General features: G+C 54.5%; 38 protein-coding genes, 1 tRNA gene and 1 pseudogene. 18 read left to right on the top strand and 22 right to left on the bottom strand.

Annotated features, from left to right (window positions below):
• Positions 1-32: 32 nt before the first annotated feature.
• Entirely contained in the window at positions 33-620 is a 588-nt protein-coding gene (locus APR53_09430) for a hypothetical protein (GenBank protein ID KQC04795.1), read from the bottom strand.
• Between the two features lie 454 nt (positions 621-1074).
• A complete protein-coding gene (locus APR53_09435; GenBank protein KQC04796.1) occupies positions 1075-1272 on the bottom strand; it encodes a hypothetical protein in 198 nt (65 codons plus the stop codon).
• Between the two features lie 854 nt (positions 1273-2126).
• Between APR53_09435 and APR53_09440 the strand changes: the two genes are divergently transcribed.
• The 9 genes from APR53_09440 (at position 2127) to APR53_09480 (ending at position 14410) form a co-directional block, all read left to right on the top strand.
• Positions 2127-3668, top strand: coding sequence for a hypothetical protein (locus APR53_09440; protein ID KQC04797.1), 1542 nt, complete (start codon positions 2127-2129; stop codon positions 3666-3668).
• 1 nt (position 3669) lies between these two features.
• Positions 3670-4185 carry a hypothetical protein gene (locus APR53_09445; GenBank protein ID KQC04798.1) on the top strand — a complete coding sequence of 172 codons (516 nt, stop codon included), beginning with the start codon at positions 3670-3672 and terminating at the stop codon, positions 4183-4185.
• 155 nt (positions 4186-4340) lie between these two features.
• Positions 4341-4934 (top strand): hypothetical protein, encoded by a 594-nt coding sequence (locus tag APR53_09450; GenBank protein KQC04799.1) that lies wholly within the window; start codon positions 4341-4343, stop codon positions 4932-4934.
• An 806-nt stretch (positions 4935-5740) separates the two neighbouring features.
• Positions 5741-6250: a hypothetical protein gene (locus APR53_09455; GenBank protein ID KQC04800.1), complete on the top strand. Its 510-nt coding sequence runs from the start codon at positions 5741-5743 to the stop codon at positions 6248-6250.
• Positions 6251-6688: 438 nt separating this feature from the next.
• Positions 6689-7114: a hypothetical protein gene (locus APR53_09460; GenBank protein KQC04801.1), complete on the top strand. Its 426-nt coding sequence runs from the start codon at positions 6689-6691 to the stop codon at positions 7112-7114.
• 437 nt (positions 7115-7551) lie between these two features.
• Positions 7552-8280 (top strand): hypothetical protein, encoded by a 729-nt coding sequence (locus tag APR53_09465; GenBank protein ID KQC04802.1) that lies wholly within the window; start codon positions 7552-7554, stop codon positions 8278-8280.
• Positions 8281-9711, top strand: a complete 1431-nt coding sequence (locus tag APR53_09470; protein ID KQC04803.1) for a hypothetical protein — start codon at positions 8281-8283, stop codon at positions 9709-9711.
• A 181-nt stretch (positions 9712-9892) separates the two neighbouring features.
• Positions 9893-12100, top strand: a complete 2208-nt coding sequence (locus tag APR53_09475) for a hypothetical protein (GenBank protein KQC04804.1) — start codon at positions 9893-9895, stop codon at positions 12098-12100.
• A gap of 681 nt (positions 12101-12781) precedes the next feature.
• On the top strand, positions 12782-14410 hold the full coding sequence (locus APR53_09480) for a hypothetical protein (GenBank protein ID KQC04805.1): 1629 nt from the start codon (positions 12782-12784) through the stop codon (positions 14408-14410).
• Between the two features lie 269 nt (positions 14411-14679).
• On the opposite strand, the gene rpl12p is transcribed toward APR53_09480, so the two are convergent.
• The 8 genes from rpl12p to APR53_09520 form a co-directional block, all read right to left on the bottom strand.
• Positions 14680-14988 carry a 50S ribosomal protein P1 gene (gene rpl12p, locus APR53_09485; GenBank protein KQC04806.1) on the bottom strand — a complete coding sequence of 103 codons (309 nt, stop codon included), beginning with the start codon at positions 14986-14988 and terminating at the stop codon, positions 14680-14682.
• A gap of 33 nt (positions 14989-15021) precedes the next feature.
• A complete protein-coding gene (rplP0, locus tag APR53_09490; protein ID KQC04807.1) occupies positions 15022-15876 on the bottom strand; it encodes an acidic ribosomal protein P0 in 855 nt (284 codons plus the stop codon).
• Complete coding sequence (locus APR53_09495) at positions 15877-16521, bottom strand: 50S ribosomal protein L1 (protein ID KQC04808.1); 645 nt, start codon at positions 16519-16521, stop codon at positions 15877-15879. It abuts the gene before it with no gap.
• 55 nt (positions 16522-16576) lie between these two features.
• A complete protein-coding gene (locus APR53_09500; protein ID KQC04809.1) occupies positions 16577-17053 on the bottom strand; it encodes a 50S ribosomal protein L11 in 477 nt (158 codons plus the stop codon).
• Between the two features lie 103 nt (positions 17054-17156).
• Positions 17157-17639, bottom strand: coding sequence for an antitermination protein NusG (locus APR53_09505; GenBank protein KQC04830.1), 483 nt, complete (start codon positions 17637-17639; stop codon positions 17157-17159).
• Between the two features lie 5 nt (positions 17640-17644).
• On the bottom strand, positions 17645-17827 hold the full coding sequence (locus tag APR53_09510) for a preprotein translocase (protein ID KQC04810.1): 183 nt from the start codon (positions 17825-17827) through the stop codon (positions 17645-17647).
• A 6-nt stretch (positions 17828-17833) separates the two neighbouring features.
• Complete coding sequence (locus tag APR53_09515; protein KQC04811.1) at positions 17834-18925, bottom strand: cell division protein FtsZ; 1092 nt, start codon at positions 18923-18925, stop codon at positions 17834-17836.
• Positions 18922-20238, bottom strand: a complete 1317-nt coding sequence (locus APR53_09520; protein KQC04812.1) for a D-tyrosyl-tRNA(Tyr) deacylase — start codon at positions 20236-20238, stop codon at positions 18922-18924. The genes APR53_09515 and APR53_09520 overlap by 4 nt, the downstream gene beginning before the upstream one ends.
• Between APR53_09520 and APR53_09525 the strand changes: the two genes are divergently transcribed.
• From APR53_09525 to APR53_09540, 4 genes are read left to right on the top strand one after another with little or no spacing between them, the layout of a single operon-like run.
• Positions 20237-20419: a hypothetical protein gene (locus tag APR53_09525; protein KQC04813.1), complete on the top strand. Its 183-nt coding sequence runs from the start codon at positions 20237-20239 to the stop codon at positions 20417-20419. The two genes, APR53_09520 and APR53_09525, sit on opposite strands and share 2 nt — an antisense overlap.
• A gap of 9 nt (positions 20420-20428) precedes the next feature.
• Positions 20429-20611 (top strand): hypothetical protein, encoded by a 183-nt coding sequence (locus APR53_09530; GenBank protein KQC04814.1) that lies wholly within the window; start codon positions 20429-20431, stop codon positions 20609-20611.
• Positions 20608-21810 carry a molybdenum cofactor biosynthesis protein MoeA gene (locus tag APR53_09535; GenBank protein KQC04815.1) on the top strand — a complete coding sequence of 401 codons (1203 nt, stop codon included), beginning with the start codon at positions 20608-20610 and terminating at the stop codon, positions 21808-21810. Before APR53_09530 ends, APR53_09535 begins: the two co-directional genes overlap by 4 nt.
• Entirely contained in the window at positions 21804-23663 is a 1860-nt protein-coding gene (locus tag APR53_09540) for a LysR family transcriptional regulator (protein ID KQC04816.1), read from the top strand. Before APR53_09535 ends, APR53_09540 begins: the two co-directional genes overlap by 7 nt.
• On the opposite strand, the gene APR53_09545 is transcribed toward APR53_09540, so the two are convergent.
• Positions 23629-24075 carry a hypothetical protein gene (locus APR53_09545; GenBank protein KQC04831.1) on the bottom strand — a complete coding sequence of 149 codons (447 nt, stop codon included), beginning with the start codon at positions 24073-24075 and terminating at the stop codon, positions 23629-23631. The genes APR53_09540 and APR53_09545 overlap by 35 nt on opposite strands.
• 117 nt (positions 24076-24192) lie before the next feature.
• Here APR53_09545 and APR53_09550 point away from each other — a divergent pair, with 117 nt between their 5' ends.
• On the top strand, positions 24193-27369 hold the full coding sequence (locus APR53_09550) for an isoleucine--tRNA ligase (GenBank protein ID KQC04817.1): 3177 nt from the start codon (positions 24193-24195) through the stop codon (positions 27367-27369).
• On the opposite strand, the gene APR53_09555 is transcribed toward APR53_09550, so the two are convergent.
• Positions 27358-28080 (bottom strand): tRNA 5'-guanylyltransferase, encoded by a 723-nt coding sequence (locus tag APR53_09555; protein KQC04818.1) that lies wholly within the window; start codon positions 28078-28080, stop codon positions 27358-27360. The two genes, APR53_09550 and APR53_09555, sit on opposite strands and share 12 nt — an antisense overlap.
• 59 nt (positions 28081-28139) lie before the next feature.
• Positions 28140-28400 carry a photosystem reaction center subunit H gene (locus APR53_09560; GenBank protein KQC04819.1) on the bottom strand — a complete coding sequence of 87 codons (261 nt, stop codon included), beginning with the start codon at positions 28398-28400 and terminating at the stop codon, positions 28140-28142.
• Positions 28401-28451: 51 nt separating this feature from the next.
• Between APR53_09560 and APR53_09565 the strand changes: the two genes are divergently transcribed.
• Positions 28452-29594 (top strand): peptidase M50, encoded by a 1143-nt coding sequence (locus tag APR53_09565; GenBank protein ID KQC04820.1) that lies wholly within the window; start codon positions 28452-28454, stop codon positions 29592-29594.
• Here the strand turns inward: APR53_09565 and APR53_09570 are convergent.
• Genes APR53_09570 through APR53_09580 form a run of 3 tightly spaced genes read right to left on the bottom strand, consistent with a single transcriptional unit; the run spans position 29581 to position 33296 of the window.
• On the bottom strand, positions 29581-31233 hold the full coding sequence (locus APR53_09570) for a radical SAM protein (protein ID KQC04821.1): 1653 nt from the start codon (positions 31231-31233) through the stop codon (positions 29581-29583). The genes APR53_09565 and APR53_09570 overlap by 14 nt on opposite strands.
• Complete coding sequence (locus APR53_09575; GenBank protein KQC04822.1) at positions 31223-31843, bottom strand: hypothetical protein; 621 nt, start codon at positions 31841-31843, stop codon at positions 31223-31225. The genes APR53_09570 and APR53_09575 overlap by 11 nt, the downstream gene beginning before the upstream one ends.
• Positions 31833-33296 carry a potassium transporter TrkA gene (locus tag APR53_09580; protein KQC04823.1) on the bottom strand — a complete coding sequence of 488 codons (1464 nt, stop codon included), beginning with the start codon at positions 33294-33296 and terminating at the stop codon, positions 31833-31835. The genes APR53_09575 and APR53_09580 overlap by 11 nt, the downstream gene beginning before the upstream one ends.
• 104 nt (positions 33297-33400) lie before the next feature.
• Between APR53_09580 and APR53_09585 the strand changes: the two genes are divergently transcribed.
• Positions 33401-33474 (top strand) — tRNA-Lys (locus tag APR53_09585).
• A 21-nt stretch (positions 33475-33495) separates the two neighbouring features.
• Here the strand turns inward: APR53_09585 and APR53_09590 are convergent.
• Complete coding sequence (locus APR53_09590) at positions 33496-34386, bottom strand: multidrug ABC transporter ATP-binding protein (GenBank protein KQC04832.1); 891 nt, start codon at positions 34384-34386, stop codon at positions 33496-33498.
• Positions 34387-34539: 153 nt separating this feature from the next.
• Here APR53_09590 and APR53_09595 point away from each other — a divergent pair, with 153 nt between their 5' ends.
• Together APR53_09595 and APR53_09600 are read left to right on the top strand one after the other, a co-directional pair.
• Positions 34540-36348, top strand: coding sequence for an ABC transporter (locus tag APR53_09595; protein KQC04824.1), 1809 nt, complete (start codon positions 34540-34542; stop codon positions 36346-36348).
• Complete coding sequence (locus APR53_09600) at positions 36348-37430, top strand: sodium ABC transporter permease (GenBank protein KQC04825.1); 1083 nt, start codon at positions 36348-36350, stop codon at positions 37428-37430. The genes APR53_09595 and APR53_09600 overlap by 1 nt, the downstream gene beginning before the upstream one ends.
• Before the next feature lie 9 nt (positions 37431-37439).
• Here APR53_09600 and APR53_09605 read toward each other — a convergent pair whose 3' ends face one another.
• From APR53_09605 to APR53_09625, 5 genes and pseudogenes are all read right to left on the bottom strand, one after another.
• On the bottom strand, positions 37440-38048 hold the full coding sequence (locus APR53_09605; protein ID KQC04826.1) for a hypothetical protein: 609 nt from the start codon (positions 38046-38048) through the stop codon (positions 37440-37442).
• A gap of 132 nt (positions 38049-38180) precedes the next feature.
• A complete protein-coding gene (locus APR53_09610) occupies positions 38181-39377 on the bottom strand; it encodes a hypothetical protein (protein ID KQC04827.1) in 1197 nt (398 codons plus the stop codon).
• Between the two features lie 13 nt (positions 39378-39390).
• Positions 39391-41229, bottom strand: a complete 1839-nt coding sequence (locus tag APR53_09615) for a hypothetical protein (protein KQC04828.1) — start codon at positions 41227-41229, stop codon at positions 39391-39393.
• Between the two features lie 107 nt (positions 41230-41336).
• Positions 41337-41879, bottom strand: coding sequence for a hypothetical protein (locus APR53_09620; GenBank protein ID KQC04829.1), 543 nt, complete (start codon positions 41877-41879; stop codon positions 41337-41339).
• A 32-nt stretch (positions 41880-41911) separates the two neighbouring features.
• Positions 41912-42232, bottom strand: a pseudogene (locus APR53_09625).

Consider the following 42232-nt stretch of genomic DNA (forward strand, 5'->3'; position numbering starts at 1 on the left):
AATCCGAAAAAAGATCGGGTATAAATTAAATGTCACGTATTAAGCATGTGGAGAATCAGTATGCTGGTGGCTTTCGAATATCCCGGTTTTGTGGCCGTAATACTTATTTGATATCCTCTCGTCGCGGGGTCCGGAGCCTGCCAATATGTTGTGAATACGCCGTTTTCATCGGTTGTTCCTGTAACGGCCATCATTCCGGATGAAGAAAATATCCCTCCCCCGGATTCCAAACGGACCGTGGCGGATTGAACGGGAACGGCATTGGCATTGGTCACCAGTACCCGCATTTCCGTGGTGCCACCAGGAGATACGGTCCAGGGATGTACCGAGCTGTCAACGACAAGACTGGTATCCGCCCCCGGTAGTACCTTGAAATCCTGAGAAGTAATTCCCGTCGGATATCCTGCACAGTCCGGAGGGGCGGCGGAGAGCATGGAGAGTCTCTCCGGCAGGATACTGCCCGCAGAGGGAGCTAATGTCGGGATGACAAACCCCTCGGCCGGGGAAGGAGGAGGATCAACCACCGCCAGTGTCAGCCAGAACACCACACACCCGACAATAATGACGATACCGATAATTCCCACCCACATTTTTATCGTCTCTGTCATTTTCCGCACCATTTTAAAAATATAAATTTCGCTATATAATAATAAAGTTATTGTCTATCTATCCCGAAATTTTATACCCGATCATTACAGGTGACCCGGACAGGCAATCCTGTGGAGCAGACGCAGAGATACATCCCCGACACACCCGGATCCCCGTACGACGACGAAATAAGATCCGGGAGGATTCCGGCGGGGATGAACACGTGAAAGAGGGCGATCTGCAGACGGGCGAGCGGGAGCGCGACGATAACAGAGAAACAGTGTCGTCCGGTCCCGCCGGAAAGCTCACGGATACTCTGCCTGAGCAGTATGCCGGGTGACGGGGTGTCAGGCCGGTATGGCGGGCGGGATAAAAGAAATGAGGATTTATTTAAAAGAATTCAGGTCATATCAAGCACGTCATGGTGCCATCAATGGAGGTGCCGCTGGATACCGATAAGGTCCGCCTGACGAAGGAGCACGAGACCTACCTCTCCACGCTGTACGGCAAGCCCTGGATGCCCGTGCCGGGGACCCGATCCTGGGCGATACATTCGCCGACGACGTCGTCCGCCGCATCGACTTCGACTTCGAAAAGCTGAATCTCCCGAAAGGAGGCTCGATCACGCTCCCGATCAGGGCGAAGCACCTGTATTTGTGGACGAGGGAGTTCCTCGACACCCATCCGGAGTCAACGGGCACCCGATGCTTTTTCATAACAGATTATAACTCATATAGCGTAGATTTGGTAAACGACGATAGTCAACAGGTCACTCGCCGAACCCCACATTACCCCGGGAAAATCCACCATTTAAAGAACACATTACTATCCTGGTATCCCCGGCATCGCCCTGCTCGGCGCAGTCGTCCTCATATGCGGCTGCACTGAGAATAGTAACGCACTAGCCGATCAACCCGTCCACGTCGCCGCCACCTGCGATGTCCGGGTCATCGACAGGGACGGCAACCCGATTTCAGGAGTCCCGGTCTCATTCACCTCGATAAAGTGTACCGGAACAACGCCATAGGACGGCAGTGAATTCAATTTCCAGCGTTCCAACGAATCGAATGAGGGGGCGACCTGCACCGTCGGCTCTAACCTCCGCGAGCGTTACATCGGCTTCACCGTCGAGGACGCCATCTCGCTGTCCTCATCCATTCCCGGCGACATCAGGGTCAGTGCCGTAATCGGCTACGAGGAGGCGAAGAATCGGGCGGGAGGAACGGGTGCCGCAGTGATCACCCAAGCGATCACCCTCAAGATCCCCTATGGGGTCTAATAACTCAGCCGCCGATGATGCTCCCCCTGAACTGAGAGCTCCTCTCTGTAAAATAAAAGATCCCTCACAATAGTCCCGAATATCCCTTCTTTCTCCTTTGCACTCTTTATTCTGCGGCCAAATTTGAGTAAATATATATACTTTACAGGTTTGGATAAAGTAAGCCAAAAAAAGAGGGCTGACCTTGAAATCCCAGACAACGCCAACGATACGCGGTTCCTGTGCCCGCGTCAGGTATGATCATCATGTTCGTGCTGTTGTGGCGATCGTGCTCATCCTGTGTCTTATCATTCCCGGTGTGAGTGCACTTGCGACCTGCCGGCCACCGTGCGAATGCATGCGTGAGGAGGAAGCGATAGAACGGTTCGGCCGCGATGAATACGTGCAATGCGACGAACAAGCCTGCAGCTATCTCACGATTGACCGGACCACGAGGATTCCTATGTACTGCTTCCAGCCACTGCAGTTTCCCTTCACGCGGGCCACCCCCATTGTGACGCGGACACCTACCCCGACCCCGACAAAGGAGATCCCGATCACCACGGTCACGCCGACACCCACACCTCAGATTCTGGTGAAACCCACACCGCTCACGGATGTGCTGACAACCGTCACCCCCACCCCGGTGAGCGTGGCCTTAAAGGATTCCGACAAGGACGGCATCTTTGATATCCAAGACAACTGCCCGTACGTCGCGAATGCCGATCAGCTCGACGCGGAGGTCGAAGTGCAGTGCGGACCTGCGCCCAGCATCAACACGCCGCCGGTCTGTATCCCGGTCCATGTCGGCGACGGGGTCGGGGATGCATGCGACAACTGCCCGGATGTCATCAATCCCGACCAGAAGGACACCGACAAGGACGGGCGGGGAGATGCGTGTGACAACTGCCCGACGGTCGCCAATCCCGACCAGAAGGACACCGACAACGAAGGGGTGGGCGATGCGTGCGACAACTGCCCGAATGTCTACAATCCCGACCAGAAGGACACCAACAAGGATGGCAATGGAGATGCATGTGACTGCAATGACGGCGTAAAAGGCGGCAATGAACAGGACATCGACTGTGGCGGGTCCTGCCCGCTGCCCTGCGATGTCTGCGGCGCCGCCGTACTCCCCGCACAATTTGACTACCGCGAGTGGAAGGGGAATAACTGGCTCACGATGGTAAAGGATCAGGCAGTCTGCGGGTCCTGCTATGCCCATTCGGCAATCGGTGCGATGGAGGCAAAATACAACCTCGAACAGAATTACCTCTGGTACCTCAACCTCGCCGAGCAGCAGTACGTCTCTCCCTGCTTTTCGAATGTGGGGTCCTGCATGGGGGGAGACACGAGTGCGGTCCTCGCCCACCTGAAGAAAGACGGTGTGGTCACCGAGGCATGCTTCCCGTATACGTCCACGAACTGCGTCCACCACGAACCGGACCCGATACCCGAAGACCCAGGCCACCAGAAGATGGTCTGCAACTTCGCCGGGCACTGCTCCCAGCCGCAGACCTGCTCACCCTGCGCCAACCCCTTTGAGACGTGGACGATCACGGATTACAATTATTTCACGGGGACCGTTGAGCAGGTGAAACGCAATCTCGTCTGCAACGGCCCTCTTGACGTCTGTTCCGGCGAATGGTGGCACTGCGTCGTGCTCGTCGGATGGGATGATACCCAGAATTCCTGGATCATCAAGAACAGTTGGGGGAACGGCTGGCAGGACAACGGCTACGGCCTCATCGCCTTTGACAGTAAAATCGGGAAGGATTTTTTGAACAATACCTATTCGGTCAGTGGCGTGGGGGTGATCTGAGATGAAGCACGCACGATGCATCGTACTCCTTCTGATCACAGCATCCCTGCTCGCTCCGGGGGCCACAGCGCTCCTGAACCCGGCGGCGGTCTACTGTGACCAACTGAACTATACCTACACCGTCGAGAGCGGCGAGAACGGTGACCGGGGCTACTGCGTCGTCGACAGCGGCGCACGCATCGATGCCTGGGAGTTCCTCAGGGGCGAAGAGGGCACCGAGTACGGCTATTGTGAACGGAAGGGCTACGCCACTAAAACCATCACCGATCCGGCGGTATGTGGCGGCATCTACTCCGACGCATGTGCGGTCTGCAAACTCCCCGACGGAACCACCATGGAAGTGACCGAACTGATGGAGCTTTCCTTCAAAGAGCCGGACCTCGTGATCCATGAGGGGGGGGCGCCGTATTCGGACGCAGCACCCATTCCCACTGCGACAGAGACACCAATCTCCCTGGTTACACCACTCTTCGGAGCGGCGGTCGCTATGATGGCGTTCGGTCGAAAAAAGGAGTAATAATGAGGAGAGGATTTCTATAAACTCCCTCCAACCAAAAGTACTTTATTTCCCATATCGATCACTAATTCATGAGCACGTTTACAAATTTCGCAATTAAGAGCGAATAGAAACATATTGCTGAATGGGGAGATCGATTGGGTGACGTAGAGAAGATGATTGACTGGGAACAATTCCGTCCTATCATCAAAGACCTCTCTACAAACAATACAGAAAAGGGTGGCCGTCCGAATCTCGACGTGATCGAGCTCAGGAGATGCCTGTATCCGGACCGCCACGACTACGAGATGATCGGCTCTTCGGTGACCGAGCTGCAGTGGCTCGACGGCATCGCGGGAGACAGGCCCGTGCTCGTGGTCGCCGAGGGACTGGTGGAGTACCTGCACGAGAAGGATGCGGTGGCGCTTTTTACCCGGATCACCGGACAGTTCCCGGGCGGCCAGATCATCTTCGACACCTACAGCCGGCTCACGGTGCGGGTGATCAACCTTGCGGTGAAGCTGGCCTCACTGCGGTCGAAACCCACGGCAACCGGCACCCCCGTGCATCTGCCGTGGGGCATCGACGATCCGCGGGAGCTCGAAAGGCTGGTTCCGGGCCTCCGGCTCGTGTCGGCCGTCCCCTTCCTGACCATGCCCGAGCTGGTCAGGCGGCTCGCGTATTCGCGGGTGCAGGCCCTGGCGTACCGCGTGCTGGAACAGTGCGGGTGGTACAGGCGCTCGATGCAGCACTTTCGGTATGAGTTCTGACTGGATTATTCTATGTGTCGCTATGGGTGAGGGACTGGGGCCTGCCGCTGGATTCTCGTACTACGGCCGGATGAGATCCGAGGGGATTCCGGCATGGATGATCACCGGAAAGAGTGGGGGGTTGGGTGTATCCGTCTTCCCGGCTGGGCGTTCTCTGCATTCCATTTGCCGAGTGGGGTAAAAAATGTTCGCGGTGCGGGAGCAAGTGCAATTCAGAGATCTATTGCATAAAAATTATATTCCGAAATAAACATACAAATTTTTTGGTAGACAGAACAATGTTAGTATAAAGAGACTAAAAGAATAAAAGATAAATTTAGTTTCTATTACGAAAAATGTGAAAAAATATTACAGCATTATATGGTTAGGATGTGCATATAGAAAATGAATGATTAAAAACGGGGGATCAAATGGAGCCAAATCAAGCAAGGGGATATATCTTAGAATTTGAAGTAAAAAGGTTATTAGAGGAATCTGGTTATGTGGATGTTAAATCTGAGCGGATAAGAGGTCGAGGAGCAAACCATCAAATTGACTCTTATGGGATTTTATCGATTCCGACAGCATTTATCTACCCTATTCGGCTAATATCCGAAGCAAAATTTCATTCGGACTCTATAGGATTACCTACAATTCGCAATTTTGTTGGCGTAATCAAAGATATTTCTGAAAATTATTTTGTGAAGTCGCATGAAAGAAGTTCATTACGATTTACAGATGTAGGATGTATATTTAGTGCAAGCTCTTTCACCATTGATGCTCAAGAATATGCATGGGCCCATAATATTTTTTTAGTGTCATTTTCCATGATTGAGTTAATGCAACAATTATTAACCACTATCAATGAAAGCGTTGATTCTGATCAAATGGTCAAAATATTGAAGGATCCAAATAAAAAAAGAAGAAAAAAAGAAAGAATAATAGAATCGTATAAAAAATTTTTAAAAAATAAAGAAATTGTATATCCTACATTAGTAGTAGGAATATTGGATAATGTTTATCCTGTAGTTCTTGTTGGAAATAACGGATGGATTAAGCGAGTTGTTCCACCGCGAGATACTGATAAACTTGATTCTAGAAAAGACGATAGAATTGACAATGTTATCAGCGGAACATCTCAGGAACATATTTTTGAGATTATTATTAACGAAGAACTTGTTTTTTTTAATTTACCCCACTTTGCGGCCACAAAAATTCTTAAGCGGATTGAAAAAAATAAAGATAAAATTGCTGAAATTCAGATACCTTTTAAATATAGCAATGGTACTAGTTCTGTCCGTAGAATTATTTCTTTAAATGTTAAAATGCAGATTTAAATAGTATTTTTTAATCTATAAGAATATTGTCAAATTTTGGTTACTAACTCACTCGCATTTATCGACTCATTAAGCACCGTAAGTAGAAGGTTAAAAAATTAGAAATATCTTTTAACAGGGAAAACAATTTCAATTTCTATGAACCGAGAGTACAGATTTAAACTCGGAGGATTATTCTTTTTTATTTTAATTTTCGGAGTTTTTTTATCTACCACAGAGGGATGTAACCTCATTTTCAATTCATCAAATTATCAAATGGGGTCAATACTCATAGCAATATTTGGATTGTTAGCAATTTATGCGTCATCTGAAGGATTTGGATATCTATTCAATTCCATTTTTTTTGTTCTGTGGAGCAGAATTAAACCAAGATATATTCAAGGAACAAAAGCAAGAGGATATTCAGCAGATCAAGAAAAATATTTTCATTCTGAACATATGAGAAATAGAATAGTCAAGTCGGGACAAGAGAAAATGATGAATATTCCAAAGGAAATTCAAGAATATTCTTATGAGACTTATTATTATTATTTTTTTCATAAATATGCTCCAAACAATTTAAAGGAACATATAGAACGAAGATGGACGCATTTCGCGGTAGGGATGACAGAGATTGTTGCAATTATTTTTGCATTGTTATTTTCTTTATATATAATAATTTTTGAAAAACATTGGGAACTGACCCGTATCACTTACGTAATTATTATTTTTTCAGCATTCTTTAGTATAATTTGTTTATATAATGCATTACTCTCGAGGAGAGATGCTTTAGAGATGTTAGATTTATGGATGTATGCGAATTTTGATGGTGAAGGTAAATGTATCTTCAGTAAATTCGAAAAAGAAATGAGCGATAAAAAATGATTCATGCCCTCACATTAAAAAACAGAATTCATATGTATTAGGATCCATTACTATATGATCCCTTTATCTAGGATCCCAACAACATATTTAGTTGAAGCATGGCAGAACATATTCTTCTTGTTGAACCTGATTATTATACACAATATCCACCGATTGGTTTACTAAAATTATCAACTTATGAGAAAAACCTGGGAAATACTACAGAACTGATTCGGGGCTGTGGAACTCCTATTAAAAGACCAGATAAAATTTTTATCACTAGTTTGTTTACCTGGAGCTGGAAACCTGTTTGGAGAGCAATCGGCTATTATAAAAAAAGATACCCTTCTGCACCGATTCATCTTGGCGGAATATACGCATCTTTAATGCCAAAGCACGCCAGATTATCTGGTGCTGATCACATTTGTGAAGGCATTGTCCCTGAAGCTGAGTCATTGATGCCGGATTATAGTTTAAGGCCGGAATGGGATGGGAGTATAATTTTCTCCTCAAGAGGGTGCAACAGAAAATGTGGATTTTGTGCGGTCCCTCGAATAGAAGGTACAATAAATGCATTAAAAACTTCGATAAAAGATTTTGTTTGGCCAAAACACAGCAGAATTATCTTTTTTGATAATAATTTTCTCTGGAATAAGAATAAATTCTATATTTTTAAAGAACTGCAAGAATTAGATAGATCTGTCGATTTCAATCAAGGATTGGATGCCAGACTTATAGATGAAGAAATTGCAGAATGCTTGGGAAAATTGAAATATGAAAGTTCTAATTCAATAAGACTGGCTTATGACACGATAAAAGAAAAAAAAGCAGTTGAAAATGCCATTCAACTTTTATCCGAGAATAATATCAGAAAAAGAAGAGTCTTTGTTTACGCACTTTTCAATTACGAGGACACCCCCGAGTCTTTCCTAGAGAGGGTTATTGATATTCTCAAATGGGGTGCTGTCTGCTACCCAATGCGGTTTGAGCCTTTGAAGGCTCTAGAAAAAAATACATATATTTCAGAAAATTGGACCAAAGAGAGGGTTGAGGCGGTACAGTCTGCCCGGAGAGTAATCGGTTTTGGAGGGTCTTTTCCACCTTACAAAGGACTTGTTGAAAAGTTCCAGAATGCAAGAAATTTTGATGAAGCTTTTGAATTACGTGAGGAAAAGCGAGGTCGTTAAATGAGATGTGCTTGTTGTGGGAAGAAAATTACGGGAGATTCCCATGGTCCGTTTGAAAATAATGAATATTATTGTGATAGATGCTGGAATGACCCATGCCTGTTCTTTCCTGAAAAAGTAGAAGACGTCTTAATAGAAAATGTCGAAAAGGATGGAAGATTTTTTAATGATACTATTTTGGAACTTATTGACCAATTTAGAGAACATTCAATAAATCCTAATAAAAATATTAAGAATATCTGGACGGATGTCATCGGTAAGAATTGTATCGATATTCCTGTCGTAAAAATTTATCAAAAAGGGAATGATATCTTTCTTGGAAAATTAAAAGCCTATGAGCTTTTATTGCTGTCATATGTTGAACAATGGGTCGAAGATGATGCTTCTATTCCTGGTTATCAAAGGTTATTATCAAAATCACGCAGTCGAGAAATTAAAGAATACCTTAAAAATTGTTCAATTCCTCTGATACCGTCATTACTTGGGAGCTTTCAGGAAGGTGAATATTCTGAAATTAATCCTGACATTGGCACATTAAGACTTCCAATACTACCTGGTACAATTTCATTACTAGATGGTCAACAAAGAACTGGAGGTTTTGCGGCCCTTTTTAATGAATTTAAAGACTTAATACAAAAGGGAAAATTCAAGGAAAACAAAAAATTAGAGAATTTTTATCGTAAATTGCTGACATTTGAAGTCCCAATTGTATTGATCAACACAAAGAAAATTGTTGATAACCTCATGAAAGATAACCCCAATCTTTCAAATTTGATGCCAATTGATATTGATACAGCGTTCTTCATCATAATAAATAAGACTCAAAAAGGTGTAAATGCCTCATTGAAAGATGAGCTTGCATATCGAACAATTATTGCCGGGATTGAGGGGATTCCTGTTATTGAAAAAGAACGATGGAGAACAGAAGTCGTTCCGGTTGCGAATAAATTGTGCGAAGAAGGAGCCCCACTTGAGGGACTAATAAATCAAAGTGGTATTCCTGGACTTAAAAAGCCTGTTCAACTTAACGGATTTGTAACATCGTTGAAAAATTTATATATAAATAATGAAAATTTCAAACTTTTAGATGATTATGAAAAAACATTATTTGTCTCCAATTATTGGCAAACAATACGCGATATTTTCCCATTTGCTTTTGAAAAAGATACTTACAATGAATATATTATTACAAAGTCGATAGGTGTGTATTCTTTCAATTATCTCACAACCGATGTCTTTGATTATTGTATACAAAAGAAAATTGATCCGTTAAATAAGAATAATTTATTGAATATTATTGATCTCCTTAGAAATATGGATTGGAATATCGAAACATCACCAATGGCGTTTTTCGCAGGAAAAAAGGGAGCAAAACATGCATATAAGTTATTGTTAGAACAAATTTTTCTGAATAAGGATCCTTCAAAATAAGCATCTAATGCCTATTGTTTGAAATGGAAAGACTTTATAGTTGAGGCTTTTTATTAATCTTAGGGGGAAAAATTTGAGAGCTATAGACTTGCAAAGTATAAATATTGAAGGATTGGAAAAAGGTGAAGAATTAAGTAAAACAGCACGGAAGAGATCCGATAAATATCCCGATAAAAAAATTGTGCCAAAGGCAGAATTAGATGACTGGTTTGATCAAGGATGGATAAAATATGGTACGAGTACAAAAAATCGTACAAAAATAAAAAAAGAGAAAGATATTGGCTCTGCTTTTGAAGATCAAGTTTGGTCTATTTTTTATAGAATGGGTTTTCCCGAAATGAATAAAAGTTCAAATTTTTCCATACCAAGATATGACACTGGGGTAAAGAAACAAATAGATATATTCGCTCGTGAAGAGCAATGCATATGCTTAGTTGAATGTAAAGCTGCTGAAAAGCCTCATACTAAAGTCTCATTAGGAAAAGATATTCATGAAATAGAAGCCATTAGCCATTATATAGAACAAACAATATTTGCACATTTTAAGAATAAAGGTAATAAACAAAGATTTAAAATAATCTGGATTTTGGCACTTAAAAATATTGATCTTAATCAATATGATCAAGAAAGGGCAAAAGGGGCCGGAATTACTGTTATTGACGATTCAATGGTTGAATACTATACTCTTTTATCAAAACATTTCGGTAATTCCTCAAAATATCAATTCTTGGCTGATATGCTCCCTCACAGAGAAATACCTAACTTGATTGAGCCGGTGCCAGCAATCAAAGGAAAAATGGGTAAAACAGAATTTTACTCATTTGTTATCGAACCAGAAATATTATTGAAAATTGGATATTTATCACATCGCGGAAAAACAAACGACGATTCTATAAATACATACCAAAGGATGGCAAATAAAACACGACTGAAAAAGATTGCCGAATACATTCAAGAAAAAAATGGAATTTTTCCCACCAGTATTGTAATAAATCTTGAGAATGAAAGAGGGATAATATTTGAGCCTGCAAAAAGGATGGCTGGTAAAAATGCAGTATTAGGACTTCTGCACTTACCTAATCGATATCGTTCAGCCTGGATTATTGACGGACAACATAGACTATATGCGTATTCCGATTTGGACGAAGCAAAGACAGCTACACTACCAGTCATTGCATTTATTAATTTAAAACCAGATCTCCAATCAAAACTTTTTGTTGATATAAATGGAGAACAGGTTAAAGTAAGTAAGAATCTTTTAACAGACTTATATGCTAATTTACATTGGAATTCTGATAAACCAAATGAGCAGTTATTAGCCTTGAATTCCGTTCTTATAAAAAAATTAGATACAGATCCTAAGTCTCCCTTGAGAGATAGAATCAAAGATGTAAGTGGTCGAAATTCCCGGGATAAAAATATTACACCAACCACAATAGACGATGAATTAAAAAAATCAAAATTGATTGGATATACTCTCAACAAGAAAGAAAAATACATTAGTCAGGGTCCTCTTTTTAAAGGAGATTTAGAGTCTTCATGCCTACATGCAAAGGATGTAATTTGTGATTATTATTCATTATTTTTAGAGAATGAGCAAGTAAATAAACAATGGGAACTTGGAAATTCTGAAGGTGGATATTTACGGACTAATCAAGGCATAAAATCTACCTTAAAACTATTGGGCTTGATATTATACCATCTCGAACATGTTGACGGAATTGAAGTTAGGCATCTTAACAGTCAAAAATTAAAACCACACATTGGAAAATATATCAAACCAGTAGTTGATTATCTTGCAGATGCTCCCCCACATATTCTTCTTGATTATAGAAGATCTACTGGAGAAAGTGGCGTAAAAAATAGCACTTTTGCTTTAGTTACTGAAATAAATAAAGTCTATCCAAAATTTAAGCCTCAGGGATTTGCGGAATATATTGAACGTACTGATACTTCCAATAATGCTCAAGCTTACGATATATCATCAACGTTAGAAATTGAAACGCTCCAAAATGTAATATTAACACTAAAAAAGGAATTTGGAGAAAATATTGAACAGTGGTGGGTAAATGGCGTAAAACGTAAAATTCGACAAGATGCGGAAGGCCGCGCTCATGCTGATGGAGATTATAGTCAGGCATATGAAAAATATATTTATCTCATTGATTTGAAAGAAATCATTTCAGATAATTGGAATTTATTTGGGGACACCTATACTATTAATGCCAAAGCAAATGATCCAAAAAAGAAAAAATTAGAATGGTTTAATAAAGTGAACGAGATTAGAAATATCGTTGCACATCCGTCAAAAGGTGGCGTGAATGATGAGCAGTTAGCTTATTTACAAAAAATTTTAGCAGAACTTTCGGAGAAGTTATCAAATATTTAGCAATATTACTTTGAATTTTGGATAGAGAGAAAATATTTACATTCAAAACCAATAAATTCTCTCCAATTGTCTCAATTATGCTTTAATCGCTTAATATCACTTTAATTTGGAGATGATTTATATTGATGGCCAGTCGATTAACTTGAAGTGACCGCAGATTTTTTATTGAACCGCAAGCAGAACGGGGGAAAATTTTTAAAATGACTTCTTCGGGAGCCGAATGCCTGTGGGATATCAAAAACATCGGCTTTAACAATATTGACTATTTACATGAAGCAAACCTAGGAATGATCTGCCTTGTCTATGAGTCTTCAGGAGTGATTCAGGTTTTTGATTTTAACAGTCATCTACCTGATTGACAGAACGAGATAGGGAAGAAGGATTTAATAAGGACTGAGAAGCACCACCGGTGCCTCCACTATTGAAGCTGTGATGCAGCCTTAAAATAAAATCGTGAATTTTATATTTAGAAGTTCTCACGACATCATAAGCAACGTATATAAAAAAAATATATATTTTTGCAAACAAACATTCAATATGAAGTTTACTAATGAAGTTATCGGTGCAAAACTATTAGAATCAATAACTGGCGGATTATATGACGGTAATTTAAATTGTATTCGAGAATATGTCCAGAATGCGATTGATCATGAGGCAAATAATATCTCTATACGTCTCGAAATGGGAGGACGGAATCTCATCATCCGAGACGACGGCTCAGGGATGGATATAGTAAAAATCAAGCAAGCATTATCAATTGGAATCTCTGAAAAAGACGAGAGTATGGCAGGTTGGAGGGGGATCGGAATATGGAGTGGTGTTCCTGCGTGCCTTCAACTTGTAATTATCACTAAAGAGCGAAATAAAGCCAAATTCCGAATTGAAATAAATAATGAGAAAATAAGAGAATATTATGAGAGTAATAAGCCTATTTTAGAAGTATTGTCAGTCTCAATAAGTGATCCCCTTAAAGTGCCTTTAGAAACAGAGGAAACATTAGCAGACACTCATTTTACTGAAATACGATTAGAATCGATTTTATCCACCCAATCAAGTTTCTTTCAAAAAGATAAAATTAAAAGCTACTTACAAAAGGTTGTTCCAGCGCCATTCGATGAGAAAAAATTCAAATTTGCAGAAGAAATCAATAAATTGCTAACTGACAACCTCGTTCAATATAAAGAAGCAAATATAACTTTCAATGGAGAGAAGATATTTAGAGCTCCTTTTGAGAGTGATTGTTATTTTGAGGAAATTCTTAAACCAGTCTTTAAAGATAAAAATTCCAAACCTATTGCAGTTGGATGGTTATTGCCATCCAATCAGAGAAAAGACGCAAAATATCCAAAAACAGGAATATTATTTAAAAAGAAAGGATTTACTATTGGTGATGAAAACTTCTTAAGACAATTTTTTACTGACACGTATCATCAATGGTATTACGGAGAGATTCATATTGTTTCCAAAGATATTAGAGAGAATGCTGCCCGAAATAACTTTGAATACAATCACGGGAAAATACAAGAATTTATCGATGAAATAAAAAATCAGGCTTCCTCTTGGGAAAATGTTAACAGATATCGTGTGGACAGAGGAAAATCCGATAAAATAAAGAACATTCAATCTTTGATAGAATCTGGCGATATTTCAAAAGCAAAAAAGGAAGTGAAAAAATTAGAGGGTGGATTACAAAAAAAACCGAGAAGTTATCCAAAACCTAACTATCTACTGCCTCTAAAAGGACATATTGATGATATCCATAATAAAAATATGGCAGATCTTTCTGAAATAAAAATTAAAATTGACTATATTAAAAAAGAAGAAGAATCTGACTCTCTTAAGCATATGAGAGAGCTGTATCAAAAAATGGTTGAGACATATCCAGAACCAATGAAAAAAGACATTAAACGTGTGAAAAAAGGCCATGAAGACGATATAATCATTTCTGCAACTGATCCCATTCAAGATCTTATTATGAAGAAGACAGGGCTCAACGAAAGGCAATTCCGTGAACTATCACGGAAGGCTTTTGGTTGGAATAAAGTGCTCCCCCTTGGAGAACCGTTGATCATAATCGATAGCTCAAATAGTGAAGTAAATAGAAGATTTGGAGTCCTGTTATATACAATTCATGATTTATTTGAGAATAAATTTAAACACGAGCGCGGTCTTGAAACATTCAAATGGTACCATGATGCCACTGAAGAAGGGAAGACAATTATGAGAATGCAGCTAAATGCAATTCTCCATTTCTGCTATCGGATGATCGATGAGGCTGACATAAGGAAAAGTGGGGACCCTAAATCCTGATTATAAAGGATTCCATATTTTAATTTTTATGGACACAATCTTTAGAAAGTATTAGTGTATTGGTATTAAGACCAAGAAAAGTCAAGCAGGCTATCTGTTGGGATTGTTTATATTTATTCGGGAGTTGCATTGGAGTCTTATATCCCAGTTTCTGAATCTGACGTTCACAACTAAACCAGTAATATAAAATCAGATTCGCGATGAGAGATTCTAGCTAATATATTTAGGATGAAACTCCGGAAAAAACCCTTACAAAAAAACAAAAAAATTTAGCCGAAGAGGGCCCCGAGGCCGGCCATGCCGCCTTCCTCGTCTTCCTTCTCTTCTTCCTCTTCCTCTTCCTCAACAGCGGCCTCGGCGGGTGCTGCTGCGGCGGGGGCGGCTGCGACCGCGACGGGGGCCGCGGCGGCCTTGCTGATGGCTTCCTCGATGTTGACACCGTCGAGTGCGGCCACGAGGGCCTTCACGCGGGCTTCTTCGACGTCGATACCGGCTGCTGCGAGGACTGCCTTGACGGACTCCTCGGATACTTCCTTGCCTGCGTTGTGCAGGAGAAGGGCTGCATAGATGTACTCCATTTTATTCACCTTTGTTTGTATGATGGTTTCGAATTAATTTCCTTCAACGATACTTCTGACTGCGAGCATCTCACGGTACGCCCGTGCGATGATCAGGTCGACCACGTCCTTTTCGTAGATGCTTGCCTCGACCGCAAGGTTCCGGGCCTCCATCGCCGCCTTTCCGATGATCGGCACGATTGTCTGTGCCGTCGGGATGGCTGCGTTGACGGAGAGGTTGAACGCCTGCTGTGCTGCGAGCACCACGTTTGCGTAGTAGAGCGACTCGTCGATGGCGAGCATGGACGGTTCGTACATGCTTCCGTCGTAGAACGCGACCTGCAGGTTGAGACCCACGTCGATCGGGCGGATGTCGAGTTTCGCGAGGACGTCGGCCATCTTCTTGCTGATCGTCTCGCCCTTCTTCACCACCGTCTTCGTCTCGCGGATCTTGACCTTGCCGCCTTCGATTGCGGCGGGAATGCCTGCCTGCTGAAGTTCTCCCACGATCGGGCCCGGCTTAAAACTCGTCGGCCCTTTCGAAATCACGACATCTTCAGGGGCGACATCGCCCGGCTTTGCGACCATCTTCGTCTTGGTCTGCTCAAGGCGCTTAAACAGCCTGAACGGGTTTTCGTTCGTGTAGATCAGCGCACTCTGGCCGTCGAGATACGACGAGACCGGTTCGATCTCGCCGCCCATCTCGGAAAACGCGTGCTCGATAAGCGTGTTCCGCGTCATCTTCAGCACGGCGGTGCCGCGGATGTCACGGCGCATCTGCTGGATCTGCTTCGCGGGGATCCCGTAGAGGTCGACAAGACCTACGAGCGCGTATTCGCCTGCATACTGCTTGATCAGCTCGACTTCGTCCCGTTTCCACTGCGGTAAATGAGTGGTATATAATGCCATTTACATCACCCTGTGTGCAGGACCCATGGTCGTCTTGACATAGACGGAGCGGATATTCATCGCCCCGTTCTCGAGAACGGATTCGACACGCCGTAAGACGGCATCGATGTTCTCTGCAATCGGTTCGGCGTCCATGCCGGTCGTACCCACCTTCACGTGGAACGTTTTCTTGTCCCGGGTCCTGAACTTGACGGACTTCCGGAGACGCTCAACAATCGGCCTGATATCCATGCCCGGTGTAATGGGCATCGGCATCTTGCCGCGGGGACCGAGCCGGGGACCCAGCCATCGGCCGACAAGCGGCATCACGGCTGTTTCCGCAAGGAAGAACCGGTATTCTCCGGCAATCTTGCGTGCCTCGCGTGGCTCACCGCCCAGACGTTCGATCTCCTCCGATCCGATGATCAGCTCGACACCCGCTTCCTTTGCCTGCGTGGTGATGTCGCCTTTCCCGAGCACGGCGATCTTTTCAGTCCGGCCCGTGCCGTTCGGTAGAAGCATCGTTTCATCAATACGGTTTTTAGGCTGCGCCATGTCGATGTTCCTGAGGTTGATCGTGATATCCACGCTCTCCTGGAACTTCCGTTCAGGCGCTCCGTCTATCGCCGCTTTCACGGCTTTAAGAATCTGTGCCCTTTCTACCATTGTGTACCTCCATAGTGCTGCGACCTATTCGATCTTCTATGGGTTTTCATCAACTCTATGCATTCAGGATACTGTCGAATTCGCCTGCATCAATGAGCGGAAAGAGCTCTTTCGGCCTCTTCCCGTCCACCGTGACGCCGAGGCTCACGCACGTTCCGACGACCTCCTTGACGGCGGTCCGGATTTCGTACGAGAGCATGTCGTCGAACTTCATGCGGGCGATCCTGACAGCGGCCTCGAGCGGAAGGTCTCCCACAACCTGCACATTGGGTTCTGCTGAACCCTTTGTGATGCCACACTCCTTCATAACGAGTGCGGTTGTGGGGGGGATCCCGACGGAAATCGTGAAGTTCTTCTTGTCGTCCACCTCGACGGTGACGGGCACCTGCATGCCGTTGAACCCGGCTGTTTTTGCGTTGATCTCGTCAACAACAGCCTTCACGTTAATTCCGAGGGGTCCGAGGGCAGGTCCCAGAGGGGGACCCGCCGTTGCCTTTCCGCCGGCAACCAGTACCTCGACCACTTCTCCCATGGTATATCTCCATGCCGTTCCCCGTACGGGTACATAGCTTGGGTTAGATTAGGTCGGCGCGCGAGGACTTAAAGGTTTCAAATCGGGAGACGGAAAAAAAGGATCAGGCGTCGTCATCGCGGCGGTCGATGACGCGCACGTTGTCGCCCCGCACCGTGATGGGGATGGGCACCATGCTCTCGTAGAGTTCCACGGTAATTTCTTCCTTTCCGGTATCAACACGTTTGACGACCGCTTTTTCGCCCTTGAAGGGACCTGCGATCAGCTCGACGATCGTGCCCTCCTCGATCCCGCTGACGACGGGCTTCGGGGAGAGGAAGTGCTGGACCTCGCCGAACGAAGTGTCGCCGTGCAGGACGGCCCGCGCATGAGGCACCATTTCCACGAGCTGTTCAATCCGGGCGATCTCGTCGGGGCTCTCCACGAGCACGTACCCCCTGAGTTCGTCGGGCACCATAACGGCGAAGACCCGGATCTCGCTGTGCTCGCGAACCGCTTTTTCGATATTGTCGGCGACGGTACGCTCCTGTTTCGCCGTCGTCTTTATCGCATAGACCTTGTTTTCGGATTCGTTCATGTCCGTCATCGTCATCAGTTCGGGAGGACGATCATCAGCTCATAGACGATGAATCCCACAAGACCGAGGATCATGATGCCGAGAGCGGCAACGATCGCGATCTTGGAGAACTCGTCGCGGGCCGGTGTCCGTGCAAGTTTCAGGACGCGGATATATTTCTTGAAGAGTTCCTCTTCCAGCTTTAAATTCAGTGCCATATTCGTTCACTTCAGGAAATCGATATCGAATTCTTTCATCATCTGGCGCATTCCGCCCTCGCTCCGCCCGTAGATCTGGGGGGAGCGGACGCCGGTGACCACGAGCATCGTACGCATCTTGTGCTGCATATCGGGATCGACCTGGGCACCCCAGATAATCCGTGCCGTGGGATCGATGCGCTCGTATACTTCCTCGATGACTCCTTCCGCCTCGGCCATCGTCATGTCCGGGCCGCCGACGACGTTGACGAGGGCGGCGGTCGCACCGGAGATATCGACATCAAGGAGCGGGGAGCGGAGCGCTTTTTTGACCGAGTCGGTCGCCTTGTCTTCGCTGTCGCTTTCGCCCATGCCGATCATGGCGACGCCGCCGCGCTCCATGACGGTCCGGACGTCGGCAAAGTCGAGGTTCACGAGACCCGGCATCGTGATCAGTTCGGTGATTCCCTTGACCGCACGCATCAGGACTTCGTCCGATACCTTGAATGCGGCGTAGAGCGGGAGGCGCGGCACGACTTCGAGCAGGCGATCGTTGGGCACCACAATCACCGTGTCGGCAACATCGCGAAGCCGCTCGAGGCCGGCTTCGGCATTCTCCATCCTGATGGCACCCTCCGCAACAAAGGGGAGTGTCACCACCGCAATCGTCAGGGCCCCCTCGTCCCGTGCCGCCTTGGCAATGATCGGGGCGGACCCCGTGCCCGTCCCTCCTCCGAGACCGGCCGTAATGAAAACCATGTCGCACCCCTCGACGGCAGAGTGGATCTCCACCTCGTTTTCAAGGGCGGCCTCTTCACCCACCTGCGGGATGGAGCCGGCCCCGAGACCCCGGGTGCGCTGCTTTCCGATAAGGATTCTCCTGTCGGCCTGCGCCCTGATAAGATGCTGGGCATCGGTATTGATGGCGATGAGCTTCGCGCCGTGGATGCCCTCCTCGGACATGCGGCTGATGGTGTTGGATCCGCTCCCGCCGCAGCCGATGACGGCGATCTGGGTCTGCAGTTCCTTCAGGATCTCCTCGAGCTCCTGGTCATACTGTGGTCCGTCCACGATCATATCATTCGCCCGTGTTAGTGCCTCTTCCACAATCGATTTCATAAATATCTCTCCAGTCCCGGGACACGGATTATGCTCTCACTGCATGTCGAAACCATCTCGGGTGTGACGGTCGTTCCGCCGATGTCAACGGAAACGCCCTCCGCAAGCCTGCCGAACAGCGGTCCGGCGGTGACCCCCGCTTCGCGCGCCTTCCGGGGGTCAAAGCGTACACGCCGGATGATGAGGCGGTCGCCCTCGACTGCAGTGTTTTCACTACTGATAATGATTTTTACGCAGGACGTTATTAAATCATGTATTATCCGTGATCGATGCTCCCTGAATGTGAGAAACCGGGGAAGCATGATGCCCCCCTCCGGGATGAGGTGGCCTGCAGGAATTTCCGAAAGCATCTCCAGAAAACGCTTTTGATCGGATTTCAGCGCTTCTCCGAGGAGAATCGGGTCAATATCGACGATCACAGGCGTTCCCGCCCCCGAGAGGGCATTGGTATGCAGACGCGCTCCCGGCACCATTTTTTCGACACACGCCCGTAACGCGCTGTATGCGTCCCATTCGAGAGCTCCGATCCCGAGAATCTCACTCTCGCTCAGGCATACCAGCCCCTCCTCCGTGCAGAGCGACTCAAGCCTCCGGAATACCGCTCTGGAAACGGCTTTCCGGTCGATATACGCCGCAACCGCACCGGTCCTGTCACGCATCAGCCGCACCATCCCGCGATCGATCTCCTCCGCCTGCCGGGAATGTGCAATGTGGCCGAACGCTGCCCGCGACGAGAGCGCGATGCTCGTCTGGCGGGCCGCATAATGGTTTCCTCCGAAGCCCACAAAAGGAATCGTCCCGGTGGGATCTGCGGCGAGAATGCTGTGCGCAACTGCGTCCGCTGCCGCGGGATCGCGCCACTCCTTTTCCGTGCTTCCGATTTCCACGAACAGGGACGGCGTCATGATGTCGGACGGGCCGTGATGGGTCACCTCGTAGGAGACCCGGTATCCTTCCGGAGCGGCCGCGGGGAGATTGTTCAGAATCGCATGCATCCATGCGGGTGCCGCCCGGGCAAGCGATCGCGGCGCCCCCCCGTAGTCCGCGGTGGTAATGTTGCCCGTTACATGGACCGTGAGGGCGGGCACCGCCTGTATGCTCGTGTGCCGGGAGATGAAGATGAAGACGTCTGCAGCGATCCGCTCGTCGAGACCCTCCTCGTAAATCAGCCGCCCCCCGGTTTCCAGAAAGACAAAACGGTTTCCGGCGTGAACGACCGGTTCTGCGCCGGGATTCTCAAGCACGTCGAGCAGGCGGGCCCGGATCGCGGCCCCTGCCGGGTCCTGCGCCGAATTGATAAGGGCAATCTGCATGGTTGTCATCTCGCGGGGGAACCAGACCGTTGCCGCACCGCGGGAAGATTCCGGCAGGCAGGCATCGGGAAACAGATTAGTATTGCCCGGGGATCTGCTTTACATCTTCGGGCACCCGGCCGGCGAGCCGTCCAATCCGTTGACAAAACAGCAGGGTAAACCATATTTTACCACAGCGTGACAGTATATCATGGACACAGAAAAAATCAGGAAAGCATTCGAGGAGAGTGGAATAACCACGCAGATCACCTGTCCGCAGGCATTTAAAATCGCCGAAGAATACGATATTCCAAAGATGCACATCGCAAAATACTGCAACACGGCGGACCCGAAGATTAAGATCCGGGGCTGCCAGCTGGGCTGTTTCAGATGAGCATCTTCCTCCGGGTCGTCCCCGTCAGCGACGCGATCCGTGCCGTCCGGAAGATTGCAGTCCCTGCCGGCTGCGAAACCGTTCCGGTCGCGGACGCACGCGGACGTATCCTTTGCCGTGACGTGCAGGCGCCCGGGGACATTCCGGGTTTTGCCCGCTCGGTCGTCGACGGCTACGCGGTGATCGCCTCCGATACGCAGGGTGCCGGCGAGGCGATGCCCGCGATGCTCACCTGCACCGGAAGGATTGCGATGGGGGTGCCGGGAGACCTCCCGGTCAGATCCGGCGAGTGCCGGTATATCCCGACGGGGGGCGTGCTTCCCGCGGGGGCCGATGCCGCCGCCATGATCGAATACACGGAAGCCGTGGGTGACGAGGTGCTGATCAGAAAACCCGTTGCACCGGGCGAAAATATCATTCGGAGGGGTGAGGATTACCCGGAAGGAGGCGTGGTGCTGCCCGCGGGCACCCGGATCGGTGCACGGGGCCTGGGCGTGCTTGCCGCGGCAGGCTGCGACCGGGTCACCGTGGCCGTACCCCCGAAAGTCGGGATCATTTCGACCGGCAACGAACTGGTGCCCGTAGCAGCCGTGCCCGGCCCCGGAGAGGTGCGGGATGCGAACACCTATCTCTGCAGCGGTTTCGTGGAGGAGAAGGGCGGCATTCCGGTCAGGTACGGCATCGTAAGAGACGACCGCGATTCCCTCGCCGCGGCTCTCGAACGGGCGGTGGCGGAATGCGATATCGTCCTCCTCTCCGGGGGGAGCTCGAAGGACGACCGTGACATGTGCGCCGACACGATCGCCCGGTTCGGGGAGGTGCTCATTCACGGCATCGCCATCGCACCCGGAAAACCCACGATCATCGGCACGGCAGCCGGAAAACCGGTCATCGGCCTGCCCGGACACCCGGCATCCGCGTTCGTGGTGCTCCATGCGATCGGCACGCCCCTCATGGCGGCGACGACCGGGGAGACCGGCCGGGACAGGACGGTGCCCTCGGTGCTGGCCCAGAACATCCCGTCTGCAAAAGGGCGGCAGGACTATGTCAGGGTACGGTTCGAGGGAGATACGGTGGTACCGGTCTTCGGCAAGTCGGGCCTTCTCAATACGCTCGTGCAGAGTGACGGCATGGTGATCGTGCCCGCCGGCCGCGAAGGGCTGGAGCCCGGCGAGCGCGTGGAGGTGCACCTGTGGTGACGCGCTACCTCGCCCTCACGCCCCTCGACGACGCGATCGGCGTGATGAAGGAGACGTTTCCCTGCATCCCCCGCATCGCGGAGGTACCGCTCGCTTCGGCCGCGGGACGCATCACCGCAACGCCTATCTTCTCCCGCATCTCGGTCCCTCCGCGCCACCTCTCCGCGATGGACGGCATCGCGGTCCGGGCTGCCGATACGCACGGGGCGAGCGAACAGCATCCCGTCACGCTCTCCGATGCGGTCCGGGTCAATACCGGCAATGTGATCCCGGAAGGCTACGATGCGGTGATCATGATCGAAGACGTCCACACCGAACAGAGCGGGTACGTGATCCGTGCGGCGGCGAGCCCCTGGCAGCATGTCCGCCCGGTCGGCGAGGACATCGGCGAGTCGGAGATGATCCTGCCGTCCCTTCACCGCATCCGTCCGTTCGACATCGGTGCGCTCGCCGCGTACGGTATCGACCGCGTGGAGGTGCTCGACGTCTCGATCGGCCTGATTCCCACCGGCAACGAACTGGTGCCCCTCGGCACGCTGCCCGCGCCCGGCCAGGCGGTGGAGAGCAACATGCACATGGCGGCTGCTCACCTGCAGGGGCTCGGTGCCCGGTGCGTACACTATCCCATCACTCCCGACGAACCCGCTCTGATTCGTGCGGCGGTGGAGCGCGGCATCCGGGAAAACGACATTCTCGTTATCTCCGCCGGATCGTCGAAGGGCACGCGGGACTATACCGCAGGCATCATCGGCGAGCTCGGCGGGGTGCTCGTCCACGGCATTGCCATCAAACCCGCAAAACCCGTCATCATCGGACAGATCGGGGGAAAACCCGTCATCGGAATGCCCGGATATCCGCTTGCCTGCGCGACCATCCTCAGGGAGCTCATGGAGCCGCTCCTCGGCATGTACGGCTTCCGCCCGCCCGCACGGGAAACGGTTTCCGCACGGCTGACCACGACCCTCCATTCCGATATCGGCACGGACGAGTTCGTGCTGCTCTCCGTCGGCCGGATCGGCGGCGGCTGGGTGGCCGTGCCGCAGTCCCGCGGCGCGGGGGTGCAGATGAGCGGGGTGCGGGCAAACGCGTACCTCACCATCGGGAGGAACGCGGAGGGTGCCATGGCCGGCGACGAAATCCGGGCGTCGCTCCTCGTCCCCCGCGAAAGCGCGGAGGAGTCGCTCCTCATCACCGGCAGCCACGACCCGGCACTCGATTACCTCGCCGACATGGCACGGCGGCAGGGCGTTGCCATGCACGCCACCCACACCGGGAGCATGGGGGGGCTCCTCACCCTGAAAAAGGGCGAGTGCCATGCGGCGCCGATGCACCTCCTCGGGGCGGACGGCGACTACAACATCCCGTACCTCCGGAAATACCTCCCCAACGAAGAGCTCGTGCTGCTCTGCGTCGCGGAGCGGCAGCAGGGAGTCGTCTCGCGCGAGGGGCTCGCGCTTGAGGACATTCCGGCACATACGTTCGCCAACCGCCAGAAGGGATCGGGAACGCGGATGCTGCTCGACCATCTCCTCCGGGAGCGGGGCATCGACAGCTCGGCCATCGCCGGCTACGATCGCGAATATACCACCCACCTCGCCGTTGCGCTTGCAGTACAGACGGGAGAGGCGGATATGGGCGTCTGCGTCTACAGTGCCGCGAAGGCTCTCGGGCTTCCATTTGTGCCCGTCGGCACGGAGCGCTATGAACTGGTGGCGAGAAAAAGCACGCTCCGGGACGACCCGGGACTTGCCGCACTCTTCGACTGCGTCTCCTCCGAATCCTTTAAAAAGACGCTCACGACCCTCGGCGGGTACGACGTCAGGGAGACAGGCGTGCGGCGCGGACTGCCATAAGCACCGCCTCTTCGGGGGTGGTACAGGGAAACACCCCCGGAATATCCCACGAACCGACGGTGAAGACCGGAATGCCGAGCTTCAGCGCCATGCCAATCTCCGAGAGGGTGCCGTGGCCCCCGCCCACGGCAATGACCGCATCGGCGGAGGAGACGAGGACGGCATTCCGGGCGATGCCGAGCCCGCTTTTTATCACGACATCAAGGTGCGGATTGCCCGTGTCGCGCCCGGGGAGGATGCCGACCGTCACGCCGCCCGCTTCCCGTGCCCCCCGGCACGACGCTTCCATCACACCGCCCCGCCCCCCGGAGAGCAGGACTGCGTGGTTTCCGGCAAGCAGGTACCCCGCCGTCTCCGCCGCCTCCGCCTCATCCCCGGTGCACTCCGACGCACCGATGACCGCAATCTGCATGGATGAGAGAAGGGACCAAAGCAGGAAAAAGAGATCGGGAATCCGCACCACGCCGTTCCTGCTCACAAATACTATCACTGCAGACCGCCTATTCTTCTCCACTGTTGAGGGATTCAGGTGAAGGAGGTCACCAGCAACTATACCGCCCGCGGGGTGGAGAGCGCGGTCCAGGAGTACTGGGCTGCTGAAGACGTGTACAAAAAGGTGAAAACGCTGCGGGCCGGTGGAAAACCGTTCTTTTTCGTGGACGGACCGCCGTATACGACCGGCTACATCCATCTCGGCACCGCGTGGAACAAGATCATCAAGGACTGCATCCTCCGGTACGAGCGCATGTGCGGCAGGAATGTGATCGACCGGGCCGGGTACGACATGCACGGCCTTCCCATCGAGGTCAGGGTCGAACAGGAGCTCGGATTCGCTTCAAAAAAGGATATCGAGGAATACGGCATCGCCGCGTTCATCGAGAAGTGCAAGACCTTCGCGCTCACCCACAAGGACATCATGAGCGAGCAGTTCAAAGCGCTCGGCGTCTGGATGGACTTCGACGATCCCTACGAGACCGTGAAGCCGGAGTACATCGAGGCGGCATGGTGGACACTTGCAAAGGCGGACGAGAAGGGGCTCCTCGAACAGGGCTACCGGGTGGTGAACCTCTGCCCCCGGTGCGAGACCGCCATCGCCGACTCAGAGGTCGAGTACTGGGACGAAGAAGATCCCTCAATCTACGTCAAGTTCCCCCTCCGCGGCCGTGACAACGAGTACCTTGTCATCTGGACCACGACGCCCTGGACACTCCCCGCCAACGTCGCCGTCGCGGTGAGCGAGGACTTCGTGTACGCCCGGGTGAACGCGGTGAAGGGAGACCGCGAAGAGATCCTGTGGATTGCCGAAGAGCTGGTGGAGGATGTGCTCCGGAAGGGGCGGTACCGTGACTACACCGTCCTCGCGACGGTCACCGGTGCGGAGATGGTCGGGATGGTGTACGACTCCCCGCTCGCAGCGGCGGTCCCCGTCCAGCGGACGGTGGAGCACCGTGTCGTCGCCGCCGATCACGTGACCCTCGAAAACACCGGAATGGTCCACACCGCACCGGGCCACGGGTGGGAAGACTCCCTCGTCGGGCAGGCGGAGGGGCTGACCGTCCTCTGCCCCGTCGACGGCGCCGGCCTCTTCACGGACGAGGCGGGCATCTTCGCAGGCAGCTACGTCCGCGACGCAAACGATGCCGTGCTTGACGCTCTCGGCGACCACCTCCTCGCCTCGGATCGGATCGTCCACCGCTACGGCCACTGCTGGCGCTGCAAAACGCCGATCATCTCCATCTCCACCGAACAGTGGTTCATCCCGATCCCGAAGATCAAGGAGAAGATGCTCGCCGAGATCGAAGCCGTAACCTGGTACCCCGAGTGGGCGGGAAGCGCCCGGTTCCATGATTTCGTCTCCGAAGCCCGCGACTGGTGCATCTCCCGGCAGCGGTACTGGGGGATCCCCATCCCAATCTGGCAGTGCGACCGGTGCGACCGGCACAGGACCTTTGCGACCATCGCCGACCTCACCGAAGCAAGCGGCACGGAGATTGCCGATCCGCACCGTCCGTACGTCGACGAAGTGACCGTCCCCTGCGCCTGCGGGGGAACGATGCACCGGGTCGAGGACATCTTTGATGTCTGGTTCGACTCCGCGATGGCGTCATGGGCGACGCTCCGGTTCCCCGGGGAGACAGCCGCCTTTGAAGACCTCTGGCCCGCGGACTTCATCACGGAGGGACAGGACCAGACCCGCGGCTGGTTCTACTCGCAGCTCGGCGCCTCGACGATCGCGTTCGACCGTGCGCCGTACAAAAACGTCCTGATGCACGGCTTTGCGCTGGATGCGGAAGGGCGGAAGATGAGCAAGAGTTTCGGGAACGTCGTCTCGCCGGAAAGTGTCATCGACCAGTACGGCGTGGACGTGCTCCGGCTCTATATCCTCTCGGCAAGTGCGCCGTGGGACGACCTGAAGTTCAACTGGGAAGGTGTCAAGACGGTCAACCGGGCCGTCAATATCCTCTGGAACGTCTACCGCTTCCCGCTCCCGTACATGATCCTCGACGGCTTCGCGCCCGCAACCGGGGGCGACGGGACGTGGAACGACGACTACGTGCGTGCTCACCTGGCGGCGATGCCCGACGAAGACCGCTGGATCATCTCGCGCATTCACTCGCTCGCGGCGGAGGTCTCGGAGGGGATCGACGGGTATAACCTGCATCGGGCCACCCGGGCGCTCATCACGTCGGTGCTCGAGGACATCTCGCGCTGGTACATCCAGCTCGTCCGCCCGAGAATGTGGCTCGAAGAAGACTCGGTCGAAAAACGGCACGCCTATGAAACGATGTATTCCGTCATGCGGATGCTGGTCCGGCTGCTCGCCCCCTTCACGCCGCACATCAGCGAGGAGATCTACCGGAACCTGCGGACCGACGCCGACCCGGAGAGCGTGCACATGCTCGAATGGAGCCGCGGCGAACCCTCCTTCATCGACGAGGCGCTCGAAGCGCGGATGCGGGTGGTGCAGTCCTTCGACGAAGCGGTGGCAAATGCCCGGCAGGCGGGTAAGCGGAAACTGCGGTGGCCGGTTCAAGAGACCGTTGTCGTGACGGACGACGACGCCGTCGGCGAAGCAATGACCACGCTGCTCTATCTCTGCGAGAGCCGTGCCAACAGCCGCACGGTCCGGGTTGTCCGGGGCCGCTGGGACCGGATCGGCTGGAAGGCCGAACCCGTGATGCGGGCGATCGGGCCGAAATTCGGGAAACAGGGGCCGCTCGTGAAGGGACTTATCGAGAATGCGGACGGGGACCTCCTGAAAACCCAGATTGATGCATCCGGCGAGGCGCACGTGGGCGAGTTCACCGTCACCGCCGACCAGCTCACGTTCACCGAGTCGCTCCCCGACCGGATATTCGCCGCTTCCATGGAGGGCGGCGTGGTCTACGTGGACGTGACCCTCACGGACGATATCGAGGCCGAGGGGTACGCCCGGGAGGTCATGCGCCGGATCCAGGAGATGCGCCGGCAGCTTGACCTGAAAGTCGAGGATTTCATCACGGCCGATATCGCCATCGCCGACGACCGGGTCCGCGGACTGCTCTCGGGCACCTGGGAAAATGAGATCCGCGAAGAGGTCAGGGCTGTCGCGCTTGCCCTCCGCGCCCCTGACGGCGGGGCTGTCGTCACGGGGGGGCTTGTCCGCGACTGGGACGTGGAGGGGATCCCGATGGCGATAGGGATCGCCGCCGCATCACATCAGTGACCGGATCAGGCTGATTCCGTCGGGTTCCGAGAACAGGGGGAGGTCCCGGTTTACCCGGATTTGCCGGCGCGTGACAGTGACCGTCTCCCCCGTGACGGGATTATATCCCTCTTTTTCCACCGCGGCCCGGCAGACCAGCACGCCGCGCCGTTCCCATGCGGGCGTCTGTGCGAGGTTGATGCCGCGGGAGAACATCATCTCGTGCATTCCCGGAGAGCCGGTGCCCTTCAGTGCCGATGCCGCCTGCCGGGACGTCATTCCGTCGGATATAAGCGCATACTGGCAGTAGGCGTTGCAGTGGTTGCGCCATGCCTCGCGCTGCCGGAATGCGAGATAGTCAACCGCCGTTTCCGGGGATACGGCCACGATGCGCGCATCGAACGCGAGAGGAGCGGGAGCGTCGAGCGCGAGAGCGAGGGCGCTTGCGGCGAAGGAAGCGCATACCGAGTCGATCTTCTCAACCCGGCCGTCGAACGGCAGGCGATCGAAGAACAGGCTGATTTCATCGGAAAAAGTGTACGCAAACAGCGGGTTCATGCCGCTCTCCCGCAGGAGCGCGGTGCAGACGGTGCACATGGCATCCGAAAATCCTTCGTCAAACGGCTTCGCGAAATCCAGCAGGCGGGCGAGGCGGTGGAAGGCCCGTCCGTCAAGCCGCACAAAAACAGGGGGAAACACTGCCAGACGGGAATAAAGCTCTCTCTTCTCCATCGGGACCGCGGCGGGCCCTCCTGTAATCCGCTTCATCCGCCCTCAAAAAAAATCGTGGCCTATTCAGCGCCTGTTCGCTTAAAGGCTCCGGAGAGGTGGCGGACGATGACAATATCCCCGATCGAGCGGATGGTCCGGTACGGGATACGGACACCGCGGAATCCCTTGAGTTCCATGAGTTCGGGGTTGAGGTTCCCGACAGCGAGGGAATCGATCTTTTTCCCGTCCACATCAAGCACGACATCGTCAATCTCGCCGATCCTGATTGCCTTCTCGGTATAGACCTGCATGCCAAAAAGCTCCGTTATCTGCGTCTTCATCGTAATCGATTGAAGGTATATACTTAAAAGTAAAAAAAATAATCTTTCACCATGGAAGGGTCCATTCAGATTGGAAGATTGTTCGGCATCCCCATCCGCCTCCACTTCACGTTCCTCCTCGTCATCCCTCTGTTTGCGTGGATCATCGGCAGCCAGATCGAGCTCACGACCGAACTGCTGACGGGCATCTTCGGGATCGATTACGCCGGGCTTGACATGAGCCTCATCACGTCCGGGTACTCCCCCTACGTGCTGGGCACGATCGTCGCCCTCGGGCTGTTTGCCGGTGTGCTGCTCCACGAACTCGCCCACTCGATGGTCGCCCGCTCGAAGGGCATGAAGATCAACAGCATCACCCTGCTCATCCTCGGCGGCGTGGCATCGATGGAGGAGGGCATCCCCGACCCGATGGTGGAACTGCCCATGGCGCTCGCCGGTCCCCTGACAAGCCTCGGGATCGGCATCATCTCGAGCGCCATCGCCCTCTCCGCGGAATCCATCATCCCCGACAGGGCGCTCGCGGCCGTCATCTTCTTCGTATTCGGGTACCTTGGGCTCCTCAACGTCATCCTCTTCGCCTTCAACCTGCTCCCCGCGTTTCCCATGGACGGCGGACGTGTGCTCAGGGCATGGCTCGCAAAAAAGATGCCGCTCCACCGGGCTACAAAAATCGCGGCGGATATCGGGCGCGCATTTGCCATAATGTTCGGAATTTTCGGTTTTTTTGCCGGGAACGTCATCCTGATTATCATCGCCTTTTTCATCTACATCGGCGCGGGGCAGGAATCGCTCATGGTCAAATACAACTATCTCCTTCAGGACGTATCCATCGCCGACGCGATGAGCAGCCCCGTCACCACCGTGTCGCCCGATCTTCAGATCGAGGAGATCGTCACCCTGATGGAAACATCCCATCACATGGGATTTCCGGTTGTCGCGCAGGACATGCTGGTCGGAATGGTCACGCTCTCGGACGTGCACGCCGTCCCGAAGATTGAGCGCGAGGCAAAACTGGTGCGTGACATTATGTCGAAAAACACCGTGTCCCTTCCCCCGACCGCACCGCTCACCGACGCATTGAAGCTGATGTCGATGAAGGACATCGGCCGCGTGCCGGTGGTACGGGATGGCGTGCTGGTCGGCATCGTCACGCGGACCGATATTCTGCGGGTGATGGAGCTCAAGGAAGCGTAAAGGCGAGCAGATCCGCGATCGGTGACGGGCCGGCAACCGCACGGAATTCCTCGAGGGTCAGAAACGGCCTCTTCGAGGCGATTTTCGCCGCCTTTTTCCTGCCGACGCCGGGCAGCCATTTCAGGGTCGACTGCGGCAGCGCATTCACATCCACCGGGCAGGGAAGTACCGTGACGGACCGCATCCCCCAGCCGACGACGACCGCATTCGTCACCGTTTTTTTTCCGAGATGAAGGGGGAAGCCTGCGAGAATCGGGTACGATCCCATCTGGCGCCCGAACGAGGGCGTCCCGGACTCCTCAATGATGACGTCGCAAAGCACGGTCCCTTCCGGAAAGACGGCCCGTAGCATCGGTGCGTCGAAGTTCTTCCGCACGTGCTCCTTCCACTGCTTAAACCGTGCCGCATGCCTGCCCAGCATGTTGTCGTCATACGCAGGCGTGCCTTCAAACGGCATCAGCTGCCTGATATTCACCCGTCGCACGAGCAGCCCCGCCGCAAGCACACGGTCGAGAAAGGCCTGGTTCGCGTCGAAGGTCGCCGGTGTCTCCCCGGCAAGGCCGATGATAAAATTCAGGCCGGGAAGCAGGTCGGGGACACCATCACGCCGTCCTGCACCGACGTCGTTTACGATCTCTATCGCACGGAACACCTGTTCGGGAGAGGCCTTGAGGTTGTTTGCCCGTATCACAGCCGTATCGGCGGTCTCCATACCAAACGCTGCGGTATCGCCCGGCGTGTGCCCGCTCACGATCGCCTGCAGGGCGTCGCGGGCGGCCTCCTCGTGGCGGGCGATCGTGCCCGGATTGATGTTATCGATATGCAGTGTTTTCAGGCCCGGTGCCGCCGCTCGGATGCCGGTGAACAGCGTGTCGAGGAGATCGGGACGCGGCTTCGGGAATTCGCCCGCGCCCGTCCCGAACGCGAGGAGATCCGGCTGGCGGCCGAGGCGGAAATGAACCGCTCCGGCTGCCGCAAGGGCCGCCACTTCCCCGGAGACACCCGCAACCGACCTGTACCGGGGAGGACCGTAGAGCGGTTCGGTGCAGAAGGAGCAACCGCCGGCAACGACGCGGGAGCAGCCCCGGGCGGTCTCGAGTTCGCACATGACGTGAGGAAACGACGGGTGCTGCCGCACGATGCCGCTCCCGAGCACGCTCCACCGGTCGATGGTGCGGTAATCGATGCCTCCGGGCGCGTCTTTCTCCTGCAGCAGGGCGTCGAGCGATGACGCCACCTCTCCCCCGAGCACGGCGTCGAACCCGGATACGGCCTGCCTGACCGCCTTCTCGCCGCCACCGCGTGCGTAACCGAAGGAGATGGGACCGCCGATAACACTCACCGGGTGCCGGAGCATACTCCCGATCTGGCGGATCTCCGTGAGCGAAGCGGGAGTGCCCCCGAGGTACTTCCCGGGGACGGTCACGCCCGCGATCAGGAGGACGAGCGATGCCGCATCGAGGCGGGCAATGCGGGCGGGATCGTCACGAAGGGTGTCGATGGTGACATATGACACGGTGTACCCGTGCTCGAGAAGAACGCCCGCCGCATACCTGATATAGGGGGAGAGGTAGGGCGGAACCCCGAAACAGGCGGGTTCGTCCACGTACCCGTCGATGATGATCGCGTCAGAGGTCATGGCCGAGGAGCCCCAGCAGGCGCCGTGCCCAGGAGAGTTTGCCGCGCTTGACAGGATCGACCCCGGGATCGTCGCAGTCGAACCCGATGATGGAGACGGAGCGGGCACCGAGTGCGTGTGCGGCAAAGACCGCACGGTCGCCGTCCGTAAACCCGCCGAAGTTATGGACGCCGGGAAGGGGCCGTGCCTGCGTCGTGGCGACAAACGGCCCGTCGAATCGCGGCACCCAGTGGGTGAGAAGGCGGATATTGTCGCCGTGGGCATGCACGACCATGACGGTACCTTTCCGGTTCATCTCGCAAAAAACGTCCGTGGCGCCGTCGAGATCCGTAAAGACCGCATCGGGACGGATGCCGTGGGCGTACAGCACGCCCGCGGCGGCGTCGGCGGCGAAGACCGTGCCGTTGATCTCCGGGAGTTCGCCGGAAAGGCACGGGGCGTTTCCGCAGACGGTGACGTCTCGCCCCCGGCACAGGGCGGTAAGAAGGGAGCGGTCGTCACGGGGAGCGAGGGCTGCGAGCACCCGTGCCGCCTCCTCGTCGTCCTCCCGGTCAAACCCGAAATAATCGAGGATGGCAGTGTAATGCGGCTCCCATTCCTCAAACCTCATTCGCTTCCTCGTCCTCGATTCCCACCAGTTTCATGAACTTCCTGAGGATCGGATCGATGACCAGTGAAAGGAGCTCTTCCTTGTTTTTCACCATGGAAAAGATGGCGAGAGGAATGACCGCCGCCGCCATCGTGGCATGGCCGCCCCCTTCGCCGATGTCGGAGAAGGCTTCGTGCATGACGTTTCCGATGTGCAGCCTGATGTCCTTGTTGCGGGCGGAGAGGGTGATGGCCGCATCGGTGATGCCGTAGACAAGCGCCGTGTTCACCCCTTCGAGATTGATGAGGAGGTCCGCTGCCTGCGGCACTGCATCCCGGTTGCGCACATACCCGATGTTGGAGAAGAGATACCCGTTCCGGATCCTGCGGTTCCTGATCGCATTCCCGAGCACATCGAGCGTCTCCTGCCCCATCGAGGGCGAGGTGATGCGGCCGAGCAGTTCGGCGTCGGTCAGCGGCAGGAGGAATGCGGCAAAATGCAGGTCCGAGGGGGTGGTGTTCCGGGAGAAGTCACGAGTATCCGCCTTTATCCCGTACAGAAGCGCTGTTGCAACGTTTTTCTCGACCGGGATATCGAGCTCCTGCAGGTACTGCGTGAAAATGCTCGCCGTGGCGCCCAGGCCGGGGCGGATATCAAAAAAGTCGGCGTTCGGGACGGCATCCCCGTTATGGTGGTGGTCGATGATGATGCTGATGTGGGAGTCCTTGTCGAGGGCGTTGTTGACGCCCGGGGCGGGTGCGTCCACCAGCGCGATATGGCCGCATTCTGCGAGCGCATCCGGAGTCAGGCGCTCCATCTTGATATCGAGAAGGTTTACAAACGCCCGGTTCTCCTGATGCCCGATATTGCCGTCATAAAAGATGCGGCACTCGATCCTGCCGTCGGTCGCGTCCTTTGCAATCGAACAGAGTGCCATGGCGCTTGAGATGGCGTCCGGGTCGGGATTTGTATGGGTGACGATCCCGAGCGTCCCTTCCCACGCGGCAAGAATATTGTAGAGGCGCCGTGCCAGCCGTGACGACCGCAGTTTTCTGATATGGTGCACCGCGGTTCTGGCGATGACTTCCTGCGGATAGAGCACGATATCGGCACCCGCCTGCTCCAGCAGCCCGACGCTGACCGGGTCCAGGGCACGGGCGATGACGTACGTGGAGGGGTACTTCTCCTTGATGGTCTTGACGGCGGCGAGGTTTGCCTCCTTATCGCTGGAGAGGACGAACACGACACCCGGAACCGGCAGCCCGTCAAGCAGGGCAGGATCCCTGAGGTCGCGCGATATCGCCTCGTATTTTTGATCCAGCAGGTCTTCGACCCGCTTATCATCGTGGTCGATGATGAGGATGTCTTCCGTTTCCTTCAGGAGTTCGTCCACGACGTTGTACCCGATGCTCCCACACCCGAGTATGATATATTTGATTTTTGGTGTAGCTCCATTCGGAGACGGATCAGGCATACTGATCACGTGTACCGTATCAGCATATTAAAGTTCAGATGATGAAAATTCCAATACGAAAGGTTTATTCTTTAGCTAATACAATGTTTGTGAGTCATTTTAATGGGCCTGTAGCTTAGTCAGGCAGAGCGACGGACTCTTAATCCGTAGGCCAGGGGTTCAATTCCCTTCAGGCCCGTTTCATAAAAATGTTCCACCCTCATTTGCCAATCTTCACGAGCATCTCCTCGAGGCTCGGGTACTTTGACTCTATCTTTTTCACCCTGCCGTTGCCTTCAGCAATGCAGGCGGTCACCTCGTTGAGTGCGTCGACGTCATGCACGACGGCGACGTACGCCCCGTGCTCCTCGCGGTATTCCAGAACACCCGTGAGGCAGCGGGTGTCGTCCATCGTGAAGTGGATCTCGTAGGTCAGGGTACCGAACGTCTCCCGGAGTTCGTCCATGGTCCCGAACGCGACCTCCTTTCCCCGCCGCAGAATCATGACTTTGTCGCAGATCTCCTCCACCTGATAGAGGTTGTGGGCTGAGAGCACGATCGTCTTCTTCTGCCGCGTGCGGAGATCCCGGAGGTACTCGCTGATATACCGGGATGTCATCGGATCAAGCCCTGATGTCGGTTCGTCGTAGATCAAGAGAGAGGGTTCGTGAATCAGCGAGCGGGCGATCGCCACTTTCCGGCGCATTCCCTTCGAGAGCTCTCCGATCCGTTTTCCGCCCGCCTCGAGGGAGAGGGAGGAGAGGAGGATGTCGGACCTCTCGGCAATCGTTGCATGGTCGAGGCCGTAAATCTCGCCGAAAAAGGTGAGGTACCCGTCGACCGTCATGGTCTCGTAGAGCCTCGACTCCTCGGGGAGATACCCCAGTTTCTCTTTCAGGACGTCCGGATGGGCGACGACGTCGATGCTGTCGATGTGGTAGGTCCCCGACGTGGGCGCCATCAGGCCGGCGAGAATTTTCAGGAGGGTCGTCTTCCCCGCACCGTTGTGCCCGATCACGCCGAATATCCCGTGCTCCTCGAGGTCGAAACTGACGCCGTCGAGGGCGGCAGCCCCGTTGTATTTTTTCACAAGCGAGCGGGCGTGGATCATACTCGTCGTGTGTAACTCGCACGCGACCGTACATAACAGTTTCGTGCAACGCCGGTACCGGGCTTTTTTCCGGTACCGGGCAGTACCGGGGGTTTTTTTCACCGAAAACCTCAATGACTAAATACCTGTACCCCCAACAGCACGAATACCTTTATGCGCGAAACGCTGCTTGCTGTCTGGACGATTGCCCGATGGGAAATCGCACGCTCAATCACTACGATGAGCCGCGATGTGCTGCCGATCGCCATCGCCCTTTTCGTGCTGCTCGTGGCGGTGACAGGATTCGCATCGCAGAGCGGGGTCCACCTGCAGGACGGCATGTACGACCTGGGGGTCGACGATCCCGGTGTCGCCCGCATTTTTGCCGGTGACGAGAGATTCGCCGTGTACCGGGCCGACGCCGCCACCCTGACGGTGGTACGGGCGAGCTTCGATCTCGTCATCATCGACGGCAGGGTGTCCGCCCCCTCCACCGAGAAGGGACGGTCCGCACTCCGTGCGCTCTCCCGGGACTACACCCGGTACGAGGCGTTTGTATACAACCAGCAGGAGGACCTCTTCGCTTCATACCCGCTCTGGATCGACACGCTCGAGGTGAAGAGCGAACTGGACTTCATCGCCACCCAGGGCGGCCAGCCGGTCGGCGCAGGACTCTACGGCCGGCGCCGGCCGGTGCCGGACGGTCCGGTGATCCCGATCGATCCCCCCTCGGCAACGATTGATGTTTCCCGGGAAGACCTCAGGCGGGAGCTGATCGCGGTTGCCGGCTCAGACAGCCAGATTTCGCGGTACAGCGATATTCTCTCACCCGACACAGGGCCCGGGATGTTCAAGACACCGTCCCAGCTCTCCCCGCCGCTGCCGTTCGACTCGATCATCCTCGTCTTCGTCTTCATCTTCCCCCTCTACTTCACATCCCAGTTCTTCATGATGAGCGTCATGAACGAGCGTGTCGAGCGGCGGGGCGAGATTCTCCTCTCGACACCCCTCAAAGCGTGGCAGATCATCGCGGGAAAAGGGCTCCCGTACCTCGTGGTCATGCTCGGCATCTCCGCGATACTTGCACTCGCAAACGGCGCACCCCTCATCATCCTCCTTCCGCTCCTGCCGGTCATCCTCTTCTTCCTCGCAAATGCCCTCATCATCGGGATGGTGGCACGCAGCTTCAAGGAGCTCTCGTTTATTTCCATCTTCTTCTCCACCATCGCGACATCGTACCTCTTCTTCCCGAGCATCTTCGCAAACGTTCACGTCATCAGCCTGATCTCGCCCCTCACCCTGATCGTCCTCCAGATGCAGGGCGACGGATTTACGGCTCTCGACTATATGTACTCGACCTCGCTCTTCTGGCTGACGAGCGCCGTGCTCTTCTATGTCGGCACCGTCAACTTCACCGAGGAACGCCTCTTCACGCTTCACACCCTGACCGTCCGCATCCGCGAGTTCATCGGGACGGGCATCTCTCTCTCCCGCCCGTACACCTCGCTCTTCCTCATCAGCCTCTTTTCCATTCCCTTCGTTTTCATGGCGCAGCTGATGCTGCTGGTGCTCCTCTTCAACCTGCCGATGCCCCTGTCGCTGATCCTGCTGCTCGTTGCAGCGGCATTCATCGAGGAACTGGCGAAATCGATCGGCGTGTACACGCTTGTTGCGAACGTGCCGGATTTCTTCTCATGGAAGCGGGTCCTCGCCGCATCGGCGGCAGTGGCCGCGGGGTTCCTCATCGGGGAAAAGGCGCTCCTGTTCGCAACGCTTGCGCAGATCTCGGACTCCATCTTCGGGGCGGTGCTGTTTGCCAGCCTGCAGGTACTCTGGATACCCTTAACGCTCCACTTCATCGGAATACTTACCACCGCTGCTGTGCTCCGGACCTGGGGGCGGCGGGCATATCTCCCGGGACTCTGCGCTGCAACCGTCGTACATACGCTCTATAACCTCTCGTTCATACTGGGGTGGATCTGATGAACGCACGCCACGCGGGGATCATTGCGAAAAAGGAACTGAAAGGGCTGTATAGCGAAAAAACAATTATTCTTGCGATACTGCTCCAGCTCTTCATCGCCATGTTCTCCACGTTCCTGATGGTGGGTCTTGCGTCCATGTACGATCCCGACTCGGTGGGAAGGCTCTCGACAATCAGGTATCCCATCGCCTATACCGGCGAAGACAGCCTGCTCGTCGATTACCTGACGGCACGCGATGACCTCATCGTGTACGAGATGGATCTCGACACGGCCGTCACGGCGCTCGGCGAACGCAAGCTCAGCGCGGTCGTGTGGGCCCCGGAAACGGCGCCGGATGCGGACGATCCAATTAAAATAACACTCTATACCATCCAGAACGACATCCAGTCGACCGTCATCAATGTCAAACTCAAGGAGGTCTTCCTCGCGTACGAAAGCGATCTCCGGGAGATCCGGGCTTTCCGGCTTGACGTGCAGCCGTTCCCGCTCGATTTCCCGCCGTCCGAACCCGGCAGCAACTTCTATGAATTCGTTTACGGGCTCCTCATACCGCTCCTCGTCTTTATGCCCGCCATCATATCGTCGGCCCTGATCATCGACCTGATCACGGAGGAGTACCAGCACGACACGCTCGAGACGCTTATGTCCACACCGGTGACCTTTACCGAGATGATCTGGGGGAAAGTCGCCGCGTGCCTTGCCATCGTCCCCGTCCAGTCGGGTGCATGGCTCCTCCTCCTGACGGTAAACGGCATCGCGATAGCGAATGCCGTCCCGATTCTCCTGCATGTCACCGCCGGTTCGATGGCGATGATCCTGCTCGGTGCGGTCACAGCGCTCCACTACCGGGACCGGACAAACGCCCAGTTCATCTTCTCCACGGCACTGGTGGTCGTCATCCTCTTCGTGCTCGCACTCCCCTATAATCCTCTCAACCTGATCGTCCGCCTCGCTGTCGACGCAATCGGAGCTGAGCACTGGCTTTTCCTTGCGGCAGTCATTGCCGTTACCGCACTCGGAGCCTCTGTCACGAATCGCTATGCGGCACGGATCGGGACACGGATTTTTCAGAAGGGGTAACCCGCCGGATCACCGCCTCAGCCTCGCAAGCACGAGCGGCGCTGCGAGGTAGACAAGCGTGGCATAGGAAGAGGCGACAAAAGCCACGCCTATGACCGCGAGGGAAAGAACGGGGATTACCAGCGTCCGCCGGAGCGATCCGGCCGCCCGGTCCGCATCCCTCTCCGGATCCGTGAGCGGGACCGCAAGGGCATGCCGCCAGCCGAGCGCGTTGAACGAACCGATGGCGCACATGTTGAGGGCGAAGACCGATACCGCATAGGGGGAGGACGAATAATCCCCGACAAGGGACGTGGAGAACGGGAGCAGGCCGACGCAGAGGAGGGAGAGGATATTCCACCAGAGAAAGCCGCGGTCGACCTGACGGACGGAATGAAACTGCTGCGTATGCCCGATCCAGAACGCACCCGGCGTGAAAAACGCGATGGCGTAATGGAGCATCTGGGGAGCCAGGCCGAACAGGCCGGGGTGGAGCGTGCCGGCCGGCGTACCTCCCGCGAGATCTCCGACACCGATGTTCAGCATGGCGAGAGTGAATGCAATGGCATAAATGCCGTCGCTGAGCGCTTCGATGCGGTGTTTGCTCATTCCCGTGAGAATATCTGCCCCGGACGTCATCACGTTCCGCCTGATTTGAAAAAAGAAAAGTCATCTGTCTATAAGAAAATGGCACGGCACGGCCCGCTCCCCAATCAGGGTATACTGGGCGGCGGAGATGCGGTTCCTGCCGGTGCCGCCGTGAGCCCCTCTTTACCACACCGGACGGTCCCCGCCCTCGTCGCCGGATTCCTTCAGCTGCTCCTCTGCCAGCCGCCGGATTTTCCTGAGCGGGGCGTTTAGTTCGAGCGCAGCCTTTCGTAAATCTTCATATTCCGGCTTTTTCCCGATAACGGCACCACCCGCCCGCGACGTTTTGACCCGGACAGGAAATGTCCGTCCGAGAAATGTCATTGTCCGTGTCTCCCGCACCCGCTCAGCGACCAGCCGGGGAGTATCTCGGATACGCACACCGAGGGTTCCTGTCTCTTCCATGAGAAGGGCGAGCAGCCGGGAGTAGTCGTGATGGCCCGTGATGACAGTGAGCACCTGGACCGGGCGGTTTTTCTTTCCGATGCCGGGGGTGACGAAAACATCGACCGCTCCCGCTGCCAGCAGGCGTTCGATGGTAAAGCCTATCTCCTCGCCGGGAAGATCATCGAGATTGGTTTCGAGGAGCACGACATGATCCCTGATCAGGGCTTCCCGCTCGCCGCTCACCACCCGGAGGAGCGGAGGATTCGTACCGCTGCCGCACCCGTACCCGGCTCCTTCGGGCGTGAGTGCCGGAAGCACGGGCGCCACCTCATCCACCAGACGCGCAAAGAGTGCGACGCCGGCTGCACTGGTGGATACGGGACGATTCTGAGGAGAGGAAAACGGAATATGCCTGCGCGACAGGAGCCACAGGATGTCGGGCGGGGGACCGGAGAAGGGATCCCCGCCATCAGCCACGGCAGGGGGAGTCCCGATGATCCGCCCGTCGAAGAAACCGCCTTTATCGAGCATGAGAAGAGGTGCAAGAACCGAATAGACCGTCTCCGGCCATGCCGGTCCGGGCAGGGCATACGCCTTCCCGGCTGCCAGAAGGTCCGAAAAAACGGCATCGGAAAGCTCCGTCACGCTCCCGGAACATCCCGTTTCTCCGGCAATTTCCGCTGCTGCCGCTTTCAGTCCCCCTGCCGGGGGGGACACCCCCGAACCGGCGTCGGTCCGGAGGCGGGTTGCGGCAATCCCGCGTACCCGGACGGTGTCCGCGGTACAGGAAAAGGACCCGGCGTCCGGGTGTGCGGCGATTATGCCGGCGAGGGAGGCGAGAGGGGCGGTGCTGCCGGACAGATCGGCGAGGGCTGCCGCAAGCAGCCCCCCCTCGATCCCGCCGGCAGCGGCATCGATGACGAGTATCTTCATCCGAAATCCTGCCTTACGGGAAGGGTTCGTCAAGACGCTCTTTAATCCGCCGGGCAATCCGGGCGACTTCCGCTGCCGTTTCGTGAGCTCCCGGGATCGACCGTGTCAGGTAGGCGCCGTCCTCCGCCTGCTTCCCCGCCTCCGCGGGCTCCATGCCCCGTGCTCCCGCCACTGCCGCAGGCACCGTGATGTTGAGGATCGTATGCCCGACGTACTGCAGCTCCTGTGTCAGGACCGCTCCCGCGAAGAGCGCGGTTCCCCAGTCGGGATTGTCGCGGTTCTTCCCCTCGAGGGCGAACGCGGGTACCTCCTGTGCCGTCAGGTTCTCCAGGTGATACGGTTTGTCGTCGATGGTGATGTCGTACGAGACAAAGGAGTCGAAGCCCCAGTACCGTGCGGTGAATTTGTCGGTGCGGCGGGCATGGGGTTTGAGCTCGGTGAATTTCAGCTCGATCTTTCTGCCGGTGAATCCCGAGAGGATTGCCGAACCGCGCTGCTCCACATACGCACGGCGCTCGTCGTCGAGGGTGCGGGTCACGTCGGCAACCGATCTGCCGGCGGAGAGCATCTCCATCGTGTGGACGGCGCGCCGGTAGACGGCACGGTCCCGGATCTCCTCCGACGCGAGAATGCAGGCTTCGGATACCTTTCCGCGGGTCACCTGTTCGGCCTTCCTGGCGATGGTATTCAGGCCGCAGAGTGCCAGTTCCGGATCAATGAAGTTCTGCAGCTTGTATTCGCGGATCGCATCCGCCACGGCAAAGACATCGGCGTTATGCATGAGGAGGAGCCTGAGGGCCGGCACGCAGTCCCCTTCGAGGTGCCCGAGCGGCGGATTGACCGGGCCGCCCGAAAACCCGGCCCCGATAACAGCGGCTTCTTCAAACCCGGCGAAAATCTCGCTGAGCGCCATCGATCCGATCACCGACGGGCCGCCGATATCCTTGAGGATGAGGCCGAAGTCGCCGATCACCTTCGCGGTGTCGTACTCCTCGTGCGTCCCGCGGATATGGATGAAGGGGGGCAGCTTTGCAGCCTCGACGGCGCCTTTGCCGGCAAGGTATGCGGAGTCGACCGCCCCGAACTTCCCGAACTCCTCCCCCAGAAGGGCGTCGGGGTGGACGAGCTCCATGGTGACCGTCGCTCCGATGAGCGCCGGCCAGAGGGGGTATGCGGTGATCCCCGCCCCGTGCATGCTCGCTATCATCGCCTCGGTTCCCACTTTTGCCGCGTTCCGGGCGAGTTCGGGGATATTGAAGTCCTCGCCCAGTGCCGAATGTCCGTACACCGCGCCTCCCGCGATGAACGGCGGGAGTGTCGCCCCGTCGACCCGGGTGAGCTTCTTGTCCGCCAGTGCCTCGTATATCGCGAGATATGCCGGGAAAGCAGGAATCCGGTGGGTGAATTTTCCCGTCACCAGCGCAATGGCACTCGTTCGGGCGGCACCGGCGTGGATCCGGGCAATCGCACCGAGCTTCCGGTTACCGAGCGGGACACCGGCACGGGCGCACGAGCCCGAAAAGTATGCGAGGGACGCAACGATGAGCGCGGCATTCGCCGGTTCCGCACCGGCATTCATCGTTGCTTGTACTGCCTTGTCGATGATCATATCGAGCGGCAGCTGCGGGGCCGACGCATCGATCACGGCCATCCGATCGAGGAGATGCATCTCCGGCCCCGCGAAGGAACAGAATACATCCTCGGCAAGTGAGTTTGCTGCTGCAAATACCGGGATGACAAGCGCTCCGTGGCCTTTGGTCGCAGCCTCAAGCTTGTCGTTGCTCATCAGATCAGGCTTAAATGTCGCCGCCTGAGCGGCGGCGAGAAGTATTCGTTCACGTTCTCCCTGCATACGATATCTCCTCCCACAATGAGAGGAAAATTATGGCAGGGCGTAAAAAAGGTATGGGTCACGGGAGCCCTCGATTATCCCGCTGTCCATCTCTCCTCGTCCATCCGCTAAAGCCGGGGAGGGCGTGCGGCGTGCGCCACCACCCGCCATGCGGTGATCTTCGCTTCCAGGGTCAGGCGTGCATTGGCCGGGCTTGTCGAGGGGAGGGTGACGACAGCCGGACGCTCCGCGGACACCAGGTCCGGAAAGAAATGTTTCAGCCACCGCTCCGCACCGCTTTTACCGTTCAGCGCAATGATCCGGATGCCGCGGTGCCCGTCAACCAGGCGGGCGATATCATTGGGCACCGCGTCGCGTATCTGCGCATCTCCGCTCCCCTCCCGCCGGCATGACGCCACGACATCCCAGAGCGCGATGCCGCAGCCGGCAAGCGACGCACAGCGGCGGGTGTAGGGAGCATCCGGATCGGCACACCCGATCGCCCCCATAATGCGCCAGAACGCGTTGTGGGGGTGTGCATAATACTCGCCCGCGGCAAGAGAGCGGACACTGGGAAAACTGCCGAGGATGAGAACCGCAGGATCAGGCCCGATAACAGGAGGGAGACCTTCCCGTCTTTCGCGGTGTATATCCCCCGCATTCCTGTTCATACAACCATGTTGTCCGAATCCGTGGAAAAAGGTTATCCACGGGTTTTTCGCACAACATCATCATACAGGACAAATCGTTTGCCGGAGTACAGATTGACCACCACTTTCACGTAATCATCGCCCGATGTCCCCTGCAGTTCTGTTTCCTCCCCAATCACGGGCATCAGTACGGCATGGGCGGTCGTTTTGTCGGAGAGCGTTGCATCGATATCGATATCACGGACGGTTCGCGTGCCGGGGCCACCGCGGAACTCGGCGATTATCGTCGAATAAATGGGATCCTTGCGGACCGTCACATCAACCTGCGCATCAAAAAGTTTCCACCACGGCCTGCTTCCGGCAAGGTTCAGCTG

The sequence above is a fragment of the Methanoculleus sp. SDB genome, assembly GCA_001412355.1.
Lineage (GTDB): Archaea > Halobacteriota > Methanomicrobia > Methanomicrobiales > Methanomicrobiaceae > LKUD01.

What these genes read in the sequence shown, in the direction of transcription:
- APR53_09430 (KQC04795.1), bottom strand. Translation starts at nt 620, where the DNA reads ATGGTGCGGAAAATGACAGAGACGATAAAAATGTGGGTGGGAATTATC.
- APR53_09435 (KQC04796.1), bottom strand. Translation starts at nt 1,272, where the DNA reads ATGGGTGTCGAGGAACTCCCTCGTCCACAAATACAGGTGCTTCGCCCT.
- APR53_09445 (KQC04798.1), top strand. Translation starts at nt 3,670, where the DNA reads ATGAAGCACGCACGATGCATCGTACTCCTTCTGATCACAGCATCCCTG.
- APR53_09450 (KQC04799.1), top strand. Translation starts at nt 4,341, where the DNA reads ATGATTGACTGGGAACAATTCCGTCCTATCATCAAAGACCTCTCTACA.
- APR53_09455 (KQC04800.1), top strand. Translation starts at nt 5,741, where the DNA reads ATGATTGAGTTAATGCAACAATTATTAACCACTATCAATGAAAGCGTT.
- APR53_09460 (KQC04801.1), top strand. Translation starts at nt 6,689, where the DNA reads ATGAGAAATAGAATAGTCAAGTCGGGACAAGAGAAAATGATGAATATT.
- APR53_09465 (KQC04802.1), top strand. Translation starts at nt 7,552, where the DNA reads ATGCCGGATTATAGTTTAAGGCCGGAATGGGATGGGAGTATAATTTTC.
- APR53_09470 (KQC04803.1), top strand. Translation starts at nt 8,281, where the DNA reads ATGAGATGTGCTTGTTGTGGGAAGAAAATTACGGGAGATTCCCATGGT.
- APR53_09480 (KQC04805.1), top strand. Translation starts at nt 12,782, where the DNA reads ATGGGAGGACGGAATCTCATCATCCGAGACGACGGCTCAGGGATGGAT.
- rpl12p (KQC04806.1), bottom strand. Translation starts at nt 14,988, where the DNA reads ATGGAGTACATCTATGCAGCCCTTCTCCTGCACAACGCAGGCAAGGAA.
- rplP0 (KQC04807.1), bottom strand. Translation starts at nt 15,876, where the DNA reads ATGGCATTATATACCACTCATTTACCGCAGTGGAAACGGGACGAAGTC.
- APR53_09495 (KQC04808.1), bottom strand. Translation starts at nt 16,521, where the DNA reads ATGGTAGAAAGGGCACAGATTCTTAAAGCCGTGAAAGCGGCGATAGAC.
- APR53_09500 (KQC04809.1), bottom strand. Translation starts at nt 17,053, where the DNA reads ATGGGAGAAGTGGTCGAGGTACTGGTTGCCGGCGGAAAGGCAACGGCG.
- APR53_09505 (KQC04830.1), bottom strand. Translation starts at nt 17,639, where the DNA reads ATGACGGACATGAACGAATCCGAAAACAAGGTCTATGCGATAAAGACG.
- APR53_09510 (KQC04810.1), bottom strand. Translation starts at nt 17,827, where the DNA reads ATGGCACTGAATTTAAAGCTGGAAGAGGAACTCTTCAAGAAATATATC.
- APR53_09515 (KQC04811.1), bottom strand. Translation starts at nt 18,925, where the DNA reads ATGAAATCGATTGTGGAAGAGGCACTAACACGGGCGAATGATATGATC.
- APR53_09525 (KQC04813.1), top strand. Translation starts at nt 20,237, where the DNA reads ATGGTTGTCATCTCGCGGGGGAACCAGACCGTTGCCGCACCGCGGGAA.
- APR53_09520 (KQC04812.1), bottom strand. Translation starts at nt 20,238, where the DNA reads ATGCAGATTGCCCTTATCAATTCGGCGCAGGACCCGGCAGGGGCCGCG.
- APR53_09530 (KQC04814.1), top strand. Translation starts at nt 20,429, where the DNA reads ATGGACACAGAAAAAATCAGGAAAGCATTCGAGGAGAGTGGAATAACC.
- APR53_09535 (KQC04815.1), top strand. Translation starts at nt 20,608, where the DNA reads ATGAGCATCTTCCTCCGGGTCGTCCCCGTCAGCGACGCGATCCGTGCC.
- APR53_09545 (KQC04831.1), bottom strand. Translation starts at nt 24,075, where the DNA reads ATGCAGATTGCGGTCATCGGTGCGTCGGAGTGCACCGGGGATGAGGCG.
- APR53_09555 (KQC04818.1), bottom strand. Translation starts at nt 28,080, where the DNA reads ATGGAGAAGAGAGAGCTTTATTCCCGTCTGGCAGTGTTTCCCCCTGTT.
- APR53_09560 (KQC04819.1), bottom strand. Translation starts at nt 28,400, where the DNA reads ATGAAGACGCAGATAACGGAGCTTTTTGGCATGCAGGTCTATACCGAG.
- APR53_09565 (KQC04820.1), top strand. Translation starts at nt 28,452, where the DNA reads ATGGAAGGGTCCATTCAGATTGGAAGATTGTTCGGCATCCCCATCCGC.
- APR53_09570 (KQC04821.1), bottom strand. Translation starts at nt 31,233, where the DNA reads ATGACCTCTGACGCGATCATCATCGACGGGTACGTGGACGAACCCGCC.
- APR53_09575 (KQC04822.1), bottom strand. Translation starts at nt 31,843, where the DNA reads ATGAGGTTTGAGGAATGGGAGCCGCATTACACTGCCATCCTCGATTAT.
- APR53_09580 (KQC04823.1), bottom strand. Translation starts at nt 33,296, where the DNA reads ATGCCTGATCCGTCTCCGAATGGAGCTACACCAAAAATCAAATATATC.
- APR53_09590 (KQC04832.1), bottom strand. Translation starts at nt 34,386, where the DNA reads ATGATCCACGCCCGCTCGCTTGTGAAAAAATACAACGGGGCTGCCGCC.
- APR53_09595 (KQC04824.1), top strand. Translation starts at nt 34,540, where the DNA reads ATGCGCGAAACGCTGCTTGCTGTCTGGACGATTGCCCGATGGGAAATC.
- APR53_09600 (KQC04825.1), top strand. Translation starts at nt 36,348, where the DNA reads ATGAACGCACGCCACGCGGGGATCATTGCGAAAAAGGAACTGAAAGGG.
- APR53_09605 (KQC04826.1), bottom strand. Translation starts at nt 38,048, where the DNA reads ATGACGTCCGGGGCAGATATTCTCACGGGAATGAGCAAACACCGCATC.
- APR53_09610 (KQC04827.1), bottom strand. Translation starts at nt 39,377, where the DNA reads ATGAAGATACTCGTCATCGATGCCGCTGCCGGCGGGATCGAGGGGGGG.
- APR53_09615 (KQC04828.1), bottom strand. Translation starts at nt 41,229, where the DNA reads ATGCAGGGAGAACGTGAACGAATACTTCTCGCCGCCGCTCAGGCGGCG.
- APR53_09620 (KQC04829.1), bottom strand. Translation starts at nt 41,879, where the DNA reads ATGAACAGGAATGCGGGGGATATACACCGCGAAAGACGGGAAGGTCTC.